Source organism: Polynucleobacter aenigmaticus, from assembly GCF_002206635.1.
Lineage (GTDB): Bacteria > Pseudomonadota > Gammaproteobacteria > Burkholderiales > Burkholderiaceae > Polynucleobacter > Polynucleobacter aenigmaticus.
In genome coordinates this window covers 1-54561 of record NZ_NGUO01000010.1, presented here as the reverse complement: position 1 = coordinate 54561, position 54561 = coordinate 1, and the positions used below count along the sequence as shown (strand labels likewise).

Genomic DNA, 54561 nt, shown 5'->3' with positions numbered 1-54561 from the left:
ATACGAATAGCCTTAGTGTTATGGATCATTGTTTCCTTACTGGGTTATTGAATATTCTTAATTGCTTTATTGATATTGAGATTGTTCTGTCTTAATCGTTCGGCTCTCTTCTCTAGCTGGGTGTAGAGCTTCATTCCTGTAGCCCCAAAGATTCCTGACATCACTTCCCACACACAATCCCTCTCATTCATATAAAGAGGGGAGCTATAAGCCAGTGGTTTACCAGTGGTCTTATTGATTAAGTTGGGGTTGAAGTCTTTAGCTTCATTACGGAGTGCTCTTACTAGTAGGTGTCTGAAGGAGGTATCAGTAGCGAATTGATTTAAATTGAACTCTTGCAGATATTGGTAGGCACAGTAGGTAATGAAAGTCTTCTGTAGACCTACTCCTGCAAAGATTGCTGAGCAGATCCTAAGTCCATTCCTTCTAAGGCGGTTCATAGCATAGCCAGTAGCAGACAGTAGTAACTCCTGATTGACGGCTCTTACTCCAGCATCCCAGTTACTTTGAATTGCAGCCATAAGGTCATGCCATGCTGGATTATTTTGGTTATCTTGAATTAGGAATAAGACAGTCTTCCTAGCAAAGCTAATATCTCTTTGGCGGATCATATTTTGCTCAGGTGATCCCCTGTAGATAGACCTTCGCTTATGAAGAGCACACCACTTGTGACCAGACTTCCTAGGTTGGTTGCATCCATTTAAGGTGCAAACATTCCCATAGGTCAGTTGAGCTTTACGAACTCTTCCTATTGAGGCTTTGGTCATGGAGGCTCACTTCCTGTAACCACTGGAGCGATAGGCAGAGCCACTACGAGATAAGCGGAACAGACAATCTCGTTCTATTTCAATCTTCTCTTGGTTGTTACCAATGGCTGCATGGTGGACTGTGAGAAGGGTTAACGCTCTGCGTAAAACTAGAGCCATTGATGCCTCACTGAGTTCATTCAAGCGTAGGGAAGGGTGCTTAAGGAGCTGCTTGAAGGCTGCCTGTTCATTAGCGTGGAGAAGGGTAGTCTTAATGACTAACTTCTCGGCACACTTGGGGCGATTGCCCGTTACTTGTACAAGTTCTTTCTGTACTGTCATGGTGGTATTCCTTAATTGTTTAGTTGTGTGTGGTTGCTACTGGTGGGGTATGGGTACTTCTGAATGAGCTGGTGGGATTGCGGTAGCTCAGGATTTGCACAAATAGCCTTTCGATATACAGACTTACTTAATCTGCAAATGGAAAGGCTTGGGGTAATACGAGGGCCTCACTATCTATAGACAGAATAATTCCTGAGCCATATAAACAGGGCTTCTCCTGTTACCCTAAATGAACTGTGCTTGTGGTGCAGATGTAACACTACAGACACCCTTATATCCATTGAAAACAGGGTAAAAACTACTCATCAATTTTTAGGCTGAGAAGACAGACTGCTCGAAAGTTCTTGTTCCGGGGGAAGGGTAATTATTGACCCCCACAGATGAACTTTAAGCACTCAAGGTGACACGCTAGAGCGATATTAAGCATCTGTAACCGAAATAATCTAGAGTTCAGCCTGAGGTCTCCTAGAGCTTCTACTAGGTTTTCTATATGGATATTAGAAATGGACTAGTGGAGATTACAGGGAAACTATGGGGTAGCGTGACACATTAGTTTCACATCAGAAACTATTTCCAACTAGAGATAGTCAATAGTCTCAGATCAAGAATTTCTTTCAGTAATGTTTAGACCAATAGTCACTACTTCTCAGTAGTTCCCTTGCCGGTTGCTCTCCCTGAGTATGACTACTTCACCAACTACCAAGAGAACTAGAACCATGACACCAACAATGAACACACCAGTAGCAACCTTAATGACTCTACTCAAGATGGAGGGAGCAGCAGAAGGCTGGGGTAGAACTGATCTGATAGGTGAGGCTGCCCAGCAACTTCTCGGTACACCTGAGGACACTTGGAATCTAACTGAAGTAGCCCTAGGTCAACTAATGGTTGAAGGTGTAGTTAAACCAGTGGGAAACCACCAGCATGATCTAGTTGCGTTAAGTTAATCCCCCAGTACACCTTGAGATATGAGTAGTTACTTGTACATATCTTGAGGGGACTACTTGTCTATCTTTAGTTAAACCTTAGGTCTATCTTTAGTTAACCAGTTGATTGATATTCGCTACGCTCATTCAACTGGGCGAGTAAAGGTGATCCTAAGGTTGACTGATGATTGAGACTACAGAGATAGACTATTAAAGGTATCCCCCCATAGCAATATCTTCAGCAATCTTAGGTAATGCTTTAGATAACCTTTGGAATGAGTGAAACGAATACCCAACCAAAGAGAGACTAAAGGTGGGGCTAAGGTAACTGGTGGTTTGCTGATTGGTACGACCACCACAAACAACAATAAATATATCAACTAGGTTGTATCTCTGTTTAGTCAATGGAGCGTAGCTGCCTATAAATACCTTGAGTTCATCTATGGAATGAGTCTTCAGACGAATCTCCCCCATAGGGATAGTCAAGAGAACCATAGTTATAACTAGTCACTCAAACTTAACGACATAACCCTATAGAAGAAATAAAAATTGCTTAGGAGCTATGTCTTTAACTTTTAGTCAATACCAGTATGCTCTAGGTGTCTACTTCACACCACTAAACCACTATATGTATGGCTCATGTTTATTAAAGGTATACCAGTTGTGGGCTACAGGTTAACTAGTTGTTACTGGTGGTTTTACTGGTGGAGGTAGTCGGACATCGTTAAGTTGCCTATTATTTAGGCACTTGAGGAAGGACACACCTTATTTCAAATAAATTGGTGATTCTGAAAATATTCCCCTAGTTTCACCCTCAGGATGCCCCAGTAGTACCCCTGAGAGACCACCAGTGACCACCATTACAGTGGTTTATCCTTCATATCCCAGAGTGCAACCACTGGTAACCACGATCTAACTAGTGATACTGCTGGTGATACTCAGAATAAGCCTAGTTGCCCCTTAGATACTGGGGTTCTATCCTTCATAACCACTTGTACTAACCTTGATCTCACTGGTTTTACTGCTGTAGGACTAGCAGCTCTTTTGACACTAGCAGTGCTGATCCCAAAGTGACTAGCAGTAGCAGAGATAGAGGCACTATTAGCAGCTCTCCACTGGATAACTGACTTAGGGTCGAATGACTTAGGTCTACCTAGCGATAGCTTGCCCTTGTGGGTCTTACCAGTGCGTTGAAAGGTCTCCTTAGCAATCTTCCTACCAGCAGCAGTACGCTCATTGATCTTGGTTCTCTCCAATGAGGCTACCTGAGCGAGCACTGCAATCACTATCTGTCCAGCCATAGCATCAAGCACACCCAGCCCCACGATATAGACCTTGATACCAGCCTCTAGGAAGTCTCTCACCACCATTTGGATATCAATAGCATCACGACCTAGGCGATCAATGGAGTAGACATACAGAGTGTCACCCTTGCGTAGGTAAGCCTTCAGCTCACTGAACCCCTTACGACTAGCAGCCAAGGTAGACCCTGAGATACCAAGGTCTGAGAACTCCTTATCAAACTGGGTGACACCACTAGCAGCTAGAAGGGCAGCTCTTTGGCTCTCAATACTCTGGTCAATGGTTGATACACGGAAGTAGGCTACATGGTTCATGGTGAACACCCCTTTAGTTGGCTCATAAGATAGTGTCCATTATGTACCTAGCTCATAAGCCCTGTAAAGCTATGTTTATAGCCATATTATTGGTAGGCTCATTACTTGTACCTTTTGAGCCATGCACAACTAGAATAGCCAATGAATACAAGCCACTAGGAAGCTCTAGGAGGCACGATATGGAGAGTGGCTACCTCAGCATTAGAAGGTTATAGCGTGGTCTCCTGAGGTGTCCTAGTGATAGCTGGAGGAGTCTCTTGGAATGAATGATCTGAGGGTGATTTTCAAGGATTTTTTCGAGGGGGCATGGGGGGTTTTCCGCAGCCGATTGAGTTGAGTACCTATACAAATTTTTATTTCAGAATATTTCTAGCCAGTAGTCCCCACTAGTAAAACCCCATGCCCCATGAGTCACCAGCAGATACTTCAAGGCTACCAGTGGTGCAACTATGAGAACCACAAGCCACCCAAGGATAAACAGGGAGGTCTTAGTTAGTTTCATTAAGGTAATTCATCGAATGGTTCTCGACTCACAATCCCCACCCTCACTCCAATAGGACTCGAATCCCTAGGACTCACTGAAGACTCAGTGCGAGCATAAAAGGACTCATCTTCAACACTTCTAGTAAAAGCATTAGCTCTTTCTAGCTCCTCCTGTTTCCTCTTGGCTAATTCACTAGCTGGGATCACCATAGCTTTGAGAAGGCGAGCTTGTTCATGCTCCTTAAAGGTCATCATTCCCTTGACCTTGCCTGAGTATTCGAGGTCACTCATATTGGCTTCTTAAATCCTTTGTATATCCACCCCAGCGTCCAGCCAAAAGCGTAAATAGCTACTGCAAACCCAATCAACATAGCAACATTCTTAAGTCTAGCCATGAGTAGTTTTTTACTGTAGTCGTCATACAGAGCCTTGCCTAATTGTTCGCCCATAGCTACTGCTTTGGTCGGGTCTACCTTCTTATCAATAGCTAAGGTATACCGCCATGAATAAGCAAAGTCGTAATCAATCATTACAAATTTATTGGGCTCTACGTACTCGTCCCATGGTTTTTTATTATCCTTATCCATATAAAAGGCTTTTCCAGCCTTCATTTCCAACAAAATATCTGTAGGCATAAGTTCGAGAAATTGCTTTTCTGTTAGCCCCGTTATGTATGGCTTGTCAGACATAAAGATAGCCGAAATCGGCAAATAGATAAAAATGATAAAGGCTACGAATATGCGTTGCCAGCCATTTAACTTGCTAAGAACTAACTTCATATATCTTCCTCTTTAAACCTGCACACCAATCAATTCCACTGGTACACCACCATATCTATTAGCACCCTCATCACCACTACAGATCAACCAGTAGGTAACTACGAATATGCCAAAGGGAACTAGCAGCAGTAAGACCCATAAGCCACTGTGATTTGTGTCATGCAATCTTCTAATCATAGCCGTGAGGTGAGGAGGGATTGAGACCACGGCAGCTATCAAGGCTAATGCTGCTAATGATTCACTTACGGAGGACAGAAGGAGTATCAGCAGCCCATTGATCACACCAACTAGATAGAACCACCAGTATTCACTTTGACTAGCTCTACCATCAGCATCTAAAAACTTTGAGTAACAGATCTTGGTTGACTCTATTAAGTCCATTAGTAACCTTTGCTTATATATCCTTTAACGATACTCTCTCTATAAGGCAGAAGGTGACTACTTAGCTTGCCAAGCATCCTGATTAAAGGGTCTGATTGGCTGAGGGTTATTGTTTGGGCTAGAACTGGAGCTACTTCCAATGACATGACCCGAACTGTCCATGTAGTTAGTCGTATTACTTGCCCCATTGCCGTTGTAAGCACTGCCCACTATTGATCCATTGACATCTCTATATTGAACTGTGCCGTTGCCATAGTTAATTGAAGATCCCACTACAGAACCATTGGCATCCCTGTAGTTAGTTGTAGTTGATTGTGAGTAACCCAAAGGGGAGAGCGTGAGTGTTACTAAAGCTACTGCTGCTAGGAGCTTCTTATTCATCTTGGTCTTTCTTGTGGTTGTTTAGCATTTCATTGATGTCATGAACTGAAGGGTCACCATTCATTATGTTGATTGCAGGGGGATTCACCTGTGGCATGAAGTTGCCCATCCTCAGGAAGTAGCAGTACTCAGCATCAGTTAAGCCTTGCATATCTTGGGTGGATTCGCTAATGATCCCAGCCTCATAATTGGCTGCAACTCTTGCTTCATTCCTAATGGCTCTAGCATCCTCTCTAGCTGGGTTTATGTAGGGCTTGTAGGTCATGATCTCTGTACCTTTTCGATAACTGCATTTCGATAGACTGAATCCTTGGCATAGCGTGGGTCTCTCATTGCCCTAGTAATCTCTTCTTTAGTTACATAGACATCAACTGGAGGAGCATTACCAGTAGTTAAGTATGGGGGTCTTCCATTAGCCAATACAAATCTAGCTAGTAGTCCTGCTATAGCTAACTGAGACACCTTGGGATTGCTAGAGCCTACTGAATTATTAAAGCTATTGATCTCGACTTCTTTTAGTCCATCTTTAGCCCAAGTAATTAGCTCAGAGTAAGCCTCAGCTCCACCTACTAAATCCTTGAGGGAGTCTATTGCTTTGGATTGCTCTATCTCTATAGGTGTCATTGTGATTCCTTTAGGGAAGGGTACTTAATGCTTTCAATCATGGGCTTACGAATCGGAGCATCAATACCAGCAGAGTAGCGACCCATTGTCATGCTGGGGTTCTCGTGTCCTACTAGGTCTGCAATAGCCGTCTCTCTAAATCCAGCTCTATCTAACTGAGTAACTACACATTTTCTAATTGAGTGAAATACCTTCTTCTCATCAAATCCAAGCTGCTTCTTAAGTCTGCCAAATCTCTTACCAACTGCATTAGACCTATCGTCATACTTGTTAACTCCTAGTCCAGCTATCAGGAAAGTATCAGGAGGAGCTTTCTCTGCATCACCCTTAGCTGCTAGAAGTAACTTATCTACCAGTGGTATTAACTGGATATGTATGGGGACAACTCGAATACCAGCCTTAGTCTTAGAGTCTCTAATGTCAAAGCACCTGATCCCATCTACATCAATGATCTGAGAGGCAGTAAGAGAGCAGACTTCCTCAATCCTCATGCCTGTGAACATGGCTATAGCCGTCACTGAAGATAGCTGGGGGTCATCCTCAGGGATACTCTGATAGAGCTGGACTACTTCCTTAGGATCGAATGGAGTCCAACCTACACTAGCGTTAGTGATCTTGGTCTTCTCCTTCTTGGGGATTATTCCCTCCATAGGGTTAATCATCTCCTCATCAATGAGACCCCTTGAATCTAAGTAGTTCCAGAAATGTCTTACTCCACACATGAAGCGATCCGTCAAAGTAGTGTGGCTCATAGGCTTAGGATTGGTAGGATCAGTACCCACCTCCATAAGCTCAGTAATCCATACTTTCATAGCTCGCTTATTAACTGCCTCTAAGTAGGTGAACTTATCTACAAAGCTCTTAGCATCCCTTTTGTATGAGTCCACAGTCTTGAGGGAGTAGTTCTTTAGCTTGGACTTAGACCACTCCTTGTAGAGGGGGAGTAGGGGAGTATGAGCACCTGTAGCAATTCCATAAAATTCTAAGGCTACTTGCTCTCCGTGCTTACTCTGAACTCTTCCTCTTGCCAGTATTTCAATCTGCTCACGGAGAAGCTCTTTCTCAGAGTCTTCTTCTCCCTCTTCGGAATGACCATCTGCTTGCTCAAAAGCTTTCCTTAGATCAAGTGCTTCCATGATGATCTTTAGGAGGGGATTCCTAGTCTCATCATTAAGCAATGCCTTTTGTAGGGCTAACTCCTTTTTCCATCCAGCAACCAGTGAGGCAGCCTCTAACTGAGCTTTTCTTGAGCTTATAGCTTCCAGCTTCTTTCGATACTTTCGCTTCCCAATCTTCTCTCTTAGCTCTACTGGGATAGTGAGTGCTGCATAGGGAAACCCATCCTTGTATTCAATGTAGCTAGTAGGTTTCTTAGGAGTAGTAGGAGTCATATTGACCTTAGTTGTAAGTGACACAACTCTACACCCAAAATGGAGAATAAGATACTTGTTTCCCCCTAAATTTCCCCCTAGATATTCCCACCAACCACCCTGAGAGGTATGTTCCTATTGGGTATATGGCTTAGAAGGTTATTTATTTTCCCCCATCATAGTGTCCCGTCCGCTCCGCCAGATGTATTTAAAAAGCCCCTTAAACAAGGGGCTTTTTTTATTTCAACAGACTCTTTTATAACTTCTTAGTAGATGGCGGTTTTGGAGCTGCTTTATATAGTGGCTCAACCGCCGGTATTAATGCAGACAATTGCTCTATTCTGGTTTCACCAGAAGGGTGTGTGGATAAAAACTCAGGTGAACTCTTTTCTTTTGTTGCCTTGATCATTTTTTGCCACACAGTGATTGCGCCGTTTGGGTTGTATCCGGCTCTTGCTGCAAGCTCTAGACCAATCGCATCAGCTTCAGATTCATTCTCTCTTGAATTTGGCAATACAAATACATAGTGGGCAACTTGGTTTGCAGCGCTCACTGCTGAGCCATAACCGCCAGCTACGGCCATTGCAACATTCACTGCCAAGTTCTGCGCCATGGCTTGAGATACGCGCTCTCTGCCATGCTCTCTGAGCGCATGCGCAATCTCGTGACCCATGATGGCAGCGATTTCATCATCATTTAAATTCAGCTGCTCAATAATGCCGGTATAGAAAGTAATCTTCCCCCCTGGTGCGCAGGTTGCATTTAGGATCGGGGCATCAATCAGGGTAAGACGCCAATCCCATTGCTTTGTATCATCACGAAATTCTTGAGTCTGGGGAATGAGGCGATTGGCGATCACCTTTAGGCGATCGTAGGTTGGCCCAGAAGTAATCAATGCATTTTTTTCTTTTGCTTTTTGATTCTGGTCGTTGTAGCTCGCTGCAGAAGAACGCTCGACGTCGGCAGAAGAGACCATCATGAACTGAGAACGGTTGACACCAACTGCCCCAGGGCGTGTGGTGTTAGCACAGGCCGAGAGGAGGGTGGCAACTATAAGAACTAAATAAAGCTTGATATTCAACTTACTCAAATGCAATCCTTGCATCTACAACATATTTCTTTGATTACTTCTTCTTAGGGGTAGTGATTGATGCAGCCATTGCATCAAAATAAATCACCTTAACTTGTTCGCCAACATTAACGTCAGCTAACAACTGTGGGTTTTTTACTGTCACTACGGTGACCTTGCCACTTGGACCTTTTACGGAAACGAGTTTTTTCGCACGATCTACGGCGATGATGTCAGCAATGATCGTGGTTGTGTTGGTGATGGTGCGAGTTGGCTTTTCTCCAGCCTTTGAAGTGGTTTCAGAAGAAGTTTCCACTTTGCTGCGAATGCCATCACTCTTAGTTTTAATCAGCTCAATCGCTACGGCAAGTTCATAGGTAACGCTGAGGCGATCACCTTTTTTGATTTGATCAAAGTTTTTAATCTCAGGACCAGCCACGAATTTAGATTCACCTTCATTGTTCTTGAAGAAAATCGTACGTGTTTTCTTATCAATCTTGGTTACCGAACCTTCATACAGCTGGAAAATATTGTCGGTTATGGCTGCATCAACTACCACGGCATTTGGTGCAACAGGAGCTTGAGCCATAACTAATGTTGGGCCTGCCAATAATGCAGCAGCTACGAGGGTAATTTGGGCAAATTTAATTTTCATCATTTTCCTTAATATTAAGTATATCTAGAGAGATATTAGCGTATTTTGAGTCCCAAATTCGCTTTAAGTACCACCCCCTTGCGCTCAAGGAAATTTATGGGCTTTTTTGATAACATCAGTTCTTTCCCTAGCGCTATAAACCAAAGGATTGTGATGCCCCGTTTTGCCGCCAACCTCACTATGTTATTTACCGAAGTGCCGTTCTTGGAGCGCTTTGCGCTAGCTAAGACCGGCGGCTTCAAAGCTGTCGAATTCCTCTTTCCTTATGCCTTTGATGCGCAAGAGATTAAATCAGTCCTAGATAACAATGCTTTAAAGCTAGTGTTGCATAACCTGCCTGCTGGAGACTGGGATGCGGGGGAGCGTGGCATTGCTTGCTTGCCAGATCGCGTTCCTGAGTTTCGCTCTGGAGTAACTAAGGCAATTGAATATGCAAGTATCCTTGGCGTTCCACAATTGAACTGCCTAGCTGGTAAAGCGCCCGCAGGAGTTGACCCTAAAGTACTCCATGACACCTTTGTGGGCAATCTGCAATACGCGGCCAGTGAGCTCAAAAAAGCCGGTCTCAAGCTCCTCATTGAGCCAATTAACACCTTTGATATTCCTGGGTTCTACCTGTCAAAAACAGAGCAGGGCATTGCTATCTTAGATGCTGTTGGTGCTGATAACGCTTTCTTGCAGTACGACATCTACCATGCACAGCGTATGGAGGGGGAGTTAGGCAATACGATTCAAAAATATCTCAGACGTATTGCGCACATCCAGCTGGCGGATAACCCGGGGCGCAATGAACCTGGCACCGGAGAAATCAACTATGCCTACCTCTTTGATCTATTAGATCGCCTAGAGTACCCCGGCTATATTGGTTGCGAATACAAACCCCTTAAAACGACGACCGCTGGCCTGGGATGGATGGGGCAGTACGAGCAAGATTAATATCCCAATCAAGTACACATCAACAATTAATAAAAATTACATATTAGGAATGCTGTCATGAGTAAATTAAAACTCGGTTTTGTTGGTCTAGGAATTATGGGCGCCCCAATGGCGGGGCATCTTGTAGCCGCTGGTTATGAAGTCTTTATTAATACCCGCAGCAAAGTGCCCGAAGAGCTTGCTCATACCGCAGCAATCGTCTGTGCTAACCCTGCAGAGGTTGCAAGCAAGGCAGACATCATCATCACTATGGTGCCCGATACGCCAGATGTAGAAAAAGTGCTCTTTGGTGAGAACGGCATTGCTTCTGGCTTAACAAAGGGCAAGATCGTGGTTGATATGAGCTCAATATCCCCAATTGATACCAAAGAGTTTGCTAAAAAAATCAATGCACTCGGATGCGAGTATTTGGATGCGCCAGTCTCCGGTGGTCAACTGGGAGCCAAAGGGGCCACGCTCACCATCATGGTAGGAGGCAGCGAAGAGACTTTTGCTCAGGTTAAGCCCGTATTTGAGTTAATGGGTAAGAACATTACTTTAGTGGGCGGCAATGGCGCTGGTCAGATTACGAAAGTGGCCAATCAAATTATTGTTGCGTTAAATATTGAAGCCGTTGCTGAAGCGCTGGTTTTTGCATCCAAAGCCGGGGCAGATCCTGCTAAGGTCCGCGAGGCATTAATGGGTGGATTTGCTAGCTCCAAGATTTTAGAAGTGCATGGCGAGCGCATGATCAAAAGAACCTTTGAGCCTGGCTTTAGGATTGAGTTGCACCAAAAGGATCTCAATCTTGCACTCAGTAGCGCCAAAGCTTTAGGCGTCTCACTACCGAATACTGCTACTGCTCAAGAGCTTTTGAATTCTTGTAGCGCTCATGGCGGCAAAGCTTGGGATCACTCAGCCATGGTCAAGGCCCTAGAGAAGATGGCGAATTTTGAAATTGGACAGAAGGCTTAAGACGCTCTAATGACAACAACATTGCTGGTTTATCTCCACGGTTTTCGCTCGTCTCCGAACTCAAGTAAGGCGGTGATGACTAGGGAGGCGGTGAGGGCACTGTCAACTCCAGGCAATGCTTATGCATGGTACTGCCCGCAATTATTGGCATCCCCAAAAGAAAGCATGGATATGGTGATCAAACATATTGATCAATCCACCGCTGATCGTATAGTCATTATTGGATCCTCTTTGGGCGGCTTTTACACTAACTACCTTGCAGAAAAATATCAATGCAAAGGCGTTGCCCTTAATCCAGCGGTTTATGCGGCCAGAGAGTTAGAACCTCACGTCGGCATGATGACCGCTTACGATAGTGAAGAGCCATTTGATTTCAGGGCGGAGTACATCGATCAATTGCGCACCCTGCAAGTCAGTAAGATTTCAGATCCCCAGCGTTATTTCTTAATCGCAGCTAAGGGTGATGAGCTACTAGACTGGAAGGAAATGGTTGACTTTTATTCTGGTGCCAAGCAGTTAGTTTTAGAAGGTAGCGATCATGGAATTGCCGACTATGCCGATCATTTGCCAGCAGTGATCGATTTTATCGAGCAGTGATTTTTTGATTGAATCATCCAGCAATCTAATTCACCCGATTCGCAGAAGATCTCTGTGGATTCTGACTGCTGCGATCTTTCTTTCGGTCGTCGGGCATCTCATTTTATTTTTTGGCATTCCATTCATTTCTTTTTCTAGCCCGCCACCCATCTCTGAAGATCTGATTATCAAAACAGAACTTCGGGTGGAGCCTCCCCAGAAAATTCAATTAACGAGTAGACCCAAGAAAAAAGCAGTACCCAAAAAAACTAATACCGTATCGGCCGATCCCTTACCAGATGCAAATAACGGGGAGCAGGGTGCCCTCGGAAATCAAACGGGGCAAGCGTTTCGTCTTCCCGAATCAGGGACATATTATTTTGATGCCTATGTTGATGGTCAGTTATATCAAACAGCGCAACTGGACTGGATAACGGAAGGCAATGAATACCGCCTCTATATCAATATTCCCTATGCAGTGGTTGGTCCTTTTGTATTTGAATCTCGTGGCTCTGTCGATGCGTATGGCATAGCGCCAGCGATTTACTGGACGCAGCGTGGCAGTAAGCCGCCACGGTATTCGCGTTTCGATAGGGGTCAGAATGGGGCAGGGAAGATGTACTTCTCTGAGAAACCAGATTTCACACCCGATCTTCTGCCAGGCACACAAGACCGTTTTAGTCTCATGTTTCAGTTTGCCTCTTTACTCAATGGTAGCGATAAGATTGATGATGCAGGTAGCATTCGGGCTGTTCCTGTCGTTGACTTCAATACTCTGGAGATGTGGCAGTTCAAGAGCTATGGGGAGGCTGAATCTGAGGCTATACCAAGCCTAGGGAAGTCAGTTAATCGTCATTACGCCCTCATGCAACGCGAGGACGATCCTTACAAGCGTCAGGTCGATATCTGGCTTGCTAGAGACCTAGATTGGCTTCCGGGCAGAATGCGCTCCCAGGAAGCCAGCGGACGTGTTCTGGAGCTGGTTTTCAAACAAAAAGCCCCTATTGATAAGGCGAAGCTCATCAATTAGGTGGGCAGATACATCCCAAATAGAAAGCCTAAAAGCCTGACCCTGACTTGGGATTTTGGCTTGATCGTCCCAGCAAAGCGCCCATCATTGAATACAGGGCTGCACCAGACATCGAAACAGCAAAGATTCCTGAGAAGGAGATGATGATGGGGAGGATTCTCCAGCGCTCCGACAAGTTGTAGTCTCCGAAGCCAACCGTGGTGTACATTTCGCCCGCAAAATAAAAAGTCTGTGGATTGGTAGGCAATACCTGATAAGCAACGCAGACATAAGACCAAGCCACGATTTCAGTTAAATGAGTGGCGATAATCAACAGAATCGCAATGAAATAGGACAGGAAATTAGCCCCATAAACCCGCTTATTTTCGAGCTTCCTATCAAACCAGTGAAATGCACCAGCGATCGCCAGCACTGCAATGCCATGAAACGTCAGCATCAAACAAGCTAATAACAGAACAAACCAGATCTCGCCATTGCCCATATCTGCATTAATCTCGGAGAACATCGTACTAAAACTAGGTAGATTCTGAATGCCAAGTAGGCTTACTAAACGATCAAATATGGACATGGGGCCTGAGAAAGGTGCTGTAAGCTTAGATTAATTTCTTGTTTGACATAATAATGATTATACGCAGATGGTATATATCTAACTTAAGAAGGAAGTTTCCTCGGGCCGCCTGGATAAGGCTCTTTATAAAGCTTCTGCCAACGTGACATCAAGCCCTCGCGAATATCATCTTTACTGAATAATGCAGCCACATCAATGGCTGAATAACCCTCATGGTTGCGCATACGTAAATCTGCGCCGTTATCGAGCAGGAGCTTAATCAGGAGATCATTACCAGAACCGACTGCCATCATTAAAGGCGTTGTTTCGCTTGGGCTCAATGCATTCACTTTGGCACCTTTAGCAATCAAGAACTCAGCGACACTTAATTTGCCCGTTGTGCAAGCGTAATGTAATGGTGTCCAGCCAGACTTATTGACCTCAGCCTTGTTTTTAAGCACTAGAGTCTCAACCAATGGCAATTCACCCTCAATAGAAGCCATCATGAGGGGGTTTTCACCACTTTTATTCATTAAATTAACGTTAATAGCCTTATTAGCAAGGAGTAAATCAGCGACCTGAAGGGATTTATCTCGAATGGCAACGATCAACATTGGATTTCCCTTGGGATCCAATGTATTCGGGCTGACACCAGCTTGAATCAATGATTTAACCTCAGAAACATCATCAAACTTGGCTGCCTTAGTAAAGTCTGCAACTTGATCTGGGGTTTGGGCTAATACAAGGCTAGAAACGCATACAAAAGATATACTTAAAGTCTGCTTTAATTTAAATAAAATTCTCATGAAATTACTCTATCTATCTGAAAACATTTGAAAAAATTACTGGAAGTCTGCTCAGCTAACTGTTCAACAGAAACACCCTTCAAATCAGCGATATATTCGCCAACTTTAGAGACCCAGGCTGGCTCATTGGTTTTACCGCGATACGGAATGGGCGCCAAATAGGGAGAATCCGTTTCGATCAGCATCCGCTCTAAAGGCACTTGCTTACAAGTTTCCTGCAAGTCCTTTGCGCTCTTAAAGGTTACGATCCCTGAGAACGAGATGAAAAAACCCATATCCATTGCAGCCTTGGCCACTTCAGTGGTTTCTGTAAAACAGTGCATCACCCCACCAATACGATCAGCACCCTCCTCCTTGAGAATTCTGAGGGTATCTTCGGAAGATGAGCGGGTATGAATGATTAAGGGCTTTTTAGAGGCAATTGAGGCTCGTATATGGGTCCTAAAACGCTCCCTTTGCCACTCCATGGACTCATAGCTACGATCGCCCATACGGTAGTAATCAAGACCTGTTTCGCCGATAGCGATGACCTTTGGGTGTTTGGCTTCCTCAACCAAAAAATCAAAGCTAGGCTCTGGCGTATCTTCATAATCTGGATGAACGCCAACCGAGGCAAATAAATGAGCATGATCTTCGGCTAATTTACGGACTTTTGGAAAGCCTGGAATATCTACCGATACGCAAAGAGCATGACTCACCTTGCAGGCGGCCATGTTCGCCAAAACCTCGGGTAAACGGGATTGGAATTCAGGGAAATCAAGATGGCAATGCGAGTCTATAAACAAGGGGTTTTAACGCTTTATTTTAATGGTTATTATCTATATAAATCATCGACTTAAAATACATTTATAAACCTAAATATACCCTTATTTCCCCTACAAATTGCACCGATTTGGGGAATATTTTATTGGCTATATTTTTTAATAATTCGCGAATAATTTAATAGTTAATTTGAGGGTATTTTATAGTGTTCTTATGAAAACAGCCCATGAGTATTTATTTGGTATGTATGGCCACGGGATCAAGGATATAAAGCCTACAAAGGCCTTCGACTGCTTGGGCCTCCCCCGTCAAACTTTCACGCACTAGTGTGTATTCCAGTGAAAGTTGCCACCTATTCCATTCCAAAGTTGGCGCCCATTCCAGTGGAAAGTAGCCCAGCGATCCCAGTAGGGGTCGTCACATTAAACTTCCCAATCTTCAATTAGCAAGCCCTGCACCCTGCCAAATTCACCGATGTTATGGGTAATTAGTATTGCATTATTAGCGCGTGCGATTGCGGCAATGATTAAATCATTTGTGCCAATTACATTACCTTGGGCTGTAAGATCTGCGCGAATCTGCGCATAATGTTCGGCGGCTTCATCGTCAAAATCAAAACTATGCAAGGGGACAAATAGCTTTTGTAGTAATTGCAGGTTGCTTTCTTTTTGTTCACTACGCAGGGCGACAAATAAAAGTTCTGCCTTTACTACGCTACAGAGCGCGATGTCTTCGGGGCTATGCCTTGCAAAATGATTGCGTACAGTGAGGTTTTTACGCTGCCATAGCCCAATGCAAGCATTCGTATCTAGAAGATACATCAATTAAAGTCCGGCCTTGTTTCGAGAGCCAATTGCACGGGCCTTGTTTGTGGCGCACCTTGCCAAGCATCAAACAGCTCAAAATAACCTGCCGGCCATTGGTTTTGTGCACCTGTTTCGCGCTTAACTAGCCCCGCTAGATATTTAGAAAGCGTCAAATTGGCTCGCTTGGCTTTAATGCGTATTTGCGCTTCTATGTGATCTGGTACGTAAAAGTGTAACTGTGACATGATTTAGCCCTCCGTATATGTGCTATATGTGCCATGTGTGAACCGTATGGGAAATGCAGTTAAATGTCAATGCATGCTGGCAGAATGAGTTTCTAGCAAAGATAAGCGCACGAGATCCCTTTTTGATGCAAATTGACAGCAAATACTCCCAATCCAATCCCTCACGCAATAGTTATAACGGAAATAGAATCATCATCCCTGCCCCCCCCCCCTACCGGGATCACTAGGCCACTTTCCACTGGAATGGGTGACGATTTTGACTGGAATATGCAACTAGAGAAAACTAAAGGAACTAGGCTTTATTTCATGAGCGAGGGGCTGCTTTTAGACTTGAATTCAACTGATCGATGCAACACACTACAAACTGCGTAAGCAAAAGGAATTGAAAGCCCTATATCGGTAGTTTGGTTCCGCCACCGCGCTTTTGAATACATTCTTGCCCTCAAAAGATGGCGCGTAAGTCCAAATCACTACTGGTCGAACGTCGATATAAGCGATGCTCACGAGGACAAGTATTTAGAATTTCTATGTACTTAATTTAGAGTCAAGAGAAATACAAGCCTTCATTGCTTTTAACTCTAAGGCCTTTAGCCATCCAGGCTTTGCCTTTGGATTCATCAGCAATTCATTAACTTGGCGATTAGAGGCATTTTTAGAGATGAATTCAGCATGGCAATAACAGTAGGCTGTAAAGTCCTCCTCGGCAAAGGCTTTGCCTTTAACGCCCTGATGCTCAGACACTTGTTCGATTACACAATTCTTTTGATAGGCTTTAGAAATTGCCTGAGCAAAAGACTGGTTGGATATGGATAACAAAAAAGTAAACAGCAATACTGTGCGTGATATTGACATGGAGGTCATCTTTTTTAAATCTAATTGGCAGATAATCTTCCATAAACATCAAGGTCTGACTCATCTACCTCCAAATAATCATCTTCAATGACAGATGCCCCCTCTAACTGCTCAATATATTCACGAACAGCGTAATAAGGAGGTATTTGAGTCTGATTATCATCTTGATGATCCCAGACTTTGTAGCGAAAGACGGTCAGTTTCATGGTCGACCTATTTGTCTTCCTTTTTACCTAGCCGTTTAAATTCCAGGACAGTTAAGACAAGGCCGATAATTAGCAACCCAAAAACCAACATTGCCGGAATTAGAATTTGATCTGAATTCATTTTTTAGCCCCCATTAATGCGCATAACTTAAAGTAAATTCCGAAAGTGAAAATGGCTGGAATCCAAATTGCTGTGAAAATAGCCTGCTGGGCATCTTTTTGGACAAACCATAAATAAGCTGAGATTACAAAAGAAATCATCACTGCCAAAATAATAAAAAAATCAGATCGCTTGAACATTTAATATTCCCCTAGTTTTAAAGCACTATTTTTTACTGAAATCTAAAACACCATAACTAATTGCACTGAGTAGGCACCCTGCAATTGCAAGAGAGCCTACGATTCTGATGCCTGAGGACAAGCCATAGGCAAAAACCTCTAAATTAAAAACACCCGCCAGCCCCAATAAAAGAGAGAGGCAGCCAAAAATGGTTAGCAAATTGCCCGTCCAAATAACAGTAGCCAAGATTTGATGACCCAAATTTCTCATTAATAAGTTCACGTTTGTTTTTTAATTTATGTCTTGGACATTCTAGGTCAAATGGGAAAAATATGTTTTTAAAGCCCCCTTTTTATTCCCCATGAATAACCGGCACAGTTTTGATAGTCTGAATCTAGAACGCACGCTCTAGAAGATAGAAATGATGCTTTACATAAGGTTGTGCTGGGATTGTGTATTACCCTTGATTGATTGCCAGTTTCAGCAGAGTCTACGAAAGTGAGCTTCGCCTCAAGAAGTTCTGCCAGTAATGACCCCCGCTTCAGGTGTAGGCTCCATCATGGTTGCTCCAGATGCATCGGTGTCAGGAGCGATTACTACCGCTGGTGATAAAAAATGAATTTACATTTTCAATCTTCAAATACCTGTTGGTATTGAGAAAGCAGCGCCTCCAATTGAATGCGGGTAGCCAGGGGGTGATTTTCATGGCGCCGGGCTTGAATTAGGGATTTCCAGAAATGCAGTAACTTAGGTAGGCGCGCTTGTTGGGCCAAAGTCTTGATGGCGGCCTCATGTTTTGGGTAATACCGGGGATTTCCCATTTGCGCGCAACTTTGCAAATCGGAGACCCAACGTTGCATAGTTGCTAACAAAACCGAATAGCGCGCTTTTTGTGTCTTATCAGCAGTATCTAGCCAATTGATTCGAGCACCCTGTGACATCGCTTGTAATAAATATCTTGAGGCTTGGATGGCAATAGTGAGCTCATCCTTTTCATCTTTATTGTGGCGGGCTATGAGCGAATCTAAAACCGCATAGGGCGCCCCACCCTGTTCATCGTAAATAGTCTCTACATCAGCATCGGCAATTTTTAATCCAGACACATGATTCAATTGATTGCGTAACCACTGTAATCCAGTCGCGCGATCAGGCCTTGGTGCGGATAGCAGGCGACAGCGGGATCGAATAGTTGGCAATACGCGATCAAGGCGATCAGCCAGCAAAATGAAAATGGTATTTTTTGGCGGTTCTTCCAGAGACTTGAGTAAGGTATTGGCTGAATCAGCCCTCAGCATCTCTAGCGGATAAACTAAAATTACGCGATTACCGCCGCGATGTGAGCCAATGGAAAGTCCTTCAATTGCGCTACGAGCATCTTCAATGGAAATACTTTTCTTTTCTTTTTTTTTCCGGAGTATCACCATCGTTATCGGACTGGCTGGCCTTTGATTTTTTAGGTGAGTCGGCCTCAGCATCAAAATCGCCATGAGGCAAGAACTTCCGATGCGTTTCAGGTACGAGCGCAATAAAGTCTGGGTGATTGCCAGAATCAAACCATCGGCAAGCCTCACACTGATTGCAAGGCTTAGTTGCAGATGCCAAAGCTTCGCATAAAAGCGCTTTAGCCAACTCAATGGAGAATTCAAATTTACCGATTCCAGATTGGCCATGAAGCAAAACAGCACTAGGAAACACGGATAAATTGATGCCATCCCAAATGGGTTGTAGCCAAGGTGCTATTTTCTTTACGGCCTCATTCGGAAACATCTGATCACTCATTTACAGCTTAATCTCCAAAGCCTGAAGTTCATTCCAAATTACATCAGGGGTTTGGGTTGCATCCACCAAATGAAAGCGCCTAGGATCGGCCTTTGCTCTACGCAAATACTCTTGACGCACTTTTTCAAAGAAGTCTAGATCCATTTTCTCAAATTTATCAGGTGCACGGACCTTTGATCTTCTAGCCTGCGCGACCGAGCCAGGTAAATCAAATAAAAAAGTAAGCTGGGGTTGCAATATAGAGCCATCCTCACGCCCTTGAACCCATTTTTCTAATGCATTTAATTTTTCAAGACTCAAGCCACGTCCACCACCTTGATAAGCAAAACTAGCATCCGTAAACCGATCCGAAATAACAATCTTGCCGGCCATCAATGCTGGCTCTATCACTTGCGCAATGTGTTCGCGACGCGCTGCAAACATTAACAATGCTTCGGTTTCTAGATTCATGGGGGCATCAAGCAATAAAGCGCGTAATTGCTCACCCAACTGAGTGCCACCAGGCTCCCTGGTCATGACTACATCGCGATCGGGATTGCGATCTTTCATTAACTTGGCAAATGATTCAATATGCGTGCTCTTGCCGGCACCATCAATACCCTCAAAACTAATGAAATATCCTGGAAATTGAGCTGTCATAAACATTACTGTGAATTCGTTTTAGGTGGGGCGCTACGTTTACGCTGAAACTGATCAACTGCGTTTTCATGCTCTTTTAAGGTTTTAGAAAAATGACTACTTCCATCGCCACGTGCCACGAAATAAACAGCATCACTTTTTGCTGGACGAACCACCGCCAAGAGTGACTCTCTACTGGGCATTGCTATCGGAGTTGGTGGCAAACCTTTGTGCATATAAGTATTGTAGGGACTGTCTTTGCGAAGGTCTGTTTTTCGGAGATTTCCATCAAATCTGGGGCCAATGCCATAAATCACCGTTGGATCTGTCTGCAAGGGCATATTAATATTGAGGCGATTAACAAATACCGCCGCAACCAAAGATCGGTCACTATTGCGCCCCGTCTCCTTCTCGACTATTGAGGCCAAAATGAGGAGCTCATAGGGGGTTTTCAAGGGTGCAGCTACCTCCTTTTGCGCCCAAGCTGAACTCAGTTGCTTTTGCATCGCTTGAGAAGCACGTCTAAATATAGAAAGATCAGAGTCGTCGGGGTCAAAAATATAAGTATCTGGATAAAAAAGACCTTCATCACTGGGGTATGAAAGACTCAAAGCTTGCAATAGCTCTTTGGAGCTCATTCCTTTGGTTTGATGTATCAATGCTGGGTGAGAATCAATTAAAGCCCTCATCTGCCAGATAGTCATACCCGGGATGATGGCAATACTTTCCCTGACCCGATCGCCACGGGCAATTTGTAGCAAGATATTGCCTAAACTGGCTCGGGGGGCAAGTAAATAGGTCCCTGGCTTGAGTTTTGCGCCAACAAAAAGCGCTCTTGCGGCAAGCTGAAAGGTCAAAGTATTTGAAGTAATACCTTGGTCTGATAATTGTTGCGAAATCGCAGTAAGGCCGGATTGAGGCGCTATTTTTACTTTATAGACGTTAGCCTCTACAGTGTTGGATGTCCCTGGCACTACGGGCAATAAAAAGATTGCGCCATATAAAAAGACGAAGAAAGCCAGTAAATAGATGGCGTAGGTTCTCCAAGACCGACCGTTCGATTGCTTTACAAAGAGAGTTCTCTTCTGAAATTTTCTGCTCATGGGGCTATGATAAAAGCTCATGACGCTCAGCCCAAAAAACTCCACTATGCCCAATACCCATCAGAAAGATGGATTTACCCTGCTTTCTCACTGGGGATTAATCTTGGTAGAAGGCCCAGACGCTGCCACCCTCCTCCAAAATCAACTAAGTAATTCTGTTTTGAGTATGAAGCGCACTGGTTTAGGTCAGATCGCGCATGGATCAGATGCAGTTCGCCTGGCTGGCTATTGCAGCCCTAAAGGCCGTCTTTTGGCAAGCGCTTGGCTAGGCCTGTTTCCAGAATCGACTGATGCAGAGGACCGCTTTGCGCTCTTTATTTCAAAAGATATTGCTGCCAGCATAGCGAAACGATTATCGATGTATGTATTGCGCTCCAAAGTAAAAGTGGTCGACGTCTCCAATGATTGGGATGTTTTTGGGGTATACGAGGCCGATCAAGAGCAAGACACATTGAACGCGCCTAATGATTCACTCGCATTACGTATGCCGGATGTCTTGATTGGCGATACATCATTTCAGCGCATGCTGATTGCTCAAAAGAAATCTGAATCCATTGAATCAATAGCGGGTCAGGCTGAGCTAGCCCGGTGGAATTCTTTAGAAGTGTTAAGTGCAATTCCTCGCATTGTTTTGGCTACGCAAGAACAATTTGTTCCTCAGATGATTAACTTTGAATCGGTTTTAGGGGTAGATTTTAAAAAAGGTTGTTACCCAGGGCAAGAAATTGTTGCTCGCAGTCAATATCGTGGAGTAGTCAAGCGCAGACTTCAGCTTGCCCACACCGCATCGAGCATCTTAGCCTTAGATCTAGCCAAACCTGGTGTGGAATTGTTTCATGAGGGTGATGCAACCCAGCCCTGCGGCATGGTTGTGCTTTCTGCACCCAATCCAAGCAATTTAGATCACATCGACTTTCAAGTAGAGTGCAAACTTGATGCCCTAGAGGCGGGAGAAATTCATTTGGGTAAGAGTGATGGCCCTGTGTTAAAAATAGACTCACTACCCTACCCTTTGTTAGAAATTTAATCACACCACTTCGAAATTCATTTTCCTATGTGCCTCATTCTCTTTGCCTGGAAATCACACCCAGACTACCCTTTAGTAGTTGCTGCGAATCGAGATGAATTTTATGAACGTGATACCGAGCCTATGGGGTGGTGGTCAGAGCACCCCCATGTATTAGCAGGAAAAGATCGAGCAGATGTTTTAGGCAGTCCGGGTACTTGGCTTGGCTTTACTAAAACGGGGCGCTTTGCTGCGCTAACCAACGTCAGATCACCGAGCGAAAAGAATCCAGATGCGAGAACCCGTGGGGAGCTTAGCTTGCGTTACCTCACTGGCCAACATAAACCACATGCTTATATTCAAGAAAATGCCAAACAGTTTGGGCAATACAACGGATTTAACCTCTTAATGGCAGATCTGAGTGATCCAGAAAATGCGCAAATGCATTGGGTCAGCAATCGCCTCATGATGGGGCAAACCATTCGTCCAAGAAAAGTTTTTCCAGAGCAAGCATTAGCGCCTGGTGTTTACGGTTTATCGAATGCAATGCTTGATACTCCATGGCCTAAAGTCAACCATCGTGTTGCGGCATTTGCTCAGACCTTAGCAATGGATAGCGGCCAACTTAAAAACTCGGATCACTATTTACGTGTTTTGGCAGATACCCATGAGGCTAGCCCGCAAGAGCTGCCTAATACAGGAGTGAACAAGGATTGGGAAAAGGCATTGTCGGCGGCATTTATTAAAACTCCTGCGTATGGAACGCGCTCCAGTACGATTTTGCGTGTGCGCAAGGATGGCCAGTTTGAGATGGTGGAAAGACGGTTTGATGCCAATGGCACGGTGGGTCATGACGTCATCACCGGTGCGCTGACTACTGCACCAGGATCCAACTTATCCGTCTAAGCTTTTATAACTGACGCCGGTCTTCGTTTACAACACGTTCGCCATCGGCGTTTTTGGTTGCTAAGCGCTTCAAAAATTGAAATGTACCTGTTGCCATGCAGCAGACTTCACCTTGATCGTTGTAAAGCTTGGCTTCACAAAAGGCCATGGTGGCAGTGCGACGAACGGTATCGGCTTTAACGCGCAAGATACCATTGGCCGCTTGCATAAAGTTATTCTTCATCTCAATGGTGACAACACTACGATCGCCAGGATCCCCAGACCGCGCAGCAACTGCCATCGCTACATCCATCAGCGTTAATAAGACTCCACCATGAGCTACATCCCAGGTATTGGTATGTTCTGGTTTTAAGGCCAAAAGGATTTCGCCCTTGCCCATTTCAGCACTGATACAACGCACCCCAAGTAGCTTTAAAAAAGGAACATTGAGTTCCTCGCCTAGATTGGCAAGCTGAGTTGCCGCATTCAGTTGTACTTTATTTGTCATAGGGTCATTCTAGAGGCTTCTGCGACAGATGGGAATTACCCATAGAATACAAAATATGCCTTTCACACTCCGTGGCGATGATGCCTGCCAACCCACCACACCTACCCCGATACCCAATCCTTATTGGGTTGCATTTTCTCCTGCTGTAGCCCATCTAATCAAGATTGAAATAGGTGAAGATGGTTTGCCAAAGAACGGTGACTGGCTAGAGGTACTAGCAGGCAACCAACTAGAGGTAGGTTCAGTGGATTTTTCCACTCCTATTTCTACTGCCTATAGTGGCCACCAATTTGGTGTGTGGGCTGGCCAACTGGGTGATGGACGCGCCATCTTGCTGGGCGATATCAATGATCTAGAAATCCAATTAAAAGGTGCGGGAAAGACGCTTTACTCCAGAATGGGTGATGGCAGAGCAGTCTTGCGATCATCAATCCGTGAGTTTTTATGCAGCGAGGCAATGCATGCACTAGGCATACCCACAAGCCGCGCTCTCGCAGTTGTAGGCTCAAAGCAAGCTATTAGGCGAGAAACCCTGGAAACGGCAGCCGTCTGCTCTCGCACTGCCCCAAGCTTTATTCGTATTGGCCATTTTGAGCATTTTGCATCCACGCAAAATATTGCGCGCTTAAAGGAATTGGCTGATCTCCTGATCGCCCGCTTTTACCCAGAATGCACTATTGACCCAGATCCCTACTTAAGTTTGTTTAAAGCAATATCTGCTCGCAATGCCAAATTAGTGGCTCAATGGCAATCAGTCGGATTCTGTCACGGCGTTCTCAATAGTGACAATATTAGCGCTCTAGGCCTTACTATTGACTACGGTCCATTTGGATTTTTAGACCAGTTTGAGATTGATCATATTTGTAATCACAGTGACCAAGGTGGCCGCTATGCCTATCATCGACAGCCACAAGTGATGCACTGGAATATGGCTTGCCTTGCTAGTGCAATGCTACCCCTGCTTGAGCTAGATCACTCGAGCGAGGAATCCCAAAGCCTCTTACGTACCGCCATGGAGGATTTTCCACTGGTCTACGCTAAGGAGTGGCAGCACTTATTTAGATCTAAATTGGGGCTGCAATTAGAACGGGAAGACGATATTCAATTAATTGAGCGTCTTTTGCAGGCAATGCATGACTCAAAAATTGATTACACAAACTTCTTTCGCAGTCTTAGTAGGATTAAAAAAGATACTTTGCCATCAGACATATTGCAAAGAAATGATTTTATTGATCGACAGAATATTGACCATTGGTTTACTAATTACATTAATAGACTTCAGTCAGAGATCATCAGCGATGACTCTAGAAGAGATCTAATGAATCGCATTAATCCAAAATACATTCTTAGAAATCACTTGGCACAATCCGCAATTGAAAAGGCTCAGCAGGATGATTTTTCCGAGGTAACGACCTTATTCAAGATATTGAGCAATCCTTTCGATGAGCAAGAAGGATTTGAAGCCTATTCACATCCACCACCACTGATGATGCAAAAAATTGCTGTTAGCTGTTCCTCTTAAATTCATTCACGACTATGACAAAAAAAACTGATCAAGAATATAAAGACGCATTAAGCGACATTCAATATCGAGTAACTCGAGAAGCCGCGACTGAAAGACCATTTTCCGGTGAATATTGGGATCACTGGGGGGATGGTCGTTATAGCTGCGTTTGTTGTGGTACCCCGCTATTTCAATCCAGTACCAAGTTTGATGCTGGATGCGGCTGGCCAAGCTATAACAGTCCAAATGATGATCAGGTGATTACTGAAATCCGGGATGCCACACATGGAATGGTTCGCACTGAAGTCCGCTGCACTAAATGCGACGCCCATTTAGGCCACGTCTTTGATGATGGGCCACAGCCCACTGGTCTGCGCTACTGCATTAACTCTGCATCCCTCAATTTCGAACCTTCTGAGAACGCCTCATCCACTAAAGTAAAGTAATTTAGAAATAGCTGGATAATCACCCCATGAAATTCTTATTCGACCTATTCCCCATCATTCTATTTTTTATCGCCTTTAAATTTGGTGATATCTACACCGCAACCATCGTAGCCATGGTTGCCACTATTGGACAAATTCTCTGGGTGTATTACCGTCATCGCAAGATCGATGCCATGCAATGGGTAAGTCTGGTCATGATCCTCGTATTTGGTAGTCTGACAATTTTTCTACATGACAAAACATTTATTCAGCTAAAGCCGACAGCCCTCTATTGGTTATTTTCAGGCGCCCTATTTGTCAGCGCTCAATTTTTTAAGAAAAACTGGATCCAGGTTCTGATGGGGAAACAGATCACGCTTAAGGAGCACAGCGCTAAATCCGTTTGGCATCAAGTTAATATGGCTTGGGCGACCTTCTTCTTTTTTATGGGGGTGCTAAATCTCTATATTGCCTTTGAATACTCGGAAGAGATTTGGGTGAACTTCAAGTTATTTGGCAGTACCGGCTTATTGGTGATTTTCGTGATTCTGCAGGGCGTTTGGTTAACTCGCCATATGGAGCATCCAGCAGAATGAGCATTAATCAAGAACGCATTGCACTTTTTGATGCTGATTTAAGGTCGGCATTCAGGGTAAAACATTTGATTATTGAAGATGAAAGCCATCTTCATGCAGGGCACGCTGGCGCCGCTAGTGGCGGCGGGCACTTTAAGCTCACGATCATTGCCCCAGAATTTGAGGGATTGAGCAAGGTAGCCCGTCATAGAGCTATCTATGCAGCCCTAAATAAGCACTTTCCCACTGAAATCCACGCCCTCACCATTCTGGCATTCACACCTAGTGAAAGCACCAATCTAGCCTAGCTTGCTTTAACATTCACTCTTAATCCACTTTCTTGTTTCGTATCCTATGTTGACCACACGCCAAATTTTGACTATCAGCGCTTTAAGCGCCTTATTCCTCTCATCAGCAGTTTGCGCACAAAATGCCGCCATTGTGAATGGCAAGGCAATACCTAAAGCACAGCTGGATAAATTGGTTCAAAAATCCAACCAACCAGATAATCCTCAGGTAAGAGAGCAAGCTAGAGAAATGCTGGTGACTCGTGAACTGATCTTGCAAGAAGCCAATAACCGCGGCGTAACTCAGAAAGAGTCTGTACGCGAGCAACTAGAGCAATCCAAAATGGGTATCTTGATTGCCGCTGTATTTGAAGACTACGTAGAAAAAGAAGGTGTTGCTGAAGCTGAGTTGAAGGTTGCCTACGAGCAAGTAAAGAGTCAATACACTGGCAAGGAATATCACGTTGAGCACATCCTAGTAGAAAAAGAAGCGGATGCCAAAGCGATTACTGCGCAAATTAAAGCCGGCGGCAACTTTGAGCAAATTGCCAAAGAAAAATCCAAGGACCCTGGTTCTGCCCCAAACGGTGGCGATCTTGGCTGGGTTAGCGATAAAGCACTAGTTCCAGAGTTTTCAAAAGCCATGGTTCAATTAAAAAAAGGTCAGATCACTGATAAACCAGTAAAGACACAATATGGCTGGCACGTTATCAAACTAGATGACGTTCGTGATGTGAAGGCACCGAGCATGGAAGAAATCAAAGATCAACTTAAGCAGATGATCACTGCCGATCAAAATTGGCAGAAAGCAAAGTTCTCTGAACTCATGCAAAAGTTGCGTGCTAAGGCTAAGATCCAATAAGCCCGACTACACCCCTCCTTAAACCCAGGCTAACCACCTGGGTTTTTTCTTGTCCAACAAGAATCTAAAATTAGCTTTATATTCAAACGCATGATGATCCTTCACACTATGCTCCGAGTCGGCAATATGACTCGCTCCGTTGATTTTTATACCAAAGTTCTTGGAATGAACTTGCTTCGCACTACCGAGCGCCCTGAACAGAAATATTCCCTTGCCTTTGTAGGTTTCGGTCGCGGGAATCTAGACGGTCAATCCGAAATTGAACTGACATACAACCATGGCGTTGAGAGCTATCAAATGGGCGATGCCTATGGTCATATCGCGATTAGCGTTTCAGATGCTTATGCCACTTGTGAAAAAATTACAGCCGCAGGCGGAAATGTCACTCGTGAAGCCGGACCAGTAATGGGCGGAGATACTGTCATTGCATTTGTCACAGATCCTGATGGCTACAAAATTGAATTAATTCAAGATTGATGTATTTAACACCCCTTTGAATCAAGACGCTTACCAACTGAGAGTTATCCAAAGCATTTCAGAGATTGATGAAAGAAGCTGGGAAGATCTCTTAACCCCAGATGCAGGTCCTTTTCTAAAATATGCGTTTCTCAATACACTAGAGAAAACTGGCTGCGTTGGTGGAAATACAGGCTGGCAAGTTGCGCACCTGCTGGTTGAGAATATCCAGTCAGAACTCATTGGAGCTATGCCCCTCTACCTCAAGCAACATTCTTATGGGGAGTTTGTCTTTGATTGGGCATGGGCGCAGGCATACGAACAAAACAATCTAGCGTATTACCCAAAGGCACTCTCTGCCATCCCTTTTACCCCAGTGCGCGGCCCTAGGTTACTGGTATCTAGCAAGGCCGATAAAGCAGTGGCGCAGGAAATCTTGGTAGCTGGTTTGAAAACGCTCGTGACTCAAAACAATCTTTCATCAGCGCACGTCCTATTTCCAGAGAACGGGGAATTAACGGAGCTCAAAAAGCAAGGTTTCATGCTGCGCGACTCTGTACAGTTCCATTGGCAAAATCAGGGGTATCAAGATTTTGAGCACTTTCTTACTGCCTTAACCATGAAGCGTCGAAAGAATATTCGACGAGAACGCGCTGAAGTGGCAAGCAATCAACTGAGTTATCGCCATATTGCTGGTGCTGATGCAACATCAGAGGATTGGTCATTCTTTTACCGCTGCTATGAAAACACCTACATCGAGCATCATTCAAGTCCCTACTTAACGGAAGAATGCATTCAATTATTAGGGCAATCAATGCCAGAAAATTTTCATCTGATAATTGCGTGCAGTGATAAGAGGCCGATTGCCTCATCGCTACTAGTCATTGATCGATTCACATCAAAGGCATATGGACGCTATTGGGGTGCCATTGAATATCTCCCTTGCTTGCATTTTGAATTGGCTTATTACCAGGCTATTGAATACTGTATTAAAGAAGGCATCCAGACATTTGAGGGTGGCGCACAAGGCGAGCATAAGATGGCTCGAGGATTCTTACCCACGACTATCCAGTCAGCTCACTGGATTGCTGACCCTGGATTTTCTAATGCGGTTAAGCGCTTTTTAGAGCGTGAACACGAGGGCATGGCAGCTTATGTTGATGAGCTTGAGCAACACATTCCGCTGAAATCGACTAAAGTACGGTCATGACTTATTCAGGCAATAAACCCCTAAATCAAGATGGAGCTAATTCTTTAGCGGTTGGCGATGACGCCTCGGATTCCCCATGTATTGGCGTATGCACCACCCTTTATGATGAAATCTGTCAGGGCTGTGGCCGCACCTTAAATGAGGTCAGTAACTGGGTATTTTTCAGTCAAGAAGAAAAAGATTCAGTCTGGAAACGCATTCGAGCAGATGGCACTGCAATGCGCTTCCAGCGTCAAGCCAAAGAAAGCAATTAACCAGCTAAAGCTTGGCTACGTAAATACTCTTCGTAAGTACCAGAGTAATCAGCAATCGTTCCATCCATCTTCACTTCTAGGATGCGATTCGCCAAAGCAGAAACAAACTCACGATCGTGAGAAACAAAAATTAAAGTACCTTCGTATTTCTCAAGAGCGATTTGCAAACTCTCAATCGATTCCATGTCCATGTGATTGGTTGGCTCATCCATGGCAAGAACGTTGTACTTCTGGAGCATCAACTTACCCCAGATCATGCGACCCTTCTCGCCACCGGAAAGCACTTTAACTGATTTTCCGATGTCATCACCAGAGAACAATAAGCGCCCTAAAGTACCGCGAATCACTTGATCGTCATCACCGGTATTGCGCCAGTCATTCATCCAATCCATCAGGGTTTCATCTTTGGCGAACAGTTCGGTGTTGTCCTGTGGCATAACACCAACGTTAGCGTTCTCAGCCCACTTCACATCACCACTATCAGCGGCAATACCGTCGAAGCGTTTGCTTAGAATGGTCTTTAGCAATGTCGTTTTACCAGCGCCGTTTTGCCCAATGATGGCGACTTTCTCGCCCGCACGAATACTGATCTTGAAGTTCTTAAAGATGGTGCGGTCATAGGATTTAGTAAGCGCGTTGCACTCTACTGCCATGTTGTGCAACTTCTTCTCTGAATCAAAACGAATAAATGGATTTTGACGTGAGGAAGGCTTAATCTCGGTGATCTCAATCTTCTCCAACTGCTTTTGACGTGATGTTGCTTGGCGCGCCTTAGAAGCGTTGGCAGAAAAGCGACTAACGAAGGCTTGTAATTCAGCAATCTTTTCCTTGGCCTTATCGTTCGAGCTTAACTGTTGAGCGCGAGCCTGCACGGAAGCGAGCATGTAGGAGTCATAGTTACCTGGATACACTTTAAGTGTGCCAAAGTCCATATCGGCCATATGTGTACACACTTCATTTAAGAAGTGGCGATCATGGGAAATGATCACGATCGTACTTTTGATTTCATTCAGAATATCTTCAAGCCAATGAATCGAATGAATATCTAAGTTATTGGTTGGCTCATCTAAGAGTAGGACATCGGGATCGGAGAACAAGGCCTGCGCTAAGAGCACACGCAATTTCCAACCAGGAGCAACATTACTCATTGGGCCATCGTGTTGCTCAATTGGAATACCAATTCCCAATAACAACTCCCCTGCTTTAGCTTCTGCTGTGTAGCCACCGTACTCGGCATAACTGCCCTCGAGCTCAGCAGCGCGCATATAGTCTTCATCGTTAGCATCTGGATTAGCGTAGATAGCATCGCGCTCTGCAGCTGCCTTCCACATTTCTTCATGACCCATCATCACAACATCGAGTACACGCTGATCTTCGTAAGCAAATTGGTCTTGGCGTAATTTACCCAAACGAATACCAGGGTCTAGGCTGACGTTACCGCTGGTGGGCTCTAACTCGCCACCCAAAATCTTCATGAAAGTCGACTTGCCGCAACCATTGGCGCCAATCAAGCCGTAGCGATTACCGCCGCCAAATTTAACGGAAATATTTTCAAATAGGGGTTTTGCCCCAAACTGCATAGTGATATTGGATGCTGACAACACGGATGGGTTCTTACTTTCTGATATTCAAATTCTTGGGTGCTGATGCAGGTTTTGCATCAAAGAACAATATTTTAACGGTTCGCAGCCGAAAAAGCCCTTGGAACTAGACTTTTAGCTTAAATGGACTGAAATTAGTGTGAATATCATAGTGATCTTGGTTTTCCTTCCGCTTTAGGAAACCAACTACCCAGTAGGTTAAAGGGGTTGCTAGAACCTCCCAGGCCGTTTTCAGCAAATACTGAGAGGCAGCCACGGCAAGAACCTCATTCAATGGCCAAAGGCCGTAAAAAGCCAGCATATAGAACAATGAGGAGTCGATTAACTCTCCGGTAGCGGTAGATCCGATAGTTCTCATCCAAAGAAATCGGCCACGGGTCAAAATCTTCATTTTGGCAAGCGTATAACTATTTACAAAACTACCGCTCCAAAAGGCAATCATCGAGGCCAGCGCGATGCGCCAAGAGTTCCCAAATACAGTCTCTATCCCCTGCTGATAATTGGCCATATAAGATCCAGGGGCAACCGGCAATGCAATCACGATTTGAGCCATGATGGCAGCAAAGGCAAGCGCTGCAAAACCCGCCCAAACAGCCCTTCGGTCATAGGCGTAGCCATAGACCTCAGTCAGAATGTCGCCAAAAAAGTATGAAATAGGGAAAAATAGGATCCCAGCCCCAAAAATTACTTTCCCAAAAACCGGAAGTTCAAGCTCAGCAGCCTTACCAGCCCCAATAAAGTTAGAGCACAACAAGACTACGACAAAGGCAGCCAATATCAAGTCGTAATAACGGTGGTGTCTTCTTGATGAGTCCATGGATCTTGTAAAAAATGGATAATAGAAACAAGAATATCTACATTTCTGGAAATTCACAGAGTGCAAATGAACAACCTAGACAGGATTACCAAAAGCAATGAGTAAAGCTAGTTTTAATTGGGCAGACCCCCTACTCTTGGACAAGCAATTGACCGAAGAAGAACGCATGATTCGCGATGCGGCCGCTGAATACGCTCAAGGGCGACTGATGCCGCGCATTCATGATGCATTTCGAAATGAAACTACAGATCCAGCTATCTTCCGCGAAATGGGTGAATTAGGTTTATTGGGCATTACCATTCCAGAGCAATATGGCGGCGCAAATCTCAATTACGTTTCCTACGGATTAATCGCGCGCGAGATTGAGCGCGTTGACTCTGGCTACCGGTCGATGATGAGTGTTCAATCCTCTTTAGTGATGGTTCCCATCAATGAATTTGGTAGCGAAGCTCAAAAACAAAAATACCTTCCTAAGTTAGCTACCGGGGAATGGATTGGCTGCTTTGGATTAACTGAACCTAACTACGGCTCAGATGCTGGCGGCATGATTACTAGAGCCAAAAAAGTTCCAGGTGGCTTTTCTTTGTCTGGTTCGAAGATGTGGATTTCGAACTCCCCGATTGCGGATGTATTTGTCGTATGGGCTAAAAATGACGAAGGCCTGATTAGAGGCTTCATCCTTGAAAAAGGCATGAAGGGCTTATCTGCCCCCAAGATCAGCGGCAAGATGGGTTTAAGAGCCTCTATTACCGGCGAAATCGTAATGGATGAAGTCTTTGTACCCGCTGAAAATGAATTCCCAGAAATCACCGGTCTTAAAGGCCCATTTACTTGCTTGAACTCGGCACGATATGGCATTGCTTGGGGAACTCTCGGCGCCGCTGAATGGTGTTGGCATGCCGCCCGTCAATACACCATGGATCGCAAGCAATTTGACCGACCACTGGCAGCAAATCAACTTATTCAGAAAAAATTGGCTGATATGCAAACCGAGATCACGATGGCATTGCAGGGTTGCTTGCGTTTGGGTCGCATGAAAGATGAAGGCATTGCTGCTCCTGAAATTACCTCCATGATGAAGCGTAATTCTTGCGGTAAGTCTTTAGATGTAGCTCGCTTAGCGAGAGATATGCATGGTGGCAATGGTATTTCAGATGAGTATGGCGTTATACGTCACATGCTCAATCTCGAAGTCGTTAACACCTATGAAGGTACGCATGATATTCATGCCCTCATTTTAGGTCGTGCACAAACTGGTATTCAAGCGTTTAGTTAAATCTTGGATTTGCTGATGAGGTCCTTTGCTGCTAACGCAAAGGCTTCATCACCATCATCTTGAAGCTCGACATAATGATCCTCGCGATAGCTTGGGAAATTACGAACAATTGAGGATTGGTAAGAAGGGTCGTAATGCAGTACCAGCAACTCCTCTACCAGAGCTCCAAAGTCTCCCTGATCAATGGATTCGTGCCATTTTTCAATTTGAACTTTGCCATAGCGTGATGTCAGCAAGCTAAGCTTTTCTTTAAAACTTTCGGGATTCGACAAGAAGTGTTGATACTCACGCAGTAGCCAGGACACTCGAGTCTTGGTGCTAGAGCGCAACTCGATACATTGACCATTGCGAATGCGCTCCATCAAAGCGTCGGGGATATGTAATCCTCCCACCTTTTTACTTTCAGATTCGACAAAGACAATCTTGGTGGAATCCAGCGAGTTAAAGGCATTCCATAAATTCGTTTCAAAGCCTTTTTGCGAAGGCTGCTCAATATTGGGCTCATTGCCCAACACCGAGCCACGATGAATCGCTAAACCCTCAAGATCCAGGATCTGCTCACCAAGCACACCAATCTCTTGCAGAATACGAGTCTTACCGCTACCAGTCATCCCAGCAATGACCTGAAAAGAAAATTCTTTAGCAGCTTGCTCGAGGCCATCGATCACAATGCGCCTAAATCCTTGATAACCATTTTCTAATTGCATCGCTTTCCAGCCAATGCGATTGAGGATATGTGTAAAGGCTCCGCTACGCTCTCCACCACGCCAACAGTAAATTAGCGGGCGCCACTCCCTTGGAAAATCGATGAGAGAATTTTCTAAATGATAGGCAATATTTCTGGAAACATAAGCGGCGCCTAATTTCTTGGCAGCAAATGGGGAAACTTGCTTATAAAGCGTGCCAATCTCAATACGCTCTTCATTGTTTAAAACAGGAAGATTGATAGCGCCAGGGATATGGTCTAAGGCGAACTCCGCAGGAGAACGAACGTCAATAATTGCATCAAATTCATGAAGAGTTGAAGACAGCTTCTCGATACTGAGAATATGAGGATTAATAGTTTGCAAGCAAAATCCTAGCGCAACTTACTAAGTATATGATCTGGCCAGGGAGTGGATTTACCAGACTTTAAGTCAACCCAAACCATCGTGGCACCACCAACAGCGGCCATGACCTCTGGATCATCTGTCAGTGCCATGGTTGTATAGACATCAATACTGGAACGACCAATAGTTCCAATATAGGTTTTTAAAATCAGCTCACCTGGGTAAGCAAGTTGTTGATGAAAATTACAAAACCCATTAATCATGAGCATGGACTCGGCACCAGGTGTAACGCTATATCCGAGCGAAGTAATCCACTCTACCCTGGCCTGCTCCATATAACGAAAGTACACCGTGTTGTTGACATGGCCATAAGCATCCATGTCGCCCCAACGAATCGGCATGTTCATTTCATGAACAAACTTTTTCTCAATTGGTATTTCAATACGCATCAAAACATTCTTGAGAGATCAACGAACTTGCAAAGCCATTTGATAGAGATTGGTAGATCGTGCACCTGAGCGACAAAATGCCAAGATGGGACCTGGCAAAGTTTTCAGTAAACGAGCCATCTCCACAACTTGATCTTGAGTAAATGCACCAGGGATAACCGGTAAATAGGCATAGCTCAATCCAAGCGCTTCTGCTTGTGCCTGAATCTCAGCATTACTTGGTTGATTGGGGCCACCCTCAAAGTCAGGGCGATTATTGATCACACTCTTGTAACCTTGTTTTGCAATTTCAGCTAAATGGCTAGGGTCAATCTGACCTAGCGTGCCAAATTGATTGGTATGGCAAGAAATAGGAAGACTCATCTAAACCTCAAAAAAATTGAATAATTATTTAATAGTTAACAACTTGGATTCTAAATCAGACTTACTGCTTATGACCCCTAACGAACCGATTGCATAGGGCCATACCGACAAGCATTGCCAGAACAAAGACTAGCGCTTTCATGTGACCTGCACCAAGGGCAACGATGGCTGGCCCTGGACAGAGCCCAGCAATACCCCAACCAGCTCCAAAGATGAGGCTACCTATCACCAGTGGCTGGGAAATATCCCTTCTACTTGGTATGTGAAGCGCACCACCAAAAAAAGCTTCGGTACGTTTTGAGGCTAAGTAGAAACCAGCCAAGCCGACAACTACTGCACCGCCCATCACAAACATTAAGGAGGGATCCCAATTGCCTGTGATATCGAGGAAATTAAGAATTTTTTGAGGATTACTCATGCCAGAAATAATCAGGCCAAAACCAAAAAGCACGCCAATAAAATACTGGCTGTATAAATTGAAATGTCTTCTCATAATTTATAGACCCAATACATGGCGTATGACAAACACCATTAAGAAGCCAGCACCCATAAATGTTAAGGTGGCGACTAAAGATCTAGGCGAGAGGCGGGATAGACCGCAAATACCATGACCACTAGTACAGCCTGATCCATAGTTCGCCCCGAATCCCACTAGTAGACCGGCAATAATGATGGCAAACCAATCAGCATCAATTACTACCGCTGTGTGAATACCAAATAACAATGAAGCCCAGAATGGAGCGCTCAAAATCCCCAGCACCAGAATTAAACGCCAATTGGTATCGCCGGCTATGGGAGAAATTAAGCCAGAAACAATCCCACTGATACCAAGAATGCGCCCATGCAAGAGAACGTATAAGGCAGCGGCTATGCCCAAGATCATCCCGCCTAGCAAGGCTGGACCGGGGGTAAATGCCAACCAATCAATCTGCATATTGTCCAATTACTTTCTTAATTAACTGCAAGGATTTGGGGCAAGACGCATTTGCAGATAGCACAACGCTAAATAGGCGCCAAATATGAAGCCAGGCAAGGCAAGTAGAGATCCAATCGCCAAAGTAGAGATCCCACTAAGGCCCTGACCAACAGTACAGCCAAGTGCAGTTACGCCACCAAATCCCATGAGAGTCGCTCCAATAAGATGGTTAGCAGTGTCTTCTGTATTGCGAAAGCTTTCCCAGCGGAAGGACTTAGTGATCAAGGCAATGCAGGCAGAACCGGCAATCATTCCAAGCACAGCGACAATTCCCACGGTAAGCACTTTGGAGGTATCGCTGTACATCATCAACCAATCTAGTAAGTAGGCATAAGGAGCTACAAATGAAAGGCTTTCCATCCGCCCTGAATTGGTTACTAGAAAGACTTCTTCCAATGTATTCGGATCTTCGGCCACATAACCCAGAGCGCCCGAGACCCACCAAATCGCACAAATAGCGAGGCCAACAAAAATACCAGCGAACAAGTTTTCTGCGGTCCAAAATGCTTTAGTAGCGAGTGCATATGCAATAAAGGCAAAACCTACCAGCAAACCCAGTGCAAGATGCAGGTAGTCTCGGGCAATGCCGGTAATTGGACTCAGAATGCTGGGTAAATCTTGCGGAGTATTTAGGGCAATGAATACAGAATCTAGTGTGTTGATGCGAATGACCCCAAGGAAGCCTTTGATCGTCATATAGGCAGAAAGGCCTAGGACCATAAACACAATGACAGACTTAAGATTGCCGCCGCCAATCCGAACAAGCGTCTTGCTTCCGCAACCCGATGCCAGCACCATGCCAAAACCAAAGAGCGTGCTTCCCACTAGGGAGGAAAGCCATAAGAATTTACTACTGGTATAGATACTCTTGAGTGGATCAATCAACCCCAAATAGGACATCAAGGCAAATCCAATGATGGCGACACCAATTGCAAGAAACCACTGTTTCAATCGATCCCAGCTGGACATAATAAAAATATCTGAAACAGCACCCACACTGCAAAAACCCGTCTTTTGCATTACAGCACCCAGCAAAAATGTAATCGCAAATGTCGCTAGTAAAACAGTCTTGCTAAGGGAGGAAATATCTACCGCATCCATATTTGAAAATCTCTAAGGAATATTTATTTAAATTTGTAAAACTGCTTGTTGAGGAAGGCTGCTACGTCTGCCTCATCCTCTGGAAATAGATCAAGGCGCAACTCTGTATTACACATTGCCACCATGGACTTTAAATTCTGAAGATTTTTTACCTTGCTATCGCTACGGGTGTAAATCATATCCCCGTTACCAAAGCCGGATTTCTTGGCATGGCAGGCATAGCATTTTTGCTGATCAATTTTTTTTCCATTCGCCAGATCGGGCGTGGCGTACGCAGACGCATGAAAGCCCAAGAATGCTAACAAAATCAGAAAAAGCTTTAACAGTGGTAATTTCATTTGAAATCAGTCATTTAGCCAAGTAAATGTCTATTTTAAAGCCCAGATGATAAATCCGCCCTATTCTGACTGAATTGAGAGGTAGACGTTGTAGGCATTCATCCGATTGGCAGCCTTAAATAGGGGCATTCCGTCATATTCTGACCAGTCAGCATGCTGATAGGCTTCATCAAAGGGATCTAGATTGATGGCTGCCTCAGACATTGAAACCCTTAAATACTTTAAATAGTCTCGAGTAAAGTTGATATCTTCCGCAGGATGGGTGGAATAATTTCCATGGCCCGGGATGACAATTTGAGGATTGATGCGCTCAATCTGATCCAGGGCAGATAGCCAACCTTTGCTATCTGCATTTCCAACAAAGGGGATGCGACCTCGAAATACCAAATCCCCAGCAAACAGCACCCCTTCTGAAGGCACATAAATCATTAAATCCTCAGGGGCGTGAGCAGGTCCGACCCTACTGATTTTGAAATCCACTCCACCTATATTTAATGCATAGCTTTGATCTATCCAAATATCAGCCGCAATCAACTTAGTACTGGAATTTACCCAGGGGGCAAAGTCAACACGCGAGGCTATTAATCTTTGTTTGGCAGTTTCAGACGAAAGGTAGCTTTGCCCCTGATTCTGGGCATAAATCTTCGCGCCGATTTTTTTAAACTCTTGCAGACCATAAATGTGGTCAGCATGGTAATGCGTCACGATGACGGCCACCACCTTTTGGTCAGTAATCTTCTTGATCTGGGCTATTAGTTTCTTAGCAAGTACCGGGGAGCCCAAAGCATCAACAACCACAACACCTTTAGGCGTGATAACAAAACCAGCATTTGAAATGAAGTTTTGATTTTGACTGTTGCCCATCTCAGGAAGGCCCCGAACAAAATACGTGTGAGGCGCTACTTGAATAGCCTTTAGAAGCGGATCATCTGCCGCATTCACTGTAGCTATAGACGTAATGCAAAGGAGGCATAAACAAAGAATGCGTAGAGTGGTAGCGCGCATTCCAATCCATCTCTGAGCCATTATTTACGGCTTGATATAAGCAAAGTGATTTTGATACTGGAGATCAGCGACCCTCACAACTCCAGATGGCGTGAAATCAGAATCAAGAATAAATTGATCTTTCTTGAGGTTACGATTTTTTAAGGTAATTTCACAAACCTCAAAGCGTACGCCTCGCGACTTTAATGCACCAACTAGTGGTGCATATTCAATCCCATTCTTTTTATCTTTTGCACCTTCCATCATGATGTCTACGCCGTTAGCATGCGTAACAACAATAATCTTGGTTTGAGGTGCAACATCCAAATGGTTGCGAATATTGCGTAAACCTTTAATTCCCCGGAATTCAGCATCATCGATGTGATAGACCACCTCTGTAGACTCTGCAGCAATAGCTGGAGATACCAAGATGGATAAGGAAAGTAATGCGGTAGAGGCAATATAGAGGGCTATCTTTTTCATAATGAAACCATTCCAGGATTATTTTTCACACCCTTAATCATTGGTTCATTGAGCTTAACTGCTTTAACCACCTTCACATCGCGCAGATGTCGTTCAATCACATCCCAGATTGGTTCGCCACCAGCATTCTTAGCCTCTTCGCTTACAGGAGCCCAACCTGCTACTTTATATGTCTTACTTGGGTCTATGTCTTTACCATTTAAGCGCATATCGCTAATGCGCTTACCAGCAGATGCTACAGGATCGATCGTATATTGCATGCCGCCTACTCGAACCATATCACCACCCTGCTGGTAGTACGGATCAGGATTAAATAAGTTGTCAGCAACATCCTCAAGAATTGTTTTGATTGTTTCACCAGTCATATTGGTGACCGTTGTATAGGGATAGGTAATGGCAGTCTGATCTAGCAAGTTTTCACGGGTGATGGCTTGCCCTGGTAGAAGGCTAGTTCCCCAGCGGAAACCAGGTGAGAATGCGATTTCTGCATTCTTCTGCGCCATCAGGCCATCCAATATAAGCTGGTCGAAGCTTCCATTGAAATTACCACGGCGATATAGCAGCCCCTCAGTAGTGGCCAATTTTTCATTCAGCTTGGTTTCGTAAGGGGCCCGTACTTTGGCAATCAACTTATTCATCGCGGGATCAGCTGGAATCATGTTGGAGAAGATTGGGAAAAGCTTGTATCGGAAATCAACCGGCTTACCGCCCTTCACATCAAAGTCGAGCACACCCAAGAACTTACTATTTGAGCCAGCATTGGTAACCAGCGTGACGCCGCCAGAATTTTTAACCTTTACTGGAATTGGTACCCCATCATGCGTATGACCGCCCATGATTGCATCAAGTCCAGTTACACGTGAGGCCATCTTTAAATCGACATCCATACCGTTGTGTGAGAGCAGGACAACCACTTTAGCTCCCTTTGACTTCACTTCATTAATAGTCTTTTGTAAATTCTCTTCTTGAATTCCAAAAGTCCAGTCAGGCGTGAAGTAACGCGGATTTGCGATTGGCGTATACGGGAAGGCCTGACCAATAATGGCAACCTGAATCCCGTTTTGCACTTTCATAACATAAGGATTAAATACGGAGTCACCGAAGTCGGCCGTCTTAATATTTTGGGCAATAAAAGAAACCTTGCCCTTGAAATCGCCATTGACGATCTCCATGACACGCTTTTCTCCTAAAGTCATTTCCCAATGCGGCGTCATAACATCAACACCCAATAACAAGGCAGCATCAACCATATCCTGACCATTGGTCCAGAGTGCCGTACCAGAGCCCTGCCAAGTATCGCCACCATCCAATAGCAAGGCGCCTGGACGACTTGCCTTCATCTGTTTGATCAAGGTAGCCATGTGCGCAAAGCCGCCCATCTTGCCGTAGTTTTGTGCGGCCGCCACGTAATCCAAATAGGTAAATGCATGGGCATTACGTGTACCTGCAGCAACACCATTTGCCTTGAGGAAGTATTCACCCACTAAGTGGGGGGTTTTGCCTTCCTGCGCGCCGATACCTAAATTCACATTCGGTTCACGGAAATAGATTGGCAATAGCTGAGCATGGCAATCAGTAAAGTGCAAGAAGTGCACATTACCAAACTTGGGTAAATCGTAGAATTTTTGCGCAGTGCTTTGCGCACCAGCAAAATTGGATTGCAAACTCATGCCACCAGCCGAGGCGATAGCTAAAGCCTGCAAAAACTCACGGCGATTTAAAGACATATGTTCTCCTTAAGAAAACAGGCCTTTCGGCCCGTTTTAATGTGTTATTTATTCACAGGTGATTCAGGGTCTAGCAATAAAGCCATGACATCCTGTATTTGTTGCTCATTTAAGAGCTTGAAATGGGCAATACGCGGCATATTACTGCAGGCGTTATAAGCCTTTGCATTATTAATCCTGTTCCACGTATAGGTCACTACCTCATTCGAATAGCCACGCAATTTAGCGTAGCCAGTCAATGATGGGCCAATCGTCCCATATGAAATTTCTTTAGGGTCAATTTGATGACAGTTATAGCAACCTCCGCCAATAACAGTATCTGCCTTGTCAGTCCAAGTGGCACCACGACCGCTTTGAGCAATTTTTTCACCATTCTTCCAATCACCGATATATTTGCCATCAGACGGTTGTTGAATAGAGTCCATATTGATTTTTTGAATCTTCCCACGCATTGCTTCCGCTTGCTTGCTATTAGCAAACTTTGGGTCAGAACAGAATTTTTGCGTCTCATCCTGGTCAATACGATTCAATCCAGCAATGCCCTCAGCTCTGAAGCTGTCTTGCATCATCTTATTAAATCGTGGATCGTTCTTTTGTTGAGCAATCGCATTTGTATTAAATGTGCCTGCAAACAAAATGAACCCAGTGATAGTTAAGAGCTTTTTGATATTGGTTTTTTTCATGATCATGGTCTCTTATCTAATTAGCGCTTTAAGCCAGGGGTTTCAACTGTGCCGCCATTAGCAGTCTTGGCCATATACATTGATAAGGCAATCGTCGCGTCTGAGCCATAAATCGGGAATGGAAAGCGTTGTTGGCGGTAGCAATCATTCAAGCGTTGCTGCATCGTCCAAAATTGACCACTTGATACACGGTAGGCTGGCCAATAACCCCAACCCAATGCGGCACCCTTTTGCTCAGTGATGTTTGGCAAGTCCTGAAGGCGAATCCGCTTACCATTTTCAGCATGACAAGAGGCGCACGAGAAGTCCATTGGACCACCTTGAAAGAAAAAGGCACGCTTACCCAAGTCATACATCTCTTTTTCTTTTGGATGTGCTGTGCTTACTTTAATTTTGTCGCCCTTAGACAAGGTAACAACGTAAGCTACGATCGCCTCCATGTCCTTCTTAGGGCCCTTTTGAAATGGCGCGTCAATCATCTCTTGTGGATCACGGCCTTGAAGCACTTGCATACAAGTCATTAAACGAGATTCGAGATCCTGCACTTTATTGGTATCTTTAAAGTAGCGCGGCAACTGTGCCGCAGCTCCTTTAACAACACCAGCACCAAGACCTAAGTCGCACTTTTCAAGCGTGGCGTTTTTTGGTCCAGTTGGCTTTTTCCATAAATCTTCACCGGCGGCCTCATAGAGCTCTGAAGGGTTGCCATCTGCAATCATCTCTCGATATTTTGCAATATCGTCTGTTGCACTTTTTTGTGCAGACACCGAAGATGTCATTGTTAATAAAGTTGCCACTAAACCAGTAGCCAACCCTAAGGTCAATTTACGCTGCATTTCCTACCCTTTCAGAACCACGGAGGCGGTGAAGAATTATTAAAGCAAAAAACAATTAAGAGGCAGTTGCTTCATCAGTGCGTTTATCACCCTTGCTATCAATCCAAGTTACAGCAATCTTGTCGCCTTTAGCACCCTTATATTTAAAGTTCAAGAATGGGTCCTTAGAAACTGCTGGACCAAATTGACCATTAAATACATCTTTGCCATTTGCTTTTACATTGATTGTGCTGATAAACCAAGCGGGAATTGTTTTGCCGGAAGCGTCTTTACGCTGACCAGATTCCATATCATGTTTCATCAATATTTTTACGTCCACAGTACCGCCATTTTCAGCAGCTCTTACGCGCATTGGATCAGCCATTTTGTTCCTCTTTTATTCTGTATTTGAATGAATTATTTCTACTTATTCGCTCCGGTATTAACCGCCGCAACCACCAAGCGTTACTTTGACTTCTTTAACGGTCATGTTCCATTTGCCATCAGCTTTTACTAAAGCGTAAACATTGGATGTTTGACCCATCTTGATACGAGTCGTCACGAAGGAATCGGTGCCAGCAGGGATAAAGAATTGAGCCGCCAATGCGCTCGGGTTCTTTTCAACCAAAATGGCCATTTGCTCTGCTTTTAATGTCGTTGTAATGCCGACAGGAACAACTGCACCATTTTCAGCAATATCCGGAGCATTTAAAGTAACGGCGGACGATTTATCTGGGCTACCAGCGCCGAGGATTTTGAAAACATCATCCAGACTCTTGCCTTCAAATGCGGCTTTATTCCACTCTTGTGCTTGCGCTACGCTAATGAGCCCGGTTGAGGCCATCAGACCAAATACTGCTGAGTACTTCAATAGACTGCGACGCTGCTGATTCATAAAAACTCCTTTATTAATCTTACCTACATACATAAGCTATTTTGCTTCAAATTCCGCTTTGAATAGCCAAATTTATATCATTTACCGCCAGATAACACCCAAGATACCAAACTCTTACGATCTTCATCGGACAACTGAGCCTGAGGTGGCATTGGAATCGATCCCCATACCCCAGCGCCGCCCGCTTTAACCTTAGCCATTAATTTTTCTAAAGCACCGCTCTGCCCATCATATTTCTTGGAAATATCTGTAATCGAAGGGCCAACTAGCTTCGCATTTTGCGCGTGGCAAGCAGAGCAATTCTCGTTTTTAAACAATGCTGCCGGCCCTTTTGAGCTTACAGCATGACTATCTGCAGCATGAGCCAGGCCTTCGCCTGAAGCTCCAGGCAACTGCTTGATAGGTGGCTTGGTAGTATCTGCACCACGATAAGGACCATACAAACGGTTTTGCTCTGCTATGTTTTCATGTGCATTACGGGCAAAGTCAGGCAATGTAGATCCGATCTGCACAAATGGAACACAGTTGTGCATACAGTTATTTCCATTGACGTCCGGTTTATCTTTTACATTCCAGAATCCATGTTTGCGAGTCATGCCATTGCGGTTGGGCATTTTGACATCGGCAATATTTTTATCACTCAGAACATAATCATCTGGAACGATTTCACCCAAGCTGAGAATAAAGGCAACGACAGCGTAAGTGTCGTCAGGAGTTAATGACCTTGGCGCATTCCATGGCATGGCGCGATAGATGTAATCCCATAAAGTTGAAACCGTAGGAACCTTCATTAAGGTGGTTCTCTGTGGTTGCTTCATGTCCTTTAGCGATGCTACTCGCCCCGTTTTCACATCATCAGCGCTTGTACCACCAGCGATGGGAGTAAAGATTTCATTGGACTCACCAAAGGTGCCATGACAGCTTGCACACTTAGCTTCCCAAATGACTTGGCCCTTCTCAACGGAGCCAGATCCCTTTGGTAGACCCTTAAAATCTGGACGGACATCAATATCCCATGCGACAACTTCTGCAGGAGTGGCTGTCCTGCCAATACCAGGGTATTTAGCAGAATTTGACTGGGCATAACCCAATTGAACATTAAAGGCGATGAATGCCGCAAAGCCTAGGCGGACACAGAATTTATCCAACTTGAACATTGCTCACCTCGCCATTTGAATCCAATTTCCATGATTGAATTGCATTGTTGTGATAAATCGATCTGGTACCGCGAACATTGCGGAGTGTCTTGATCGAAGGCTGAATGTAGCCCGTATCATCCATCGCTCTTGATTGCATGATGGCTGGTGAACCATCCCAGACCCAATCAATATTGAAGCGAGTAATTGACTTAGTGAGGACAGGTGTTTCTAAACGGGCTGTACGCCAGTTATTTCCACCATCAAACGAAACATCTACACGAGTAATTTTTCCACGGCCAGACCAAGCCATCCCACTTACGTTGTAGAAACCTTTATCTAAAAGTTGCTGTCCACCTGATGGAGTTGTAATCACAGATTTGCACTCTTGGATTGAGGCGTACTGGCGGTGATCGCCATTTGGCATCAATTCAATATAGTGAACCGCTTCATCTTTTGAATTCCAGGGCATGTCACCAACCTCTAGACGACGGAGCCACTTAACCCAGCTAACGCCCTGCACACCAGGAACCACCAGACGCAATGGAAAGCCGTTTTCTGGGCGCAACATTTCACCGTTCATAGACCAAGCAACGATCGTGTCATTCAGACAGCTCTCAAGATTTATTGTGCGCGTCATACCTGATCCATCACCGCCCTCAGCTAGCATGTACTTACCTTTTTTCAGGTCAGCACCACATTCCTCAAGCAATACCTTTAGAGGTACGCCAGTGAACTCACAGCATGACAACATGCCGTGCGTGTATTGAACTGTTGGCACAGCTACGTTGCCCCACTCCAATCCTGTATTTGCACCGCACTCAATAAAGTGTGTACGTGAAACAGAGGGTAGACGCATCAAATCATTCATTGTGAAAACACGTGGGTTTTTCACCAGACCATTGACCATCAAACGATGGGTTTCAGGATTGATGTTGTACCAACCTTGATGATGGCGCTCGAAATGCAATCCGTTTGGGGTAATCGTGCCAAACAAGCCCTGTAGCGGGGTAAAGGCAACTGAAGCTGCTGATACGCGCGTTAAACCTGGGGACTCACGACGAATCAAGTTTGATTCGTAAATAGATGGCACTCCATAAGGCATCGTTGCCACGTTCTTACCAAGCGTGGTTTGCCACTCCTGCTTTTCAAGAATGGCGGGGTCGCCCTCACCTGCAGCGATAGCTAGCGGAGCTACTAGACCAGCTGTAGCGCCACCAAGCGCTGACATGAAGCCTTTGCGTAAAAAGCCACGACGATTTTCATCCAGGCCATTGGCGTTGATGTCGGCAATGAGTTCTTGAGAGATGAAATGTTCAGGAGCCTTAACTAGGCGAGCGCGATTGCTCGGCTTTTCGATAGCACTGACATCCTGCGCGCTAATCTCAATTTGTTTTTTTGTCATGTAATCTCTACTTTGATGAATAGATGCTTAAAAAGTTAATACAAATTCTCAGCAATCTTGGCGCACACTGTTTGGCACATCTCTACAGTTGCGTTATCGCCAATTGAATAAAAAACAGTGGTTCCTTCTTTGCGCCTCAATAAAATTCCCACTTTGTGCAATGCGGCAAGATGACGTGAAACATTCGCCTGACTAGAGCCGCACAATTCAACAACCTCAGAAACAGACTTTTCACCGCTACAAACCGCATACATGATGCGCAGGCGTGATGGCTCAGATAACACATTGAAATATTGAGCAACACGCTCAAATACCTTCTCCATTGCTTGAGGGGAAAGATTCCTAGTAGCTTTTTTTACTTTTGCTTTGCTGTTCACGGGTTTTAATAATATATGCGTATACGTGCATATATTGGACACCGAAGCGGGGGACACTTATATAGTGGGATACCCTAGCCCAAAGGCAATACAATCAAAAAAATGGATATTGATGCAATTCTGCTCTCCCTAAAGCTGGCTTTTTGGACTATGGCTCTCATACTGCCATTTGGTATTTGGGTCGCTCACAGACTCATGAGCTTGAATAAAAGTCGTCCATGGATTGAGGCCGCCTTAGCGCTCCCTCTCGTTTTGCCACCTACCGTATTGGGCTACTATTTTCTAGTGGGCTTTGGGGGCAAGAGTTTTTTGGGCTTTCCATTGGTTTTCTCGTTCTTTGGAATATTAGTCGCCTCTCTAATTGTGAACCTACCATTTGCAATTCAACCTATTCAAAGAGCTTTTGAAGCCATTAACCCAGAGATTCTTGAGGCCGCTCAGGTTAGCGGTCTCAGCAATTGGCAAATATTCCGCTTGATTGAGTTGCCACTAGCTTGGCGAGGCATCACCAGCGCAGCCGTTCTTACCTTCGCGCATACCCTTGGAGAGTTTGGCGTGGTGCTGATGGTTGGCGGTGCCATTCCCGGTGAAACAAAGACGGTCTCAATAGCAATCTACGACAAAGTACAAAGCTTCGATACCGCGGGCGCGGGGATGCTTGCCTTACTTTTGTTAGCCATCTCTTTAATTGCCATTGGCATCTCCTATGGGATTTTTGGCCGCAACCCCTCTCAGCAACATGGAGGTAGAGCTTAATGCTAAAAATAAAACTATCCCAAAGCGTACCAATGCCCATTCAAATTAACCTAGAGTGCAAACCAGGCGAACTGCACGCATTGGTGGGCCCGTCAGGGAGCGGCAAAACCACGGTACTGAGAACGATTGCCGGCCTTCGACAACCCAATTCTGGGAAAATTGAATGCAACTCAGAAACATGGTTTGAAGGTGATGACTCGGGTGGCGCTCATAAATCACTTTCCGCAGCCCAACGCTCTTGTGGCTTCTTGTTCCAACAGTACGCCCTTTTTCCGCACCTCAATGCTCTAGAGAACGTTTGCATCCCTCTGCAAAATTCTGGTCTCAACCCAAATGAACGGAAAAATATTGCCCGTGAGTGGTTGGGTCAAATGGGAATTGGCGAGCTAGCAGAACGTATGCCACATCAATTGTCCGGAGGTCAGCAACAGCGGGTTGCTCTTGCTAGGGCCTTAGCAAGAAAGCCAAAGATCTTATTGCTTGATGAACCCTTCTCCGCAATTGATACACCAACAAGACAAAGCCTTTATAAAACTCTGGCAGAACTACGCAAAGATTTAAATATCCCCATCCTGCTGGTAACGCATGACTTGAGAGAAGCTGATTTGCTGGCTGATCAGATCACCGTCATAGATCAAGGCATTGGTTTGCAGACAGCTGCCCCTCAGACCTTATTTCAGAAACCAAGGAATTCACGGGTTGCTGAATTGGTTGGAATCAGCAATATGTTTCATGGAGTATTTGACGCGGGCAGTCTTACCTGGGACGGTTGCAAACAAATCTTTAGCGTGGCTGACAAAGGCAAGATACCCCCGAAGGCTCGTGTAGCATGGGTTATTCCACAAAGTGGTTTGAGTATCCACAACATCCCATCAAATATTAGTGTTCCTGCGGTTGTTGAAAAAATGAGTAGCCTTGGTCAAATTGCAGCAATTCAATTGCGCCTTGAAGGTAGTCAAAACACCATAGAATGGGAGGCCTCCTCAGCAGAAGTCAGAAGGCTAGGAATGGGGGTCGGCAGCCAAATGCATATTGAATTGGATGGCAAACAAATTCACATCATGCCGCTTCGCCCGATTAATGATCCACGGCGCTTTATCGATCATTAGGAAAGTAGCCGATGCCAGCATTCCTATTACAGCATGAGTAGTATCAAAGACTATTTTCTAGCTACTAGGCCCACCTTTCTAATCATCACTCTTCTTGGGTGCTTGCTTGGTCTATCAATTCCCCATAGCTCTAGCTCTTCATCCTGGTTAATGAGCTTGATTGGAATGATCGTAGCAATTTTCGCTCACGCTGGAGCGAACTTACTGAATGATTATTTCGATCATTTGAACGGAAGTGACGAGTGCAATCACGACCGCATCAGCCCCTTTACCGGCGGAAGTCGATTTATTCAAAATCGCCTCTTAAGCGCAAAGCATATTTATGTTTTTGCCATTTGCCTACTCTCCCTGTCTACTACCTTAGGCTTATATATTTGCTACATGAATGGCTGGGTTTTACTGCCCATCGGTATTTTCGGGATATTGATGGCCTGGGCATACTCTGCAAAACCACTCCAGTTAATGTCAAAAGGAATCTTGGGGGAAATCGCAATTGCAATCGCTTGGTCAATGCTAGTTATCGGATTTGCGACACTTGAAAGATCCCATATGGCTTATGAGGCAATCCCATCAGGGATAGCGTTTGGACTCATGGTTTCTAACATATTACTAGTCAATCAGGTCCCCGATATTCATGCGGATAAATTAGCGGGAAAAATGACTCTTGCCATACGGTGCGGCCTTCAAAATGTCTGGATTTGGTATGTTGGTATTTTTGTCGCCGCTTACGCCTTGCAAATATTGAGTATCTCTAACAACAACATTCCAAGCAAGAGCCTGGCAACCATAGCCGTATTGCCCGCCTTTATTTACTGCGCCTATCTACTTCAAAGACACTATGGTGATAGAGAGAAACTAAAATCAACGTTATTGACTAACCTAATAGCTGTTCATGCTTATGCAATTCTATTTTGCATAAGCATGATTTGAAACAAAATTATGTCTGCGCCTGCTCAAATGCGCGTAGGGCATCTGCTGCATACATGAGCGAAGGTCCACCACCCATATATACGGCCATACCAATGCACTCAATAATTTCCTGCTTACTTGCATTGAGCTTAACCAAGGCCTGAGTATGAAAACCCAAGCATCCATCACATCTTGCCGCAACACCAAGAGCAAGAGCAATCAACTCCTTAGTTTTCTTATCCAACACACCATCTTTAGTGGCAGCAGCAGCTAAGTCCCCAAACCCTTTCATGAGTTCCGGGGCTTCAGCCCTTAACTGCGCCAATGAAGATGAAATATCTTGTGTGATCCGTTTATATTCCTTAGACATTCTGGCTCTCCATTAGAGGTTTATTTGCAGCAACCGCCGCCACCAGATGAATCACTACCGCTTGTGTTCATACCAAGAAGCGGGTAAGCAGGGCAAAATCTAAATAAGCCCGTAGCCAAAGGAACGATTCCAACCCATGCCCAGACTCCTGCTAAGCCAGTAACTGCTAGACCAATTAAAACTAGGCCAACAACAATACGTAACATACGGTCAATACCGCCAACATTGCATTTCATTTAAATACACCTTTTTAGTTAATTACTTCTGTAGTTTTAAAAGAGCACATCCATTGCAGCTAAACCAGTTCAATTGGAAAGGGTGCAATAAAGTTGTCCCCCTCCCCCCCGTATTCAAACGGCTTTACATCGTTAATTCAGCGGCACACCAACCAAAGGACGGCCTTCTAGAGTCCAAAGATATAAGGATCCGTCATAAAGCTTGGTTGCTTTATTGCCAACTAACTCCGACATGACGAACCATCCACCCGCGGCCAAGTGACCGCTATTGCAATAACTGATTGCCGGCATCTTTGGGTTCATGCCATTAGCTAGGAATAAGGCGTTATAAGTATTCTTATCCCAGAAATACAGGGCGCCTTTTGCAGGCTTAGCCAATAATTCAGGGGCCAATTCCTTTGCACCAGCAATATGACCATAAGCACCAACATAATCACGCTTATTTAAGCCAAAGTACTGAGCCGGCTGACGAGCATCAATCAATGTCGATTTACCGGATTTAGATGCCGCAGAAACTTGCTCTGAACTGGCAATCAACTCTTTTCGCTCCCCCTTGCCGACCCACGTTCCACTAGATTTTGTAGAAGCTGCAAGTGAGAAATCACGACCTTCAGATAACCACCCTGCCATACCGCCATCCAATACCGCAAGATTATCTTCACCGTAGACTTTAAATTGCCAGTAGGCACGTAGAGCCTCGTCGATATCCGATATATCCAAACCAACTGGAACTAAAACAATAGGCTTATCTGAATTGATGCCAACTGCTTGAATAATCTTTTCAAAATCAGCCTTCTCTGGGATCAAGTATTTGATCTTTTTGCCATCAATTATTCTGTCGGCACGAACTTTTTTAAAGTCAAGGAGTGTGGAGTCAGGAATATGACCGCCAACTTCAACTAAAAACTTTTTACCTGTTTTTTTATCGACATCAAATTCTGGTGCACGGGTATAGCTAATGACATCACCCCTAACTTCCAGGATTTGAACTTCTGATTGATTAGCGGCAAGCCAATCGGCGCTTACTACTGGCCCAGGTAATGTCACTGCATGTACAAGGCCCAGAAAACCACTGAGGACCAAAGCAAAACCCATTTGAATCTTTTTCATGCCTACTCCTTGATTAATTAACAAGTAACAAATGCTGAGAAAGATGTTCTATTAGATCAATCCCTCCTTCAGTCAATACGTGATGACTTCTTTGATTTAAAGCAAGCTCTAAACTTCCGAGATCCGATTCCAAATGGTGGATCATGTGATCCCTCTGAAGAACCAGCGCTTCCATGTCAATATAAAAAAGCTTTGTTAATGCACTAATCCATCTGGCCATTGGACTCATACGACCTTTTATAGCCATGTCAAATGCGTGCAATTCAACTAACACTGTTTCTGCCTTCACAAGCGTCTCACCAGTAACCCATTGATTAGTAGTAAAAAGTCGGACAGGCAAGCCCGTCTGGTTCAACGAAATCCCAATGAGGTGGTGAAACTCTGTTCCAGTGCGCTTAAAAAGATGAAAGTGCCCATGCTCACCCTCGGGCATTTCATCAACTGAATGGGAGTGGTAATAAAATTCATAGCCACTATCAACATCAACCAAATCATTATTGGGGTAATGTTGCCACTCAACAAACTCCCTCGAGCCACAAAGGGCTACTTCACTTAATGTGAGCCCTTTTTTAGCGTAGTGCGTTTGAATGCTCGCAATTTCCTGCGCAGCCAAACAGAGGGTAGATTGAATCAACATTCTCGGTATTTAATCGGCAGACTTGCGTTTTTTTGGCCCGCAGGGATTAGAAGGGCCACATGGATTGGCTGCCTTTTTCTTTGCGGGACCACAAGGATTGCCAGCATCCTTCTTGGGGCCACAAGGACTCTTTTGCTCAGCACCCGTCGGGTTAGCTGGAGCATCAGCAGAATGCGCAATCGGGGCTGCCGCTAAGCCAGCTAATGCCAAAGCTAATGCAGCTACAGTGGATTTTTTAGACATGTATTTTCCTTTTAAGGTATTAAGTTTCTTGAGAACTAATTGGACCGCGAGATTTTTTCTCCATCCAGGAGCCCAAAACAAAAACTCCTACAGCGGCAGCAACCATAGCAATATCGATTGATAGAGCGGATATGTTGAGAGCCTCTGGCAACGAATCCGAATTTGTGAGTTCACCTAGCGTAGTTAAGAACTCAATGCTTGGATATATTCCAGCGAATATAACTGTTCCAATTAAGAGGCCAACCAAAAAGATCCCAGCATCAAGACGGCCAGACATTAATCCAACAACAGAGGTTCCTGGGCAGTAGCCCCCAATGGCAAAACCTGCACCAACAAATGCACCGCCCAAAGCTGCTGCGCCCAAAAAGGCCGGGGGAACGAATAGACTGCCGGTATCTACCAAACCAAAACGCTCCAACAGCATCAAGCCAACCGCTGCGAAAACAATCGCTGTAAACATCATCTTAAATACGGACCAATCCGTTAAGCGAAATTGCCCAGTTAGCTTATTGGGATTACCAAAGCCAGCTCGCTCAAGTACAAAGCCGAAAGCGCCGCCAAGCATCAATCCCGAAAGAATGGTTCCCATATTATTTTTCCTCTTTCATAAAACGGCTAGTCAATAAGCCAACCGCAAAGAATGTACCTAAAAATGTAAAACCAGCCAAACTCAGCACTGCAACTCCAGATAAGCCCAAACCACTGGTACAGCCTGCAGCAATCCTTGCACCAAACCCCGCCAAGATTCCGCCAAACAGGGCTGTCAATGGCCGCTTAGAGCCACCTAGAAATTTTTTACCATCAAGCTTGAATGCAATTCTGTTGGCCAAGAATGCCGAGATATGCGCTCCAAGTGCTACACCAATCACCTGCCAGGTAATCCAAGCGTCCAATGGCTTGCCCTCCTCTATCATTCCACCTAAATAATCGTTTGCATTAGTTGCAACTGGTGCTAGATACATACCAAACCATGCTGTCAGCCTTGTCGTGAAGCCCGTAGCCCCTAAGCCATGCCCCGTAATAACAAATGTTGCAAGCAACACCACCCCCAAGAGAATCCCAGCTAGAAGCGGGTTCCAGTATGGCGCTGGCAAATCATGATTACTTGATTTTTCCACGTCGTCTCCATTCAATTTACTAATTAATAATATATATATTAATATACTATTTAGGATTCAGGTTTGCAAGCGGCATTACAAAAGAAATTAAGAATATGAGGATCTATTTGATCTACATCATCAAAAGGAAGATCGTTTTGACGGATGGAAATGAGGTTCAGAGGACCCCTATCCTATCGCGGGCTTAGGTCAATAACGGGCATCTTTCGGCTCACCACCATTTGTGAATGGCACCCTTATTGGCCAAGGTGTAAAGTGAAAATTCGTCATGCCAATAGTAAAAAGGAGCCTAGGCTCCTTTTTAAACATCCAATTATTTTTTACCCAACTCTAGAATTCACCTTTTACTGTTGTTAATCCCAAAGCATCCCAATCCAGCATGCCGCCACGGTAGTAGTAAATCTTTGTAGCGGGGAAACCATCGCGAGTCATAGCAGCCATTGCCATAGGACTTTGTGGGCAAACTGGTCCGTTACAGAATGCGTAGACTTTCTTCGCTTTGGAGCAATCCCATTTTGTAGAACCAGCGGCAGGCTTCTTACAGCCCAATTCATCCATGCGCATAGCAACTTCTGTGTATGGGATGCCAACGGATCCTGGGATAGTACCCTTAACGCGATCATCAACAACGCGCATATCTACAACTATTGAACCCTTGTCGTTGAGTGCATTTAAAACATCAATCTCATCAACCGGTACAACTCCTTTTATCGGAATCAAGGGTTGCAGCCAACCCTTATTCTTGGCACATGGAGTCATTACTCGAGTGATTTCTATGGGGCCTTTAGGTGTATTCACTACAAACTTAGTCGATTTATCGATGATTTGAAGCAATTCAGGATTTGCAGGGGCTGCCGACTGGGCAGAAATAAGACCTGAAAACAACACTAGGCCTAACGCTAATAAATTTTTCATAAAACCCCTCTTTTATAGTTTTAAATCATCAATAGCTATTTAATTGCTTATATGCGCATTCATGCATAGTTCGGTAGTGTGACCGCAAGAGCAAACAAACTTAATACCGATAAACCCCTATTGATGCTGGTGCTATCCCCTTTAACATCCTAATAGATAGCAATTGAGCTGTTTCCTTATATAACACTGGAGTTTCAATGAAAAATAGTCGTCGCCAATTTATGATTTTGTCCGCTGCTGGTGCTTGCACCTTGGCTTTGAACGGTAAAGTTCAAGCTCAAGCAATGGTTGCTGAAACAGATCCACAAGCTGCCGCATTAGGTTACAAGGCAGTTGCGATAACAGTTGATAAAGCAAAGTTTGCAAAATATGTAGCTGGTCAAGAGTGCGATAACTGCGCCCTATATCAAGCTAAAGGTTCAGCTACTGCAGGCGGCTGCTCTTTATTCGGTACAAAGCAAGTGGCAGCAAAAGGTTGGTGCTCTGCTTACGCTAAGAAAGCTTAGTGCCTCCTTTGATTTAAATACGTTTGAAATAGACTGCTGCGGCAGTCTTTTTTATTCCAATAACTATTAAATGCTAGCCTGCGAAAATGAGCGGATTTTTTAATATTTTGAATTCATATAGTGAGGCGGCTGAAATTTGAGATAAACCCTTGTTCTGCCATAGGGGGTGGCTAAGGCCCTAATAATGGTTTCGAGCTTCGCATCCATTATCAATCCCATGTCTTTTCGCCGGCCAATAATTAGTACGGCAAAGCCTTTGACTTAAATATACCTAGCAAGTAATTGTGTAAGGTAAAGCGCTCTTGCAGCATACATAAGTCACAGAAAGGAATTTCTAAGCATCCTTTCAACCCCATTACTACCCGCCTTAGATATCTAACTCAAGCCTACCCAACGCTAAATCAAAGCTAAAAGTGGATCCTTGTCCGTCAGAACTCGAAACGATGAGCTTACTGCCCATGAGCCCTAACAATTCATTACTAATATACAAGCCTAAGCCTGTACCACCAAAGTTGCGAGTAATCGAGTTATCTGCCTGAGTAAAGGGCTCTAGTATTTTTGCTTGAGCTTCGGGGGACATACCAATACCCGTATCTTTGACACTAAAGCGCAAGATCATATTGGGGCCTTCCATTCCTCTCAGTCCCACTGTAAGGGTAATGGCACCCTCCATAGTGAACTTAATGGCATTGCCAATTAAGTTACTGAGGACTTGGTTAATACGAAAAGCATCGCCTATAAGCCTGGTTTTTAGATCGATCTTACTTAAGCAGATTAATTCAAAACCTTTGGCTTTGGCGCTTTCTGAGAAAAGATAATGAGCGTTAGATAAGATGTCTATAAGCTGGAAAGGAATTTGATCTAATTCCACCTTACCAGCCTCCAACTTAGAAAAATCAAGGACATCATTGAGAATGGTGAGTAAAGATTTAGCAGAGGACTCAATACCAACGAGGTAGTCATGTACTTCTGGGCTTAAGACGTGATTTAAGGCCAGAGAAGACAGTCCAATAATCCCATTCATGGGAGTGCGGATCTCGTGGGACATATTGGCAATAAATTGGGTTTTTACTTTGAGGGCGGCTTCAGAACCTTCATTGGCAATGACTAATTCATCTACCCGCTTGGCTTTTTCTTGATTGGCGATTAGGAGCTCTGCAGCCCGCTTTTCTTTTTCATCACTCTGGAATAGCAGCTCTTCATTGGCAATGACTAATTCATCTACCCGCTTGGCTTTTTCCTCATTGGCGATTAAGAGCTCTGCAGCACGTTTGGTCTTTTTCTTCATTCGCGATTAAAAGCTCTGCAGCTCGTTTTTCTTTTTCATCACTCT

General features: G+C 44.6%; 73 protein-coding genes. 20 read left to right on the top strand and 53 right to left on the bottom strand.

Going from position 1 to position 54561, the window contains the following annotated elements; all coding sequences use genetic code 11:
- Positions 1–44 precede the first annotated feature (44 nt).
- Together CBI30_RS06945 and CBI30_RS06940 are read right to left on the bottom strand one after the other, a co-directional pair.
- Complete coding sequence (locus CBI30_RS06945; RefSeq protein ID WP_143744368.1) at positions 45–521, bottom strand: hypothetical protein; 477 nt, start codon at positions 519–521, stop codon at positions 45–47.
- A gap of 252 nt (positions 522–773) precedes the next feature.
- On the bottom strand, positions 774–1088 hold the full coding sequence (locus CBI30_RS06940; RefSeq protein WP_088527587.1) for a hypothetical protein: 315 nt from the start codon (positions 1086–1088) through the stop codon (positions 774–776).
- A gap of 716 nt (positions 1089–1804) precedes the next feature.
- On the opposite strand from CBI30_RS06940, the gene CBI30_RS06935 reads away from it, so the two are divergent.
- Positions 1805–2035, top strand: a complete 231-nt coding sequence (locus tag CBI30_RS06935; RefSeq protein WP_143744367.1) for a hypothetical protein — start codon at positions 1805–1807, stop codon at positions 2033–2035.
- Between the two features lie 189 nt (positions 2036–2224).
- Here the strand turns inward: CBI30_RS06935 and CBI30_RS06930 are convergent, their stop codons facing one another.
- The 11 genes from CBI30_RS06930 to CBI30_RS06880 all read right to left on the bottom strand — a co-directional run bounded on the left by CBI30_RS06930 (position 2225) and on the right by CBI30_RS06880 (position 9375).
- Positions 2225–2509: a hypothetical protein gene (locus CBI30_RS06930; protein ID WP_088527585.1), complete on the bottom strand. Its 285-nt coding sequence runs from the start codon at positions 2507–2509 to the stop codon at positions 2225–2227.
- Positions 2510–2952: 443 nt separating this feature from the next.
- Positions 2953–3630 (bottom strand): recombinase family protein, encoded by a 678-nt coding sequence (locus CBI30_RS06925; protein ID WP_088527584.1) that lies wholly within the window; start codon positions 3628–3630, stop codon positions 2953–2955.
- 501 nt (positions 3631–4131) lie between these two features.
- Positions 4132–4404: a hypothetical protein gene (locus CBI30_RS06920; protein ID WP_088527583.1), complete on the bottom strand. Its 273-nt coding sequence runs from the start codon at positions 4402–4404 to the stop codon at positions 4132–4134.
- Positions 4401–4892, bottom strand: a complete 492-nt coding sequence (locus CBI30_RS06915; protein ID WP_088527582.1) for a hypothetical protein — start codon at positions 4890–4892, stop codon at positions 4401–4403. The genes CBI30_RS06920 and CBI30_RS06915 overlap by 4 nt, the downstream gene beginning before the upstream one ends.
- Before the next feature lie 12 nt (positions 4893–4904).
- Positions 4905–5273 (bottom strand): DUF805 domain-containing protein, encoded by a 369-nt coding sequence (locus CBI30_RS06910; RefSeq protein WP_088527581.1) that lies wholly within the window; start codon positions 5271–5273, stop codon positions 4905–4907.
- Positions 5274–5330: 57 nt separating this feature from the next.
- A complete protein-coding gene (locus tag CBI30_RS06905) occupies positions 5331–5654 on the bottom strand; it encodes a hypothetical protein (protein ID WP_088527580.1) in 324 nt (107 codons plus the stop codon).
- Positions 5647–5919: a hypothetical protein gene (locus tag CBI30_RS06900; protein ID WP_088527579.1), complete on the bottom strand. Its 273-nt coding sequence runs from the start codon at positions 5917–5919 to the stop codon at positions 5647–5649. Before CBI30_RS06900 ends, CBI30_RS06905 begins: the two co-directional genes overlap by 8 nt.
- Positions 5916–6278, bottom strand: a complete 363-nt coding sequence (locus CBI30_RS06895) for a hypothetical protein (protein WP_088527578.1) — start codon at positions 6276–6278, stop codon at positions 5916–5918. Before CBI30_RS06895 ends, CBI30_RS06900 begins: the two co-directional genes overlap by 4 nt.
- Positions 6275–7669 carry a tyrosine-type recombinase/integrase gene (locus CBI30_RS06890; RefSeq protein ID WP_088527577.1) on the bottom strand — a complete coding sequence of 465 codons (1395 nt, stop codon included), beginning with the start codon at positions 7667–7669 and terminating at the stop codon, positions 6275–6277. Before CBI30_RS06890 ends, CBI30_RS06895 begins: the two co-directional genes overlap by 4 nt.
- Positions 7670–7904: 235 nt before the next feature.
- Complete coding sequence (locus tag CBI30_RS06885) at positions 7905–8738, bottom strand: M48 family metallopeptidase (RefSeq protein WP_240553523.1); 834 nt, start codon at positions 8736–8738, stop codon at positions 7905–7907.
- A gap of 34 nt (positions 8739–8772) precedes the next feature.
- Positions 8773–9375, bottom strand: coding sequence for a hypothetical protein (locus CBI30_RS06880; RefSeq protein ID WP_240553522.1), 603 nt, complete (start codon positions 9373–9375; stop codon positions 8773–8775).
- Positions 9376–9525: 150 nt separating this feature from the next.
- Between CBI30_RS06880 and hyi the strand changes: the two genes are divergently transcribed.
- The 4 genes from hyi to CBI30_RS06860 are packed head-to-tail and all read left to right on the top strand — an operon-like array spanning position 9526 to position 12868.
- Complete coding sequence (hyi, locus tag CBI30_RS06875) at positions 9526–10308, top strand: hydroxypyruvate isomerase (protein WP_088527654.1); 783 nt, start codon at positions 9526–9528, stop codon at positions 10306–10308.
- Positions 10309–10365: 57 nt separating this feature from the next.
- Positions 10366–11262, top strand: coding sequence for a 2-hydroxy-3-oxopropionate reductase (gene glxR, locus CBI30_RS06870; RefSeq protein ID WP_088527574.1), 897 nt, complete (start codon positions 10366–10368; stop codon positions 11260–11262).
- 9 nt (positions 11263–11271) lie between these two features.
- Positions 11272–11859, top strand: coding sequence for a YqiA/YcfP family alpha/beta fold hydrolase (locus CBI30_RS06865; protein WP_088527573.1), 588 nt, complete (start codon positions 11272–11274; stop codon positions 11857–11859).
- Positions 11860–11863: 4 nt separating this feature from the next.
- Positions 11864–12868: a DUF3108 domain-containing protein gene (locus CBI30_RS06860; protein ID WP_088527572.1), complete on the top strand. Its 1005-nt coding sequence runs from the start codon at positions 11864–11866 to the stop codon at positions 12866–12868.
- Positions 12869–12896: 28 nt separating this feature from the next.
- Here the strand turns inward: CBI30_RS06860 and CBI30_RS06855 are convergent, their stop codons facing one another.
- The 11 genes from CBI30_RS06855 to mltG form a co-directional block, all read right to left on the bottom strand.
- Positions 12897–13436: an ion channel gene (locus tag CBI30_RS06855; RefSeq protein ID WP_206075597.1), complete on the bottom strand. Its 540-nt coding sequence runs from the start codon at positions 13434–13436 to the stop codon at positions 12897–12899.
- An 83-nt stretch (positions 13437–13519) separates the two neighbouring features.
- Positions 13520–14221, bottom strand: a complete 702-nt coding sequence (locus CBI30_RS06850; protein WP_088527570.1) for an ankyrin repeat domain-containing protein — start codon at positions 14219–14221, stop codon at positions 13520–13522.
- Complete coding sequence (locus CBI30_RS06845) at positions 14218–15006, bottom strand: TatD family hydrolase (protein ID WP_088527569.1); 789 nt, start codon at positions 15004–15006, stop codon at positions 14218–14220. The genes CBI30_RS06850 and CBI30_RS06845 overlap by 4 nt, the downstream gene beginning before the upstream one ends.
- 399 nt (positions 15007–15405) lie before the next feature.
- Positions 15406–15804 carry a PIN domain-containing protein gene (locus tag CBI30_RS06840; RefSeq protein WP_088527568.1) on the bottom strand — a complete coding sequence of 133 codons (399 nt, stop codon included), beginning with the start codon at positions 15802–15804 and terminating at the stop codon, positions 15406–15408.
- Positions 15804–16034, bottom strand: coding sequence for a hypothetical protein (locus tag CBI30_RS06835; protein WP_088527567.1), 231 nt, complete (start codon positions 16032–16034; stop codon positions 15804–15806). Before CBI30_RS06835 ends, CBI30_RS06840 begins: the two co-directional genes overlap by 1 nt.
- A gap of 525 nt (positions 16035–16559) precedes the next feature.
- Positions 16560–16886 carry a hypothetical protein gene (locus CBI30_RS06830; protein ID WP_088527566.1) on the bottom strand — a complete coding sequence of 109 codons (327 nt, stop codon included), beginning with the start codon at positions 16884–16886 and terminating at the stop codon, positions 16560–16562.
- A gap of 20 nt (positions 16887–16906) precedes the next feature.
- Positions 16907–17092, bottom strand: a complete 186-nt coding sequence (locus CBI30_RS06825) for a hypothetical protein (protein ID WP_088527565.1) — start codon at positions 17090–17092, stop codon at positions 16907–16909.
- Between the two features lie 909 nt (positions 17093–18001).
- Entirely contained in the window at positions 18002–18796 is a 795-nt protein-coding gene (locus tag CBI30_RS06810) for a DNA polymerase III subunit delta' (protein WP_276207147.1), read from the bottom strand.
- Positions 18750–19151 (bottom strand): hypothetical protein, encoded by a 402-nt coding sequence (locus CBI30_RS11370; RefSeq protein WP_276207146.1) that lies wholly within the window; start codon positions 19149–19151, stop codon positions 18750–18752. The genes CBI30_RS06810 and CBI30_RS11370 overlap by 47 nt, the downstream gene beginning before the upstream one ends.
- On the bottom strand, positions 19152–19790 hold the full coding sequence (tmk, locus tag CBI30_RS06805; RefSeq protein WP_088527653.1) for a dTMP kinase: 639 nt from the start codon (positions 19788–19790) through the stop codon (positions 19152–19154).
- A gap of 5 nt (positions 19791–19795) precedes the next feature.
- Positions 19796–20872, bottom strand: coding sequence for an endolytic transglycosylase MltG (mltG, locus tag CBI30_RS06800; protein WP_169711260.1), 1077 nt, complete (start codon positions 20870–20872; stop codon positions 19796–19798).
- A gap of 19 nt (positions 20873–20891) precedes the next feature.
- On the opposite strand from mltG, the gene ygfZ reads away from it, so the two are divergent.
- Together ygfZ and CBI30_RS06790 are read left to right on the top strand one after the other, a co-directional pair.
- Positions 20892–21899: a CAF17-like 4Fe-4S cluster assembly/insertion protein YgfZ gene (gene ygfZ, locus CBI30_RS06795; protein ID WP_088527561.1), complete on the top strand. Its 1008-nt coding sequence runs from the start codon at positions 20892–20894 to the stop codon at positions 21897–21899.
- Positions 21900–21926: 27 nt separating this feature from the next.
- Positions 21927–22784 (top strand): NRDE family protein, encoded by an 858-nt coding sequence (locus CBI30_RS06790; RefSeq protein WP_088527560.1) that lies wholly within the window; start codon positions 21927–21929, stop codon positions 22782–22784.
- Between the two features lie 4 nt (positions 22785–22788).
- Here the strand turns inward: CBI30_RS06790 and CBI30_RS06785 are convergent, their stop codons facing one another.
- Entirely contained in the window at positions 22789–23271 is a 483-nt protein-coding gene (locus tag CBI30_RS06785) for a PaaI family thioesterase (RefSeq protein WP_088527559.1), read from the bottom strand.
- A gap of 55 nt (positions 23272–23326) precedes the next feature.
- On the opposite strand from CBI30_RS06785, the gene CBI30_RS06780 reads away from it, so the two are divergent.
- The 8 genes from CBI30_RS06780 to CBI30_RS06745 all read left to right on the top strand — a co-directional run bounded on the left by CBI30_RS06780 (position 23327) and on the right by CBI30_RS06745 (position 28844).
- Positions 23327–24793, top strand: a complete 1467-nt coding sequence (locus CBI30_RS06780; protein ID WP_088527558.1) for a protein adenylyltransferase SelO — start codon at positions 23327–23329, stop codon at positions 24791–24793.
- Between the two features lie 14 nt (positions 24794–24807).
- A complete protein-coding gene (msrB, locus tag CBI30_RS06775) occupies positions 24808–25221 on the top strand; it encodes a peptide-methionine (R)-S-oxide reductase MsrB (protein ID WP_088527557.1) in 414 nt (137 codons plus the stop codon).
- 26 nt (positions 25222–25247) lie between these two features.
- Positions 25248–25796: a septation protein A gene (locus CBI30_RS06770; RefSeq protein WP_088527556.1), complete on the top strand. Its 549-nt coding sequence runs from the start codon at positions 25248–25250 to the stop codon at positions 25794–25796.
- Complete coding sequence (locus CBI30_RS06765) at positions 25793–26083, top strand: BolA family protein (protein ID WP_088527555.1); 291 nt, start codon at positions 25793–25795, stop codon at positions 26081–26083. The genes CBI30_RS06770 and CBI30_RS06765 overlap by 4 nt, the downstream gene beginning before the upstream one ends.
- A gap of 46 nt (positions 26084–26129) precedes the next feature.
- Positions 26130–26924 carry a peptidylprolyl isomerase gene (locus CBI30_RS06760; RefSeq protein ID WP_088527554.1) on the top strand — a complete coding sequence of 265 codons (795 nt, stop codon included), beginning with the start codon at positions 26130–26132 and terminating at the stop codon, positions 26922–26924.
- A 90-nt stretch (positions 26925–27014) separates the two neighbouring features.
- Positions 27015–27401, top strand: a complete 387-nt coding sequence (gene gloA / locus CBI30_RS06755; RefSeq protein ID WP_088527553.1) for a lactoylglutathione lyase — start codon at positions 27015–27017, stop codon at positions 27399–27401.
- Positions 27402–27417: 16 nt separating this feature from the next.
- The gene (locus CBI30_RS06750; protein WP_088527552.1) at positions 27418–28590 is read left to right on the top strand and encodes a GNAT family N-acetyltransferase; all 1173 of its coding nucleotides are present in this window, start codon (positions 27418–27420) and stop codon (positions 28588–28590) included.
- Positions 28587–28844, top strand: a complete 258-nt coding sequence (locus tag CBI30_RS06745) for a DUF1289 domain-containing protein (protein WP_206075595.1) — start codon at positions 28587–28589, stop codon at positions 28842–28844. Before CBI30_RS06750 ends, CBI30_RS06745 begins: the two co-directional genes overlap by 4 nt.
- Here the strand turns inward: CBI30_RS06745 and CBI30_RS06740 are convergent.
- Both CBI30_RS06740 and CBI30_RS06735 read right to left on the bottom strand, forming a co-directional pair.
- Positions 28841–30448, bottom strand: coding sequence for an ABC-F family ATPase (locus CBI30_RS06740; protein WP_088527551.1), 1608 nt, complete (start codon positions 30446–30448; stop codon positions 28841–28843). The two genes, CBI30_RS06745 and CBI30_RS06740, sit on opposite strands and share 4 nt — an antisense overlap.
- A 103-nt stretch (positions 30449–30551) precedes the next feature.
- A complete protein-coding gene (locus CBI30_RS06735; RefSeq protein WP_088527550.1) occupies positions 30552–31262 on the bottom strand; it encodes a queuosine precursor transporter in 711 nt (236 codons plus the stop codon).
- A gap of 97 nt (positions 31263–31359) precedes the next feature.
- Between CBI30_RS06735 and CBI30_RS06730 the strand changes: the two genes are divergently transcribed.
- Positions 31360–32538, top strand: a complete 1179-nt coding sequence (locus tag CBI30_RS06730) for an acyl-CoA dehydrogenase (RefSeq protein ID WP_088527549.1) — start codon at positions 31360–31362, stop codon at positions 32536–32538.
- Here the strand turns inward: CBI30_RS06730 and mnmH are convergent.
- The 17 genes from mnmH to CBI30_RS06645 form a co-directional block, all read right to left on the bottom strand.
- Positions 32535–33608, bottom strand: coding sequence for a tRNA 2-selenouridine(34) synthase MnmH (mnmH, locus tag CBI30_RS06725; protein ID WP_088527548.1), 1074 nt, complete (start codon positions 33606–33608; stop codon positions 32535–32537). The two genes, CBI30_RS06730 and mnmH, sit on opposite strands and share 4 nt — an antisense overlap.
- Before the next feature lie 8 nt (positions 33609–33616).
- The gene (locus CBI30_RS06720; protein ID WP_088527547.1) at positions 33617–34036 is read right to left on the bottom strand and encodes an acyl-CoA thioesterase; all 420 of its coding nucleotides are present in this window, start codon (positions 34034–34036) and stop codon (positions 33617–33619) included.
- An 18-nt stretch (positions 34037–34054) separates the two neighbouring features.
- The gene (locus CBI30_RS06715) at positions 34055–34399 is read right to left on the bottom strand and encodes a protein tyrosine phosphatase family protein (RefSeq protein ID WP_088527546.1); all 345 of its coding nucleotides are present in this window, start codon (positions 34397–34399) and stop codon (positions 34055–34057) included.
- A 61-nt stretch (positions 34400–34460) separates the two neighbouring features.
- Positions 34461–34892 (bottom strand): DUF6691 family protein, encoded by a 432-nt coding sequence (locus CBI30_RS06710; protein WP_169711259.1) that lies wholly within the window; start codon positions 34890–34892, stop codon positions 34461–34463.
- A gap of 3 nt (positions 34893–34895) precedes the next feature.
- On the bottom strand, positions 34896–35333 hold the full coding sequence (locus CBI30_RS06705; protein ID WP_088527545.1) for a YeeE/YedE family protein: 438 nt from the start codon (positions 35331–35333) through the stop codon (positions 34896–34898).
- Between the two features lie 21 nt (positions 35334–35354).
- A complete protein-coding gene (locus CBI30_RS06700; protein WP_088527544.1) occupies positions 35355–36476 on the bottom strand; it encodes a YeeE/YedE family protein in 1122 nt (373 codons plus the stop codon).
- 23 nt (positions 36477–36499) lie between these two features.
- Positions 36500–36814 carry a hypothetical protein gene (locus tag CBI30_RS06695; protein WP_088527543.1) on the bottom strand — a complete coding sequence of 105 codons (315 nt, stop codon included), beginning with the start codon at positions 36812–36814 and terminating at the stop codon, positions 36500–36502.
- A gap of 60 nt (positions 36815–36874) precedes the next feature.
- Positions 36875–37819: an MBL fold metallo-hydrolase gene (locus CBI30_RS06690; protein WP_088527650.1), complete on the bottom strand. Its 945-nt coding sequence runs from the start codon at positions 37817–37819 to the stop codon at positions 36875–36877.
- A 24-nt stretch (positions 37820–37843) separates the two neighbouring features.
- Positions 37844–38281, bottom strand: coding sequence for a DsrE family protein (locus tag CBI30_RS06685; RefSeq protein WP_088527542.1), 438 nt, complete (start codon positions 38279–38281; stop codon positions 37844–37846).
- On the bottom strand, positions 38278–40008 hold the full coding sequence (gene soxB / locus CBI30_RS06680; protein ID WP_088527541.1) for a thiosulfohydrolase SoxB: 1731 nt from the start codon (positions 40006–40008) through the stop codon (positions 38278–38280). Before soxB ends, CBI30_RS06685 begins: the two co-directional genes overlap by 4 nt.
- Before the next feature lie 44 nt (positions 40009–40052).
- Positions 40053–40691, bottom strand: coding sequence for a sulfur oxidation c-type cytochrome SoxX (gene soxX / locus CBI30_RS06675; RefSeq protein ID WP_088527649.1), 639 nt, complete (start codon positions 40689–40691; stop codon positions 40053–40055).
- Between the two features lie 20 nt (positions 40692–40711).
- Positions 40712–41527: a sulfur oxidation c-type cytochrome SoxA gene (gene soxA, locus CBI30_RS06670; protein ID WP_088527540.1), complete on the bottom strand. Its 816-nt coding sequence runs from the start codon at positions 41525–41527 to the stop codon at positions 40712–40714.
- Positions 41528–41582: 55 nt separating this feature from the next.
- Positions 41583–41891: a thiosulfate oxidation carrier complex protein SoxZ gene (gene soxZ, locus CBI30_RS06665; RefSeq protein ID WP_088527539.1), complete on the bottom strand. Its 309-nt coding sequence runs from the start codon at positions 41889–41891 to the stop codon at positions 41583–41585.
- A gap of 57 nt (positions 41892–41948) precedes the next feature.
- Entirely contained in the window at positions 41949–42401 is a 453-nt protein-coding gene (soxY, locus tag CBI30_RS06660) for a thiosulfate oxidation carrier protein SoxY (protein ID WP_088527538.1), read from the bottom strand.
- Between the two features lie 77 nt (positions 42402–42478).
- Positions 42479–43558 (bottom strand): c-type cytochrome, encoded by a 1080-nt coding sequence (locus tag CBI30_RS06655; protein ID WP_088527537.1) that lies wholly within the window; start codon positions 43556–43558, stop codon positions 42479–42481.
- Positions 43542–44897 (bottom strand): sulfite dehydrogenase, encoded by a 1356-nt coding sequence (gene soxC, locus CBI30_RS06650; protein ID WP_088527648.1) that lies wholly within the window; start codon positions 44895–44897, stop codon positions 43542–43544. The genes CBI30_RS06655 and soxC overlap by 17 nt, the downstream gene beginning before the upstream one ends.
- Positions 44898–44977: 80 nt before the next feature.
- On the bottom strand, positions 44978–45319 hold the full coding sequence (locus tag CBI30_RS06645; protein WP_088527536.1) for an ArsR/SmtB family transcription factor: 342 nt from the start codon (positions 45317–45319) through the stop codon (positions 44978–44980).
- Between the two features lie 102 nt (positions 45320–45421).
- Between CBI30_RS06645 and modB the strand changes: the two genes are divergently transcribed.
- Genes modB through CBI30_RS06630 form a run of 3 tightly spaced genes read left to right on the top strand, consistent with a single transcriptional unit; the run spans position 45422 to position 48114 of the window.
- Complete coding sequence (gene modB / locus CBI30_RS06640; RefSeq protein WP_088527535.1) at positions 45422–46075, top strand: molybdate ABC transporter permease subunit; 654 nt, start codon at positions 45422–45424, stop codon at positions 46073–46075.
- A 32-nt stretch (positions 46076–46107) separates the two neighbouring features.
- Positions 46108–47184, top strand: coding sequence for an ABC transporter ATP-binding protein (locus CBI30_RS06635; RefSeq protein WP_240553521.1), 1077 nt, complete (start codon positions 46108–46110; stop codon positions 47182–47184).
- A gap of 33 nt (positions 47185–47217) precedes the next feature.
- The gene (locus tag CBI30_RS06630) at positions 47218–48114 is read left to right on the top strand and encodes a prenyltransferase (RefSeq protein ID WP_088527533.1); all 897 of its coding nucleotides are present in this window, start codon (positions 47218–47220) and stop codon (positions 48112–48114) included.
- Positions 48115–48121: 7 nt separating this feature from the next.
- Here CBI30_RS06630 and CBI30_RS06625 read toward each other — a convergent pair whose 3' ends face one another.
- The 8 genes from CBI30_RS06625 to CBI30_RS06590 form a co-directional block, all read right to left on the bottom strand.
- A complete protein-coding gene (locus tag CBI30_RS06625; RefSeq protein ID WP_088527532.1) occupies positions 48122–48463 on the bottom strand; it encodes a carboxymuconolactone decarboxylase family protein in 342 nt (113 codons plus the stop codon).
- A gap of 20 nt (positions 48464–48483) precedes the next feature.
- Positions 48484–48699: a YgaP family membrane protein gene (locus tag CBI30_RS06620; protein ID WP_088527531.1), complete on the bottom strand. Its 216-nt coding sequence runs from the start codon at positions 48697–48699 to the stop codon at positions 48484–48486.
- 132 nt (positions 48700–48831) lie between these two features.
- Entirely contained in the window at positions 48832–49809 is a 978-nt protein-coding gene (locus CBI30_RS06615; protein WP_088527530.1) for a sulfurtransferase, read from the bottom strand.
- Positions 49810–49822: 13 nt separating this feature from the next.
- On the bottom strand, positions 49823–50446 hold the full coding sequence (locus CBI30_RS06610) for a DUF6969 family protein (protein ID WP_088527529.1): 624 nt from the start codon (positions 50444–50446) through the stop codon (positions 49823–49825).
- A 9-nt stretch (positions 50447–50455) separates the two neighbouring features.
- Positions 50456–50689: a hypothetical protein gene (locus CBI30_RS06605; protein ID WP_088527528.1), complete on the bottom strand. Its 234-nt coding sequence runs from the start codon at positions 50687–50689 to the stop codon at positions 50456–50458.
- A gap of 19 nt (positions 50690–50708) precedes the next feature.
- Complete coding sequence (locus CBI30_RS06600; RefSeq protein WP_088527527.1) at positions 50709–51278, bottom strand: YeeE/YedE thiosulfate transporter family protein; 570 nt, start codon at positions 51276–51278, stop codon at positions 50709–50711.
- Position 51279: 1 nt separating this feature from the next.
- On the bottom strand, positions 51280–51807 hold the full coding sequence (locus CBI30_RS06595) for a YeeE/YedE thiosulfate transporter family protein (RefSeq protein WP_088527526.1): 528 nt from the start codon (positions 51805–51807) through the stop codon (positions 51280–51282).
- A gap of 330 nt (positions 51808–52137) precedes the next feature.
- Positions 52138–52722, bottom strand: a complete 585-nt coding sequence (locus CBI30_RS06590; RefSeq protein WP_088527525.1) for a rhodanese-like domain-containing protein — start codon at positions 52720–52722, stop codon at positions 52138–52140.
- Positions 52723–52919: 197 nt separating this feature from the next.
- Here CBI30_RS06590 and CBI30_RS06585 point away from each other — a divergent pair, with 197 nt between their 5' ends.
- Positions 52920–53228 (top strand): high-potential iron-sulfur protein, encoded by a 309-nt coding sequence (locus CBI30_RS06585; RefSeq protein ID WP_088527524.1) that lies wholly within the window; start codon positions 52920–52922, stop codon positions 53226–53228.
- A 367-nt stretch (positions 53229–53595) separates the two neighbouring features.
- On the opposite strand, the gene CBI30_RS06580 is transcribed toward CBI30_RS06585, so the two are convergent.
- Positions 53596–54516 carry an ATP-binding protein gene (locus tag CBI30_RS06580; RefSeq protein ID WP_088527523.1) on the bottom strand — a complete coding sequence of 307 codons (921 nt, stop codon included), beginning with the start codon at positions 54514–54516 and terminating at the stop codon, positions 53596–53598.
- Positions 54517–54561: the final 45 nt, after the last annotated feature.

Bases quoted from the DNA above. Each gene is read 5' to 3' on its own strand.
- CBI30_RS06585 (WP_088527524.1), top strand. From the start codon at position 52,920: ATGAAAAATAGTCGTCGCCAATTTATGATTTTGTCCGCTGCTGGTGCT.
- soxX (WP_088527649.1), bottom strand. From the start codon at position 40,691: ATGAAAAAAACCAATATCAAAAAGCTCTTAACTATCACTGGGTTCATT.
- CBI30_RS06715 (WP_088527546.1), bottom strand. From the start codon at position 34,399: ATGAGTCTTCCTATTTCTTGCCATACCAATCAATTTGGCACGCTAGGT.
- hyi (WP_088527654.1), top strand. From the start codon at position 9,526: ATGCCCCGTTTTGCCGCCAACCTCACTATGTTATTTACCGAAGTGCCG.
- CBI30_RS06940 (WP_088527587.1), bottom strand. From the start codon at position 1,088: ATGACAGTACAGAAAGAACTTGTACAAGTAACGGGCAATCGCCCCAAG.
- CBI30_RS06630 (WP_088527533.1), top strand. From the start codon at position 47,218: ATGAGTAGTATCAAAGACTATTTTCTAGCTACTAGGCCCACCTTTCTA.
- CBI30_RS06905 (WP_088527580.1), bottom strand. From the start codon at position 5,654: ATGAATAAGAAGCTCCTAGCAGCAGTAGCTTTAGTAACACTCACGCTC.
- CBI30_RS06695 (WP_088527543.1), bottom strand. From the start codon at position 36,814: ATGAAATTACCACTGTTAAAGCTTTTTCTGATTTTGTTAGCATTCTTG.
- CBI30_RS06935 (WP_143744367.1), top strand. From the start codon at position 1,805: ATGACACCAACAATGAACACACCAGTAGCAACCTTAATGACTCTACTC.
- CBI30_RS06690 (WP_088527650.1), bottom strand. From the start codon at position 37,819: ATGCGCGCTACCACTCTACGCATTCTTTGTTTATGCCTCCTTTGCATT.
- soxY (WP_088527538.1), bottom strand. From the start codon at position 42,401: ATGAATCAGCAGCGTCGCAGTCTATTGAAGTACTCAGCAGTATTTGGT.
- CBI30_RS06930 (WP_088527585.1), bottom strand. From the start codon at position 2,509: ATGGTTCTCTTGACTATCCCTATGGGGGAGATTCGTCTGAAGACTCAT.
- CBI30_RS06865 (WP_088527573.1), top strand. From the start codon at position 11,272: ATGACAACAACATTGCTGGTTTATCTCCACGGTTTTCGCTCGTCTCCG.
- CBI30_RS06920 (WP_088527583.1), bottom strand. From the start codon at position 4,404: ATGAGTGACCTCGAATACTCAGGCAAGGTCAAGGGAATGATGACCTTT.
- CBI30_RS06785 (WP_088527559.1), bottom strand. From the start codon at position 23,271: ATGACAAATAAAGTACAACTGAATGCGGCAACTCAGCTTGCCAATCTA.
- CBI30_RS06615 (WP_088527530.1), bottom strand. From the start codon at position 49,809: ATGAAAAAGATTCAAATGGGTTTTGCTTTGGTCCTCAGTGGTTTTCTG.
- CBI30_RS11370 (WP_276207146.1), bottom strand. From the start codon at position 19,151: ATGAGTGATCAGATGTTTCCGAATGAGGCCGTAAAGAAAATAGCACCT.
- CBI30_RS06855 (WP_206075597.1), bottom strand. From the start codon at position 13,436: ATGTCCATATTTGATCGTTTAGTAAGCCTACTTGGCATTCAGAATCTA.
- ygfZ (WP_088527561.1), top strand. From the start codon at position 20,892: ATGACGCTCAGCCCAAAAAACTCCACTATGCCCAATACCCATCAGAAA.
- mltG (WP_169711260.1), bottom strand. From the start codon at position 20,872: ATGAGCAGAAAATTTCAGAAGAGAACTCTCTTTGTAAAGCAATCGAAC.
- CBI30_RS06780 (WP_088527558.1), top strand. From the start codon at position 23,327: ATGCCTTTCACACTCCGTGGCGATGATGCCTGCCAACCCACCACACCT.
- CBI30_RS06810 (WP_276207147.1), bottom strand. From the start codon at position 18,796: ATGGTGATACTCCGGAAAAAAAAAGAAAAGAAAAGTATTTCCATTGAA.
- CBI30_RS06790 (WP_088527560.1), top strand. From the start codon at position 21,927: ATGTGCCTCATTCTCTTTGCCTGGAAATCACACCCAGACTACCCTTTA.
- CBI30_RS06825 (WP_088527565.1), bottom strand. From the start codon at position 17,092: ATGAAACTGACCGTCTTTCGCTACAAAGTCTGGGATCATCAAGATGAT.
- CBI30_RS06620 (WP_088527531.1), bottom strand. From the start codon at position 48,699: ATGAAATGCAATGTTGGCGGTATTGACCGTATGTTACGTATTGTTGTT.
- CBI30_RS06900 (WP_088527579.1), bottom strand. From the start codon at position 5,919: ATGACCTACAAGCCCTACATAAACCCAGCTAGAGAGGATGCTAGAGCC.
- CBI30_RS06625 (WP_088527532.1), bottom strand. From the start codon at position 48,463: ATGTCTAAGGAATATAAACGGATCACACAAGATATTTCATCTTCATTG.
- CBI30_RS06735 (WP_088527550.1), bottom strand. From the start codon at position 31,262: ATGGACTCATCAAGAAGACACCACCGTTATTACGACTTGATATTGGCT.
- CBI30_RS06925 (WP_088527584.1), bottom strand. From the start codon at position 3,630: ATGAACCATGTAGCCTACTTCCGTGTATCAACCATTGACCAGAGTATT.
- CBI30_RS06705 (WP_088527545.1), bottom strand. From the start codon at position 35,333: ATGCAGATTGATTGGTTGGCATTTACCCCCGGTCCAGCCTTGCTAGGC.
- CBI30_RS06685 (WP_088527542.1), bottom strand. From the start codon at position 38,281: ATGAAAAAGATAGCCCTCTATATTGCCTCTACCGCATTACTTTCCTTA.
- CBI30_RS06765 (WP_088527555.1), top strand. From the start codon at position 25,793: ATGAGCATTAATCAAGAACGCATTGCACTTTTTGATGCTGATTTAAGG.
- msrB (WP_088527557.1), top strand. From the start codon at position 24,808: ATGACAAAAAAAACTGATCAAGAATATAAAGACGCATTAAGCGACATT.
- CBI30_RS06945 (WP_143744368.1), bottom strand. From the start codon at position 521: ATGGCTGCAATTCAAAGTAACTGGGATGCTGGAGTAAGAGCCGTCAAT.
- CBI30_RS06635 (WP_240553521.1), top strand. From the start codon at position 46,108: ATGCCCATTCAAATTAACCTAGAGTGCAAACCAGGCGAACTGCACGCA.
- soxZ (WP_088527539.1), bottom strand. From the start codon at position 41,891: ATGGCTGATCCAATGCGCGTAAGAGCTGCTGAAAATGGCGGTACTGTG.
- glxR (WP_088527574.1), top strand. From the start codon at position 10,366: ATGAGTAAATTAAAACTCGGTTTTGTTGGTCTAGGAATTATGGGCGCC.
- CBI30_RS06835 (WP_088527567.1), bottom strand. From the start codon at position 16,034: ATGTCACAGTTACACTTTTACGTACCAGATCACATAGAAGCGCAAATA.
- CBI30_RS06770 (WP_088527556.1), top strand. From the start codon at position 25,248: ATGAAATTCTTATTCGACCTATTCCCCATCATTCTATTTTTTATCGCC.
- modB (WP_088527535.1), top strand. From the start codon at position 45,422: ATGGATATTGATGCAATTCTGCTCTCCCTAAAGCTGGCTTTTTGGACT.
- tmk (WP_088527653.1), bottom strand. From the start codon at position 19,790: ATGACAGCTCAATTTCCAGGATATTTCATTAGTTTTGAGGGTATTGAT.
- CBI30_RS06850 (WP_088527570.1), bottom strand. From the start codon at position 14,221: ATGAGAATTTTATTTAAATTAAAGCAGACTTTAAGTATATCTTTTGTA.
- CBI30_RS06895 (WP_088527578.1), bottom strand. From the start codon at position 6,278: ATGACACCTATAGAGATAGAGCAATCCAAAGCAATAGACTCCCTCAAG.
- CBI30_RS06830 (WP_088527566.1), bottom strand. From the start codon at position 16,886: ATGTCAATATCACGCACAGTATTGCTGTTTACTTTTTTGTTATCCATA.
- CBI30_RS06710 (WP_169711259.1), bottom strand. From the start codon at position 34,892: ATGAGAAGACATTTCAATTTATACAGCCAGTATTTTATTGGCGTGCTT.
- CBI30_RS06580 (WP_088527523.1), bottom strand. From the start codon at position 54,516: ATGAAGAAAAAGACCAAACGTGCTGCAGAGCTCTTAATCGCCAATGAG.
- gloA (WP_088527553.1), top strand. From the start codon at position 27,015: ATGATGATCCTTCACACTATGCTCCGAGTCGGCAATATGACTCGCTCC.
- CBI30_RS06610 (WP_088527529.1), bottom strand. From the start codon at position 50,446: ATGTTGATTCAATCTACCCTCTGTTTGGCTGCGCAGGAAATTGCGAGC.
- CBI30_RS06590 (WP_088527525.1), bottom strand. From the start codon at position 52,722: ATGAAAAATTTATTAGCGTTAGGCCTAGTGTTGTTTTCAGGTCTTATT.
- CBI30_RS06915 (WP_088527582.1), bottom strand. From the start codon at position 4,892: ATGAAGTTAGTTCTTAGCAAGTTAAATGGCTGGCAACGCATATTCGTA.
- CBI30_RS06730 (WP_088527549.1), top strand. From the start codon at position 31,360: ATGAGTAAAGCTAGTTTTAATTGGGCAGACCCCCTACTCTTGGACAAG.
- CBI30_RS06910 (WP_088527581.1), bottom strand. From the start codon at position 5,273: ATGGACTTAATAGAGTCAACCAAGATCTGTTACTCAAAGTTTTTAGAT.
- CBI30_RS06840 (WP_088527568.1), bottom strand. From the start codon at position 15,804: ATGTATCTTCTAGATACGAATGCTTGCATTGGGCTATGGCAGCGTAAA.
- CBI30_RS06880 (WP_240553522.1), bottom strand. From the start codon at position 9,375: ATGATGAAAATTAAATTTGCCCAAATTACCCTCGTAGCTGCTGCATTA.
- CBI30_RS06745 (WP_206075595.1), top strand. From the start codon at position 28,587: ATGACTTATTCAGGCAATAAACCCCTAAATCAAGATGGAGCTAATTCT.
- CBI30_RS06890 (WP_088527577.1), bottom strand. From the start codon at position 7,669: ATGACTCCTACTACTCCTAAGAAACCTACTAGCTACATTGAATACAAG.
- soxA (WP_088527540.1), bottom strand. From the start codon at position 41,527: ATGCAGCGTAAATTGACCTTAGGGTTGGCTACTGGTTTAGTGGCAACT.
- CBI30_RS06700 (WP_088527544.1), bottom strand. From the start codon at position 36,476: ATGGATGCGGTAGATATTTCCTCCCTTAGCAAGACTGTTTTACTAGCG.
- CBI30_RS06720 (WP_088527547.1), bottom strand. From the start codon at position 34,036: ATGCGTATTGAAATACCAATTGAGAAAAAGTTTGTTCATGAAATGAAC.
- CBI30_RS06655 (WP_088527537.1), bottom strand. From the start codon at position 43,558: ATGTTCAAGTTGGATAAATTCTGTGTCCGCCTAGGCTTTGCGGCATTC.
- CBI30_RS06600 (WP_088527527.1), bottom strand. From the start codon at position 51,278: ATGGGAACCATTCTTTCGGGATTGATGCTTGGCGGCGCTTTCGGCTTT.
- CBI30_RS06605 (WP_088527528.1), bottom strand. From the start codon at position 50,689: ATGTCTAAAAAATCCACTGTAGCTGCATTAGCTTTGGCATTAGCTGGC.
- soxB (WP_088527541.1), bottom strand. From the start codon at position 40,008: ATGTCTTTAAATCGCCGTGAGTTTTTGCAGGCTTTAGCTATCGCCTCG.
- CBI30_RS06760 (WP_088527554.1), top strand. From the start codon at position 26,130: ATGTTGACCACACGCCAAATTTTGACTATCAGCGCTTTAAGCGCCTTA.